Genomic DNA, 57,671 nt, shown 5'->3' on the forward strand with positions numbered 1-57,671 from the left:
CGTCCTTCGTCCAGTTCTTGAAGGCGTATCCGGTCTCTGCTGTCGCTATGGAGCCTTTCGGTGTTCCGCTTACCGGGCTCACCATATCCGGGCTGTTCGTTGTGCTTCCGTGCTCTGCGTTATCCGGCACGTATCTTATCTCCACTGCCGCGTTCTCTACAAACCGTCCTTTTAATGTAACATCATGAGTAGGCATCATAAATTTACCAGTAGATAATGTTACATCTTCAGTCTCCCAACCAATAAAGGTATATCCTGGAACGCTAGGCGTAGGTTCAAGTGTTACTGTTTCCTTATACTTATAACTTCCACCAGTAGGAACAATAACTCCTTCAGGCAGTGGCTCATCAATTACATATTTTACATCGTAGCTACTTCTCACATAGAACAACTTCATAGTCAGTATATTTTGAATATCCGTTGTTCCACTTGCGATTGTTCCCGCAATACTCGTATCTAGTGTAAAACCTTCCGGCACAGGTTCCAAAGCTTGAGCCGAAACTGGTATACCCGATTCAACACTTGTGGTCGTTGTGATATCATGTAAGCCAAATCGATCGTTTCCATCAATATAGCTCACTCTTTCAAACCAATGTTGTGTATGGTATATAGCTTTCTTCTCCCGGTAAAAGAATACTGCATCAGGCTTATCTTTTGTTACACTAACAACAGGATCAGATACTAAGGTGTATCCTTCAAAAGATTTAAAGTTAACCGCTAATTCATGGTCACTTGTTTCATCTTGTAAAGAACTGCTTCCCGGCACTGCATCTTGTGTTCCCTCCAACAAATAGTTTACAGTATAAGTCCATTTTTCGACTGGGGTATATTCAAAGACAATTTCTTGATTGCGCCCAGTAATTTTTACACTCAGTACCGTTGCTTTTGGGTAATAATTTCCAACCGTCTTTGCCACTTCACTAACGGTTGTGCCTAATTCAGCAGTTCCAATTTTAGAATCTGCAATTTCTATCTCTTGATTATCTACAATAGCAACATACTTTACTAAATAATCAACTAAATCAGAACTCTTCCATCTTGCGTATAATACAGTATCCTTTACAATCTTAGATTCATAAATATATTTTTGGGTCAACGCCTCATCTGTGTACCATCCCAGGAATTCATCATCAGCTTTTTCTGGTATTGGAAGGTCAGATAAGACATCTCCCTTTGTTACTGTAATATTGTCAATAGAGTCGCCACCATTTGTTTCAAAACTCACATCATATTTAGGAATCTCCCACTTGGCATAGATTGTAACGCCTTCCGCAGGCATTTTTGAATTCCAGTCTACCTTTGTAGTAAATCCCGGGTCAAGATACCAGCCTGCAAATGTATAGTCGTTATCTATATTGGCTGGCCGACCGGGCTCTCTATTAGGTTTACCAGTTGATAAAGGAGCTTCAAACTTAATTTTTTTTGGGTTCATTGTTGCGCAATTTTCGAAAAATAACTCATAAGAATTACGCGTATAATATAACCACAAGTTATATTCCCGGTAGTCGGAATACTGGTGCCAAGAATCAAAAGTAAATCCGGTTATTGGCATCTGATCTTCCTCGGTCAGATGAACATTACTTGATGCATCAAAGGTAGCATATGTTAACTGTTGACCTTGCGTTAACCCCTCAACATAATAATAGATATTTTTACCACTACCAGCGTCTTTCCTATACATATCCAAATTTTTCGCTGGCATATTTGCTATTAATGTGTATTGAACACTACTATTTTTATCTGGTCCCCAGCCGTCCTTCGCACAAGCCTTTTCCCATTCCTTTGATACATCCACACCATAACGTGCTGTTATTCTTAAAGATGTATCTTCATTCCATTTTTTCTTCTCATACCTATAAAACTTAATTGTATATTGCCCTCTATCATAATATACATTCTTTACTGCCAGTCCATCCGCAGTAATCTTTACACTACCTGCAGATTTTTGGTCGTTAAGAGCAAACCCCTCATACGTTTTGTTCTGAGTCGGAATATTATTCCCTACTGTACCGTTTTTACCATAAGTAACATCTGCTACAGCATATTCACCAACAGTAAGTGTCTCTTTCCAATATACAACTTTATAGTCTGCCCTGGTAGCACCCTTCCACTTTGCTATAACCACAGTGTCCTGCGCCGGCATTGTTGCAGGTATATTTTCCCAACCAAGGAATTCATACCCCAACCTGGTAGGTTCTGCTACTGGCTTATCAACGGTTGCGCCATATACAACTTCCGTCGGAGCAATATAACTTCCGCCCTCTCCCGTATCCCAAGTCAACGTGTATAGATTACGCTCATAAAGAACTTCCACAACAGTCATGCCATCTGTGCCAATTGCAACCTGGGCAATAGGCTTTGGCGTAAAGCCTTCATACTCTTTCGCAACAGCCTGGGTATTTAACCCAACCTCTCCTGCCAGAGTTTCAGTATCTACCGGTACAGTTGGCTGGCTTCCATCCGGGTTCAACAGATAGTGTTTAACCTGATAGTTGGCCTCTCCACCTTTATAAGTAACGGTAACTGTTTGATCTTCGCTATATACATCCTTAAAGCTAACCTCAGTTTGATCCGCTATAAAACCTGCTATCTCGGGCGATGTAATATCATAATTACATTTAACACCCGCCTGGACTTCTGCCACCCATGGCTGGGCTGCCGCGGTTCCATCGGAATATATATAGTTTACTGTAAGTCGAATTAAATCAGCCGTCTTAGAATACTGGGCATATATATTGGAATCCGCTAAAATGTTCTGAGGACTGGGATTCCAGCCGACAAAAACATACCCTTCAACTTCCGGTGCAGCAGGCAATATTGCGTCATACCCTTCTTCCACATATTGTGGTCCTGAAATCAGTACATCGTTCTGACCATCTTCCGCATACCAGAAATTAACTTCATAATAATATCTTTCCTCAGTCTCAATCTCCGCGTATATAGAAAAATGATTTGTAACAAATACAGCCTCATCGTCACCAGCATCTATGTTTGTTACTGTTTCCGCCGTATATGGATTAGGCTCAGCCGTATCCAGACTTAGAGTGCTTATTCCACTGTTTTCGTCGTCCATATGATATACAACTGACTCGCTGCTGTCTATCTCAGTTCCCTCAAACGTAACCTTAACGCTGCCATTAGGCTGTATCTCATTTCCATCAGTATCGAAAAGTTTAACGTCCGCCGCGAATATATCTACCGCTGCCAAATTCTGTCTGTTCAGCTTTTCATTAGCAGCTTGCTTCATCAACTCAAGCTCGCTGTCATCACTAATCGCTGTCGCCTCGATATAACTTCCCTGTGGTACCACACCAGGATTTGCTGTCAATGTTACATTAACATTCTCAGCACCATCTACGGTAGCTGAAAGCTCAATCTGTCCCTTCAAGACCTTAAGTTCTTTTAATCTGGTAACATAAGCTTTCGCCGTACTGCAATACCCCATACCAACTATATCATTTGTTTCAGCCTTACTAACATTTTCTTCCGGTTTCACTTCCTCAGGCTTAGTCACCTCAGATGGAGTACCCGTCTGAACCGGCTCTGTTACCGCAGGTGTCTCAACTGCCATCGTGGTCTCATCAACCTCTTCCGGAGCTGTTGTGGTTTCTTCAGCAGGTGTACTTTCACCGGGATTTACATCTTCGCCGCCTGCCTCTGTTGTTGCATCCGGAACTGCAGCAGACGTTTCTTCGGTAGCATCGGTTGATTCCGCAGAATCTGTAACCTCTGTGGGTTCTGTAACCTCTGTAGCCTTCTCAGTTGTTTCAGGCTCTTTTTCTTCTGTTTCTACTTCAGCTTCAGTTGTTTCCTTGGGTTCCTCAACATGTTCTTCTGCTGCATCTGCCTTTGGCTGTTCCGGTACTGCGTCTTCCTCGTTATCAGCTACGATGGGTGCATAATGACGAGTAATGGAAGCAACTGGTTCTCCGGTTGTGTTCTCAGGCTCAGCCACCTCAGCTTCAGGGTTTTCCGGTTCCTGAGCTTTTTCCTCAGTGGTTTCCGGTGCTTCTGTCGTTTCAGGCTCAGTCTGCTCAGCTTCTGTTGCAGATTCTGTTTCGCTTTCTGAAGGAGCCTCTGAACTGCTCTCCTCTGCTGCGGTCGGAGTCTCTTCCGGCACTACAGTGGTTCCTTCATCCGGTGCTGCTGTAGTTCCTTCCTCTGGCGCTACAGTGGTTCCTTCATCCGGTGCTGCTGTAGTTCCTTCTTCTGGTGCAGCCGTTTCAGATTCTGTGGGAGCTGTAGACTCCTCCATTGCCGGTCCATTGTCTTCCGCTGGAGCGGTGGTTTCCGTTGGCTTGGAGATATAATTGATTTCTTCTTCACCAAAAGCATCCTCAAAGCTTTTAACTCTGATAGCTTTTGTTGACTTCAGCTTTCCACCCTCATCATCGTAAATCGTGGTAGAAAAGCTAACCGTATCTTCCCCGTTATTCACATATAAGAAGATAATCTCCTCATCGCCGGTCACCATATACATGTCATCGGCATCTTCCGGCAAACGTACGAATACTCTCAGTTCAGCATCCATACTGCCGCCGTCCGGGTCAGGGAATACTTCTAATACTTTCCCCTCTCCGTAGAACAAACTCTCAAATTTAGCAATGTCTCCATTGGTAAAGTCGAGATCGCCCGGTGATATTACATTGCCGTTTTCGATTGCTTCTTCGATCGCTGTCACCAATTGGGAACCAGTCATTTCGAATGTGACAGACTCTGACGACGATGTAGCCGCATAAGCTGCGTTCAGGTCCGCACCTACATTGGTGCATACCATGGCTGCCGCTAACGCGAAGGCCACCAGACGTTTCCGCATGTTATAAACTGATTTCTTTAACATGCCAGACCTTTTTCGTCCTTCCATACTTACACTCCTCTCATACTTTTTCTTTCTACATGATTCCAGATAAATCCAACTGTCTGAAACTAGTATAGCAAATCGCAGTTACAATCTGGTTACAATTTAAGAAAGTTTAAAATTTTTCTTAAATTAATTATGTAATTATAGATTCCCTCGCTATAATCATAGCAAAGAGGGCGTTATACAAAGCGTTATTTACCCCTGTTTTTTCGTTACTTTTTATTTATATCATTGAAATTCTATCTGTTTTTTATAACTTTTCCATCCACTTATATCCATACTTTTCCAATTGCAAAACGTTGAGGGCAATCTCAATTAATGAGAAAAAACCTCATTTCTAATTGTAATATCACCAATGTTATGGTAAAATGGTTTTAGATACAAATGACACATATTTTTGAGTTTTTTTCTCACAAATTGAGGTGCTATCATGCTAATCCAGTTCAGTTTTAAAAATTTCAAAGTATTCAAGGAGGAAGTTTTGTTGGATTTCCTACCTGCCTCCATTAATGAACATAAAAACACGCTTCTGAAGGACCCGGCTGACGGAGAATGCATCCTTCCCCTTATCGGAATCTATGGTCCCAACAACGGAGGCAAGTCCACGGTCCTCAACGCTTTATCCTGTCTCTCATCCCTGGTCACAGCATCTGTAACCGTACCAACCAGAATTAAAGATGTCCATTGTCTGTTTTCATCAGACTGCAAAGACATCCCCACCCAGTTTGACGTGTTATTCCGCAGCCAGGGATTTCTGTTCCGCTATCAGCTCCAGTTCTTAAAGGGAAACATTGCTGAGGAGAATCTGTTCTATGGAAGTCTGGGCGGAAGTGATACGGGTATTCTTTTTAATAGGAAGGAATCCGTCATCCATCCCGGGCGTGAACTCATCTCCTTCCCCCTTAAGGCCGTACCGCCATCAGTAACTTTGCTGTCATGGCTCAATGCCTATACGGACTCCATGCACGCCAAAGCCGCCTATTCCTGGTTCAGCAGAATACAGGGCAGCAGTCCCAGAGAACTGCCTTCCGATGCCGATACACGCCGGAGGCTGTGCGGTATTCTGCAGGATTTGGGACTTGATATAGCAGATTACAGCATCATACCGGACTCTGACCACAAATCTCCTGCTGCATTCCTGGTTCACAGTCCTTATGAAGGCTGTACCTATGAACTTCCATGGGAAGAGGAATCCATGGGCACTAAAAAACTGCTCTCACTGCTGCCCTCAGTTCTGGCCAGCCTGGATGACGGCAGCCTGATGATGGCAGATGACCTGGACTGTATTCTGCACCCTCACGCGCTCCGTTATCTGATTGCTCTCTATGCCAGTTGTGAGAAAAATCCTCATAATGCGCAGTTGCTATTCACCGCCCACAATACTGCCATTCTTCAGCCAACACAGATGCGCCGGGATGAAATCTGGCTTTGCTGCCGCCAGGAGGGGCAGGATACGGAATTGTACCCTCTCTCCAGTTACAAAAAAGAAAACGGCCTCATCCCGCGTAATGATGAAGCCTATGGAAAGCAGTATCTGGAAGGACGTTACGGGGCCATGCCCAATATACATGCCTAGCGGATTGATTATATGGTTCAGATATACAGATACCATATGCCTTCCGTATCATAAACAAAGCCGCCGCAGATTCACTTCTGCGACGGCATATTTAATACCAGCTAATCTATTCTATTGCAAACTTCTCTTCAAACGTTCTATAATATGCTGCTCTTATAGACCTCTCCTCATTCCTCTATATCAGGCTCTCCGGCATTACCTGGTAATTAAGCTTCACCTTCCTGCCCCCATCCCAAAGATGCAGGTTCCTGTCAATCCGCTCATAAATCCGCAGGCAATACTCATTGGACGTGCCGTTTAGCATAACCAGATATTGGCTGGGATTATAACAGGTAAATAAATCCCCTTTCCTGAGGGACTTTCCGATGGCATCGTGGAGCTTCTCTGACGCGGTTTTTAAAAGCTCTCCGCCTGTATCCAGAGGCTTCCCCTTAGAATCCAGCAAAGTACAGCACAGCAGTACACTGGAAAAATCCACCCGCTCCGCCATACGGGCCAAAAGCCGGTAACAGTCGATAAAGGCCGGGTACGCACAGTAATAAGGCCCGTTAATCCTGTCCCTCTCATGAAGACTGTCTCTTATATCCTTTAGCGTATCGGATGTATAACGAATCTGTCCGCTCATGATACGGAACCGTTCCAGCATCTTCTCGGAAGGAGGCAGTCCCTGTTCCTCAAAATACTGTGAAACAGCTGTATCGTATACCTGCATGGCCTCCTTGAACCGCTTCATGGCAATGAGACAGTCAATTTTCATAATCTGGCATTCCTCATATGGATACAGCTCGCAGGCATAATTACATATCTCCAGAAGTCCGTTGTATTCCCGGTTTTTCTTCATGAGACTGCTGGCAACCCGCAGACAGCTGAAATAAAGCTCCTGATAGCGGACTCCCACCACTGATACCCATTTCTCACCTGCAAGCTGGGCCAGAAATTCCCCCTGATACAGACTACAGGCCCGTTTCAAGAGTGCCTCATCATGGTTGCGCAGGGCCACCTTTGCCGTATTCTCAAAATCCCTGGCATCAATGTACACCGGCAGTTCCCCGCCATCCCATCTGTAGATTCCTCCGTCTGTGCGGATATATTCCCGTGGCGGCAGCTCACTACCCTCCAAAAGTTTGCGGAGCCGGAATACCGTAGCCCGTAAACTCCCCGAAGGATTGGAGCATTCACCATTTCCGTAAAGCATATCCAGAAGCTCCTCCCTGTGTACGCCCTCCTCACCCGAATAAAGCAATATAAGAACCAGCTGCAGTACCTTTCCCGAAGGCCCTCCGGGAATCTGCAGGGGCTTTCTGTTATATTCCAGCATGATGCTTCCCATCATAAAAACGGTCAGGCCTTCCCTGTCTCTGGCCGGATAATATGTACCTTCCTCCTTCATTTGTATCCCCCTTGTGGCAAAGCGTTATTTAATATATAACACATTTTACTACAGATTCTTTTATTTTTCCATTATTTATCCTTCATAAACCAAAAATAGTAAGGAACCTCCACCAAAAGCATGACACTCCAGCCTATGGCACAGGCATATGCAACCCCCAAAAGTCCGATTCCGGGTGTCAGCAGGTATACAAATACCACTCGCAGGCTGGTCTGGACAAAGGTTCCCAACAGTGTCACGCTCATGTTTCCCATTCCCCTGAAAAATCCCTGAATCCCATTGGTAAATGCTGGAAACACATAAAATAACGCCATCAGTCCCAGATAACTACTGCCCAATGCCACAATTCCTTCATTTCCCGCCGTTACAAACAGCCCCATAAGCGGCCTTCTGAATAATGTGATGGTTATGCAGATAAACACCCAGTAACATGCTTCCAGCATAAGGCCTCTCCTGAATCCCTTCCTGATGCGTTCCTTCCTGCCCGCCCCTCTGTTCTGCGCCACAAATGTGGTAATTCCATGTGAAATGCTCTGCTCAGGGGTAAAGGCATAGTCATCAATACGATTGACCGCGTTGAAGGCCGCAATCATATCCACGCCCAGCGGATTGACAGCACCCTGAATCAACAGCTTTCCGATGGGCTGGCAGGATTGCTGCAAGGCTGTAATACTGCCGTAACGCAGTGTCTGCCTGAGAAGCTGCCTGTCCATGGTGAACTCTCCCCGTCTCAACTGCAGCATAGGAATTTTTCTGTATACATATATTATGCAGAGAACAGCTGAGGCCGCCTCCGCCACTACCGTGGTAACAGCAGAGCATACAATGCCAAATCCCAGCCCCCCAATAAAAATCAGATCCAAAACCGCGTTTAATATAGAAGAAAAAGCTAAAAACTTAAGTGGTGTTTTGGAATCACCCACACTTTTAAGGGCAGCCGATACCGCGTTATAAAAGTAAGTAAACGGCGCTCCAAGAAAAATAACAGACAGGTAAGAAGCCGCCTTGCCCAGTATCTCATCCGGCACTCCCAGTGCTCCCAGCAGAGATTCTGAGAAAAATCCTCCAAGTATGGCTATTATCACCGAAAAATAGCAGCCGAATATGACTGTTGTAGACATTTCCCGTTTTAGCTTTTCTTTCTGTCCTGCTCCATAGAACTCACTCATCAGCACAGACGCACCCATACAGATACCCGATATGCCGAGTATGACAATATTCATCACCGGACTGGCCGTACCTTCCGCTGCCAGCGCTTCCTTTCCTATGAATCTGCCGGCGATGATGGAGTCCACTGCATTGTAGGTGAGCTGGAACATATTTCCCAGAATCAGGGGAATGGAATAGTCCACCAGATGTTTCGTAATGCTGCCTTCTGTCATGTTAACTGCCGCCATATGGTACTCCTTCTGACACTCATTTTATATAAATACACTTACCGCCCAAAAGGCCCGGCAAGACCTTCTGAATCTTTTCAACCTTCTGCCGGGCCTGAATCTATAAAGAATGGATCGATAATGATATTCTGTTAATAACTGCGCAGCTTATCTTCATCATCCTCCGTGGTCTTATCAATGGAGCGAATCTCCACATCATATCCAAAATGATCGTCTACCTTCACATAAACCTTATCCCCCATCTTGCGGCCTCTTATGGCCTTGCCCAGGGGCGAATCAATACTGATTAATCCCTGAAGGGAATTACCTCTGACAGTAGTTACAAGTTTATAACGTTCCGTCTCATCATCATCAGGAATATAGACCTCCACTGTATCTCCCAGGCCCACTTCGCCTTCCCTGGAATTATCGGATATAATTCTGGCGGTTTTTATCATTTTCTCCAGATAGCGAATCCTGCTCTCATTCCTGTTCTTATCCTGCTTGGCTGCCTTATATTCAAAATTCTCACTTAAATCCCCATGGGCCCTGGCTTCCTTCACTGCCTCCAGGGCTTCCCTGCGGACCACTAATTTGCGGTATTCTATTTCTTCCTGCATTTTCTTTATGTCATTGGCTGTCAGATTATCATACATCCTATTATTCTAAGTCCTTTCTTTTCCGGTACCGCCGGAATCATTTTTAAAAATTCTCTCTCCGTCATGCTGTTAAGCCTTGCCTTGGGGCTACGGATATTTCCGGAGCTGTCCGCCGGCGCTTAAGTCATACACATTTCCGGGAGCCAGGTTTCCATAATCCACATGGGCAATATATGGATTGGCCTTATTATAATAAGCGGCAAAAATGCGCTCCACATCCTGGTTTGCCGTGGTCTTAAAACACTGGTCCACCATCGTCTGGGGCATCAGCCCTGTCACGGACAAGTCCACCTTATACCAGCTGCCTCCTGCTTCCACGTAAACAAACATGTGGTCCTTATCATTATCGTCCGGCGCACAGAAGCAGTTAAGGCCCATGGACCTGGCAAGCATCTGGTATGCCACGGAAATGCCTTCGCAGACAGCCTTATGATTCACCAGGCAGCCGTAGGCTGTGAAGGACAGATCTCCGGAAGTGTCCTCCCCGTTCACAAACCGGTTATACAATCCTGTATCATAGGTGCAGCCCGAGGCAATGTAAAGAGCCGCATGCTTTGCCCGTTCCAGTTCACTGACATCTCTCCACCGGTAGCTGTTCAGATAATCCCGGATCACCAGGGCCAGGGCATTGCGCCGCTGTTTATAGATATCGCTTCCCACATTTTCCTGATACAGGGCCACCTGGCCCAGCACCAGAAGGCTGTCGCCGTCCACAGCCATTTCCCCTGTTCCTATCTGGTCGCTTTCCCCGTACAATGCCTTGCACAAATCATCGGAAAGCCCAAAATAATTGTACAGCCCATAATTATAATCCTGGCGCAGGCGCCTTTCCATCACAGGTTCACCCTTTGCATTCCATCCCATGATAACGTCCACATATTGAAGCCCGGCCTGGTCCAGGTAGTCCTTCAGAGGGTAATTGGCATCATAGGATGCTTCCCATCCTCCAACTGTCCACGCTCCGTCCGGTCCCACCTGGTACCCGTCCGGCGTGACTGTGTCCGTCAGCATCCTGCCGTTTGCGTCAAAATAATACCATTTTCCATCCGTACTCTGCATCCATCCCCTGGCATAGGAACCGTCGTCTTTCTGGTATCTCCATGATCCGTCCGCCTGGGACCAGGCTCCCGCATACACAGGAGTGGTTAATAAAAAGGCTGCGGCGGATGCCGCTGCCAGCAGCCGTATCATTGACCGGCCTATATTTGAGTGCTTTATGCCCGGTTGTTTCATACCGGGTTCCATCATACCAGATTTCTTCATACCGGGTTTCTTCATACCAGGTTTCTCCATACCCGGTTTCTCCATACCCGGTTTCTCCGCTCCCTTCATGTCTGCCTGCCTCCTGCCGAATCGTCTTACCATAATCTGTCTCCTGCTTTTATAAATTATTTATTTTCCCTTTAGTTTCTTTATTGATTCTTTAGCGTGTGCTCAAACTTTGGCCACATTTTCCCTGTATAGTAATACTTGTAAGGCGATAGACCTTTTACTATACAGGAAAACACTTTTTCATACCTATGACCGGCAGCTCCCCTTCTGCCGGTCCCCTCCAAATGAAAGATAAGTTTACCGATTCAGGTAAACTTATTTTTTTATGCGCATATGCTATAAAGAAATCATTTTTACAGGAGACCATTATGGCCAACCAATCCGTCACTCCTGCTGACATCTTTGCTGATTTGCTGCGCTTTCGGGCCCCTGCCGCCATTGCCTGGGTCAGAGGCGGGGATGCCGCGCCTAACTTAAGCGGCCTGGTAAAATTCTACCAGACTCCTTACAGTGGTGTGCTGGTGGAAGCCGAAATCTTCAATCTGCCCAACAAACAGGAACCCGGCTCCACAGACTTTTATGCCATGCACATCCACCAGAACGGTGATTGCTCTGATGACTTCACCAAAACAGGGGACCACTACAATCCGTCCGGCGAACCTCATCCGGACCACGCAGGCGACCTGCTTCCCCTTCTTGGAAACGAAGGTTATGCCTGGCTTTCCTTCTATGACAAGCGCTTCTCCACAGATGACATTATCGGCAGGTCCATCGTCATTCACAGTCATGCCGACGACTTTACATCCCAGCCCTCCGGAAACTCCGGGACCAAAATCGGATGTGGTGTCATTGAAAAAGCGGATTATCTAAAAGTATAGCACAATGGCAGGAAAATATCATCCCCGCAGTTTTCACAAAAACATCCGGGATAAACATTCAGGAAATACGGCAGAACAAATTAAAAGCAGAAAGTACCGGATACCGCCATTAATACGTGCGGAATCCGGCACCCTCCAGGATATCCAGGTCCCGGAATACAGCAGCTGCCGCTGTCTCGTACTCTTCCAGTCTCTGGGATTTCTTTATTCTCTTAATATATTTTCCATTGTCAGAAAAGATTTGAATCATACAAGCCCACAATTCCTTCATTTTAAACAGGACGTTTCTGTCTCCGGACATGATTTGGCGGTAGCCCTCGTATATCATCTGGTGGAATCGCTTTAAGGTTTCTTTGTCAGTTCCCGGACCACCGGAATTCCTCCCTGCCGCAATCCTGTCCAGCAGTCCGGGATTGGATATGATCCCGCGGCCCAGCATTACTCTATCCAATTCCGGATAATCTCCGCATAATGTCTCATAGTCAGATATAGTAAATATATCCCCATTATAGCACACCGGTGACCGGCTGCCGTCAAACCCGCCGCGAAATGCCGGCATATTTGGGGTATTCTTATAATAATCCGTGCGGACTCTGGGATGAAGGATTAATTCCTTCAGCGGATACCGGTTATAAATTTCTAAAAGTCCCGTGAATTCATCCGGCGATATCAGCCCCAGCCTGGTTTTCACAGACACCTCCATGCCCATCTCATCCATCTTCCCGCACACCTCGTCCAGAAACCGGTCCAGGCTGTCCGGCCGCCCCAGGAAACCGGCCCCCTTGTGTTTGGATACCACGGTGCCTGATGGACAGCCCAGATTCAGGTTTATCTCAGAATATCCGTACTCCTGTAATTCCTTTGCTGTCCGTATAAAATCCCCTGCCTGATTTGTGAGTATCTGCGGGACAACGTACATACCCTGGTTGTGTTCCGGCAGGATGTCGTTTAACTCCCTGAAGCTTAGTTTGCTGTTGGCCTTTGGAGACAGGAATGGGGTGAAGTACTTGTCCATGGCATGATAGCAGGCATGGTATGCATTGCGGTATATATAGCCGGTAAGGCCTTCCATGGGCGCTAAATAATATTTCATAGACGGATTATCCCTCTCATTCATTTTTATTGCTGTTCTCTGTTTTGTAAATCATTTTCCGTAGAACCTGTTAAATCCATTTTAACTCCATACCTTCCCTGCAAAATATGATTTGGAGACCAAACAAATATTGATATCTTTCTGAGTGTAAAAATTGCATTATCTTTTCTCTATCATTCTGAATAGCCTCTTCACTTGACCACCAACCTTTACATTCAATAATCAAAATATTATTTTCGTTATTTCCCCGTTTATGTAAAATCAAATCCGGATAACAGCCATTAGGCCAGCCCGGCAGCCGCTTAATCATATCAATATCCCGATTATATTCCGCATCTAAATCATATTTTTTTAGAAAGCTGTTTGATTCTATATATTTATTTAAGTATGTACCAAATCTAAAACAAATACTGCGTTCATGGGCATGGACATCTAAGTATGTCTTATCACTAATCAGACTGCTATCCACTAAATATAACTCATTTCCAGCTTTTTTTAGGCACTTGATAATTTCTTCTTTCAACTTTTCCTTAAAATCTATTTTATATATTTCTCTGTGGTCCTCACCGTATTCACACATAATTTCCTCATTTCTAACGGCAGGTATCGTTAGCCGCTGTATCTGCAAACAGCTGGACAGAGATAAATAACCAACAACCAGCCTAAGTTACTCCTCTTCAAAAACAGAACCCCCAGGAAGCTGCAACTCCCTGAGGGTTCGTCTGTGCATCATTGGAACACATTCGCTTTTCTCTGCTGTGATTATATTACGCCATATAATTAAAAATGTCAATATGCTGTTGACTCTTTCCAGCAGGAAGGAGGTACTCACATGGACAACATAATAGCTTTCCTTATCTCAGTCTTGGCAGGTATCGTTGGCCACTTTATCTGCAAATAGCTAGACCGGAATAAATAGCAACAGCTAGCCTAGGTTATCCCAACCACCAAGTATTTCCTATATCTTCAAAAAGCCTTATTCCGTAAGCGTTATATTAGAATTTCCCAGCTTTAGAGGCTTCCTCAATACTAACCGCAATCGCCACCGTCATACCAACCATTGGGTTATTGCCGGCACCGATAAGACCCATCATCTCTACGTGTGCAGGCACGGAAGAGGAACCGGCGAACTGAGCATCTGAATGCATACGTCCCATTGTGTCAGTCATACCGTAGGAAGCAGGACCGGCTGCCATGTTGTCAGGATGCAGGGTACGGCCTGTACCGCCGCCGGATGCCACGGAGAAATACTTTTTGCCCTTCTCTACGCATTCCTTCTTATAGGTTCCTGCAACCGGGTGCTGGAATCTGGTTGGGTTGGTGGAGTTACCGGTAATGGAAACATCCACGCCTTCCTTCCACATGATAGCAACGCCTTCTGTTACGTCGTTAGCGCCGTAGCAGTTAACCTTTGCGCGAAGTCCCTCGGAGTAAGACTTTCTCCACAGCTCCTTAACCTCGCCTGTATAGTAATCCATCTCTGTCTCTACATAGGTAAATCCATTGATTCTGGAGATAATCTGTGCAGCGTCCTTTCCTAAACCGTTCAGGATAACACGCAGTGGTTTCTGACGAACCTTGTTTGCCTTCTCAGCGATACCGATAGCGCCCTCAGCAGCAGCAAAGGACTCATGGCCTGCCAGGAAGCAGAAGCAGTCGGTCTCTTCTTCCAGAAGCATCTTGCCCAGGTTGCCGTGTCCTAAACCAACCTTACGCTGGTCAGCAACAGAACCTGGAATACAGAATGACTGAAGGCCCTCGCCGATAGCTGCTGCCGCGTCTGCAGCCCTTCTGCAGTCCTTCTTAATAGCAATAGCAGCACCTACTATGTATGCCCAGCAAGCGTTCTCAAAGCAGATTGGCTGGATTTTCTTAACCTGATCATATACGTCCAGGCCTGCATCTTTCGTAATCTTCTCAGCTTCTTCAATGGAAGCAATGCCATAGCTGTTTAATACAGAATTGATTTTGTCAATTCTTCTCTCATATGATTCAAATAATGCCATCTTCTTATTCCTCCTATTCGGTCTTCATCATTCTTTACGTGGATCGATAATCTTAACAGCGTCAGCAACGCGGCCGTACTGGCCCTGTGCCTTCTCCCATGCTGTGTTAGGATCGTCGCCCTTCTTGATGAAATCAGTCATCTTGCCAAGGCTTACGAACTGATAACCAATGATCTGATCGTCTGCATCCAGTGCAATACCGGTTACATAACCCTCAGCCATCTCCAAATAGCGGGGACCTTTCTTCAGGGTTCCATACATGGTTCCAACCTGGGAACGGAGGCCCTTTCCTAAATCTTCCAGACCAGCTCCTACAGGAAGTCCATCCTCAGAGAATGCACTCTGTGTTCTTCCGTATACAATCTGAAGGAACAGTTCTCTCATAGCTGTATTGATAGCGTCACATACCAAGTCTGTATTTAAAGCTTCTAACACAGTACGTCCCGGCAGAATCTCTGCTGCCATAGCGGCGGAGTGTGTCATACCTGAACATCCGATGGTCTCAACCAGGGCTTCCTGGATGATTCCTTCCTTTACATTCAGTGTCAGCTTGCAGGCACCCTGCTGAGGAGCACACCAGCCTACGCCGTGGGTCAGGCCGGAAATGTCTTTGACTTCTTTTGATTTTACCCATTTTGCTTCTTCCGGAATTGGAGCAGCGCCATGATGAACGCCCTGTGCAACTGTGCACATCTCTTCTACTTCATGTGAATAAATCATGTGTTAAAACTCCTTTCAAAAATGAATTTGATCAAGTACAGTGCCCATTCGTTAAATTTATCACATCATACTTGGTTCTATTCTCTCACAAAATCCGACATTTTACAAGCATATTTTTTTGATTTTTGCCCCCTAAACTTTGGTCCTGAACTTTACCCCAACCGGCGCCTATGCCTTCATCCTCTTCATGATATGAAGATAATACACAAAGAAAATGATTCCTTTTACAATACTTGAAATAGTCAGTGCCCACCAAATGCCGTTCAGTCCCATGGCTGTTCCTCCCAGAATCACGGCAAGCGGAATGCGCGAAGCTGTGAGGATAATGGTTATGACAGATGCCTCCATCGTCTTTCCCATGCCGGACAGGGCGCCTACGGTCATCAGCTCCACGCACATGAACATTTCCGAAAAACCAATAATCCGAAGATAATCAGCTCCGGCCGGTATGACCTCTGCCTCATGAATAAACAGGCTGAATATGGGCGCCGCTCCAAATATGAGAAGGCAGGTGGTAAAAATGCCCCATATAAACATGATGGCAGATGCTGTCATGTAACCTTTCTTTACCCGCTTCAGGTTTCCCGCGCCATAGTTCTGCCCGACAAATGCATTGATAGCTGTCCCAAAACCATCTGCCGTCATCCAGGATATGGATTCAATCTGGCCGCCTACTCTCTGGACTGCAACCGCCGTATCCCCCCATGCAGTGACGAACCTGGTAAGGACCATAGAGATTCCGCAGTACAGCATACTCTGAATTGCTGCCGGAAATCCAATCCTTACCATGGTTTTAATATTAGATAAAGGAGTGGGAATCCAAACCCGCATCTGGGATGCCAGTACAGGGTCCCTTCTCATAGAAATAACCAGGACCAGAGCCACGATGAACTGGGCTGTCACCGTTGCAATGGCTGCACCGGCCACTCCCATGCCGGGAATTGGCCCCAGGCCGAAGATAAGCAGCGGGTCCAACACAATATTGGCTCCCATGCCGATACAGTTGGCCACAAAAGGAGTTCTGCTGTTGCCGGAAGCCGTATAAAGACCCGTCAGTGTCTGTCCAATAAATGCAAAGAGAATAAGGCCGCATGCGATTCTCAGATACACAATTGCATCTTCCACCACCAGGTTTGAATTAAGATGGAAAAAGTCTATCAGAGGCCCTGCAAAAAGATTTGTTATGATTCCATACACAGCAGCCAGCACCAAAGCCAATTGCAGGGCTCCCTTTCCGTACTGGACCGCCTCCCTGCGGTTTCCTTCTCCATAGGCATGGGCAGACTTCACCTGGCCTCCCATCCTGGCCAGGGTTGCAACGCCGGAGGACAGCCAGGTATACATGGCTGCCGCACCAACCGCTGCCACCGCATCGCTTCCCACCATACCAATCCAGGCCATATCCGTCAGATTATACGCAGTCTGGACCAGAGACGTGGCCATGATTGGAAGGGCCAGCTCAGTCAGAGATGTGAGTATATTTCCATTTAGTAAGTCGATATTCTTTTTCACTAATGCCACCTATTGTCATCGTATTTGCATAAAGCTTCTATTACTATACTATCTTTCTGCTTTATATGCAATATACATGGCGCAAGGGTCAGCGTTAACTTTCTGTATTTGACTTTTTTGGTTCTTCTTGGTGTAAGTGAAAAGTCAGCCATACTGAGAGATTCCGTTACAACAGATCCCTCTCCTGCATAAAACCCGAAAAAACACCGGCTAACATCCTCTAAAAATACTTATTACGGATGTCACATACCGCGCAGCAGCGCCTGCACAATCAGATATTGGTCTTTGCCATAGCAGGTCGAAAGCGTTATAAGCTTCTCATCCCCTCCCGGAGTGATTCCTGTTTCATAGAGGGACGCTGCCCCCATCTTCTCAAGATAAGGCAGCCACTCTTCTTCCATAAAGTTAGTGCCGTAGGCTCCGGCATCGCTCTGATGGCGGATCTGACATGAAAAAACAGGACATTCCACCCACTTTCCCCTGTAAAATATCTGTATAACAGGGTTTTCCCGGAAAAAAGCTTCCTCACCATATTGTTTCAAACCTGCAAACATGCTTCCGTCCTTCATATTATGTCCGTACAGCACCGTATTGTCCACAGCCAGGGGAACAGCCGAGGAATCGGCAAAAACACAGCCTGTTATATGCTGTTCCTGATAAAAGTTATGATTCAGATAATACTCATTATCTTCATGCCTCACCACCGGGTAATCAATGTTAGTTCCAGGTACAGCCAGCCAGAACTGGTATTCCGGATTGATGGAAGCAAGGGCTTCTTCATTTAAAGGAGATTTCCCATCAGGACTTTCCTCATCCGTTTTTTTCTCTGCGTCAGAATTTCTCCCTCCGCCAGCACCTCTCCCCTCATCAACATCTCTCTCCTCACCAGCTTCTCTCCCCTCTCCAGCTTCTCTTTCCTCACCAGCCTCTCTCTCCTCACCAGCCTCTCTCTCCTCACCAGCCTCTCTCTCCTCACCAGCCTCTCTCCCCTCACCAGCTTCTCCTTCCTGCCCCCTTCCATATGCCTCGTCCTGCACCATACCATATATTCGGCGCCCATCGGCATAATCCATTCCCATCTTCACCAGAAAATGCATGCTGAACACAACGCCCGCAAAAAACATGAACATAACCGCCGCCATGCCATAAGGTCTGGTATTCTTTATCATAGCCAGAACCATAGCTGCAATCAATGCCACAAAACAAATCCCGGCTGCAGGCACAGTTACTCCCATGGAAAAAAATGGCTGTACATTATTTTTAATAACATACCTCTCATCAATCCCCGAATCTCCAATCTGTCCGCTCTCTTCATCCCCTTTGCTGTCATTCAAAAATGCGTTCCGGCTTACCTCCCCTCCATAAACCGCAGTGCAGTCCGCGACCATTTTGCGTCCAAGTGCTGTCAAATTCCGGCATAGCACTCCATCACTTTCATATACCCCGCCATTCCACTGAAATTGGTCAATTCTATACGCTTCTGAATCCAGGCCTGCCTGTCCTAAAATTTCTGCCTCATAGTCCATCAGGCTCTCCCTAATCTCCTCCTTCTGTGTTTCAATCCTCACACCGCCAACTTCATAAAAACCTGCATCATAATCCCTCACCTTTAAATCCAGCCGAAATCCGTCCTCCCAATGCTTATCAGAAAAATGATAACTCACAAGGGGCAGAAGGACATTCCGCTCCTTTCCCGATATCTCGTCCCTGGCCAGTACCCAGGCGGTTTGCGGGACAGGTTCTATGTTTTCCATGGAGGAATATACTATTTTCCCTGAGACAGATATACTATCTGTTTCCTCCGCCAGAACATCAAAAGCCAGATAAACTGTTACGGGTATCAAAACCAGAATAAATATCACCCATTTCCTGCCCTTACTCCATTCCCTCTTCTGTTTCATACACAGACACATACTGAAGCCCGCCATACATAAAACTGCCATTGCGGCGGCCGCTGCCACGGGCAGGTCGTCTCCGGTCCTTACTGTATCCCTGGGACCGGATCCAAAATGATATGTCCCTTTTCCAAACCGGCTGCCGACTTGATACACAGCAGTAATACTTCCAATTTTCCTGACCGGCGGTTTTTCCTTCCAATTATATATGGTTACGCTTCCCTGCATCACTGTTTCGCCCTGTATTCTCCCCTCTGCATCCATCGTAAACTCATATACCTTATCAGACCTCTTATACCCCAAAGGGGCTTCTGTCTCACGAATCACATACAGGCCCGGTGTTGCCAAACGGCAGGTAAATGTACCATCTGCTCCGGTTACGGCTTCGGTTATAGTTCCAGCCACAGATCCGTTTATCCCCTTGCCCGTATTCTCCGGCTCCTGGTCCCAGACACGGTTTTCTCCCTTCCCGATCCTGAACCTGGCTCCCATAAGAGGCAGACCGCTGTCTCCATCCAGCTTTGTAACCGTAAATTCCAGTTCCTTGTCCACAACCTCATATGCGCCCCTTATGACATCACTTCCATTGACGGTAAAACTGAATATGCCGGGATTTAATGCATATCCGTCCGGCGCCTTTGTTTCCCGGAAGGTGTATGTACCATTGTCAGGCCTTCTTATGCGGAATGTTCCTGTACTGTCGCTGACAGAGGTACCGATTACACGGCCCGTCTGGTCATAAAATGTAAATTCTGCCCCCTGGAGTACCTTTCCTGAAACATCTGTTTTCTTAAATGTAATGTATTCTGCCTTTGGTCTCGGCCTGTTTCCCCCGCCTCCGCCGGATGAGGATGCTGTCTGGTTCTCAAACCTGAATACCTGAACCATGTTATGCAATTCATTCCCGGCCTTCTGGTCCATCTCCGGTCCTTCTGTCCCTGACCATTCTTTTACCACGATTTCCCTGTCCTCTGTTCTCTCATAGCCGGATGGGGCCTGAAGTTCGTGGATGATATATGTGCCTGGTTTCAGACCGTAAAACTGCTGCCCCCTTCCCGCCTCGGATGTCCACTCCCGAATCACCCTTCCATCAGACTTATCAATGAGCTGCAATCTGGCGCCTCCCAGGAGTTTTCCTGTTTCTGCCGACGTCTTTTCTACATCTATAATGGTTGTATAATTGCGCATGACCAGATGGGGAATCCCGGTCATACCATCACTGATAGTAAACTCAATGGGCGTTTCCTGCAGTTTATATCCCTCCGGCGCCTTCACCTCAATCAGACGGTATTGTCCTTCACTCAGGTTCTTTGTATAATGCCCCTGCCTGCCGCTAACCCATTCCTCCGCTGTCTCCCATCCGGATTCTGTCCTGCGTTCGATTCGCAGCAGCGCGCCTTCCAGCATTTCCTCCGTATCCCCGGACAGCTTATCCGTGATTACCCGGTTGGAATCATTGGTGGGGTTATATTCCCAGACAATGAGGTCTGTCAGTTCATTCCTGTAATGAAACTGGAACTCATATGGTTCAAGTGTCAGCATGTGTCCTGGAGCTGCCTTTGTCTCACTGCACACATAGGTATAAGGTTTAAAATTTCCATCCCGGTCCATGTATCCAATGGGTTGCGGTTCAAACTGCGCCTGTCCCAGCTGGTCCGTGGTCACGGTACCGCATATGGCGCCGGTTGTCTGGTTCACAAGGCAAAACTCAGCTCCCTTTAATTTTTCATCCGGCTTATCTGAATCGCTTTTTATGATACGGAGAATTCCATCCGGAATTTCATCTGTCATTTCTGTTTTTTGCAGGACCTGGCTGTCCGCAATGGTAAAGGGAATATCTACAGATTGCAGGAATCCGTACGGGGTTATTATCTCCCTGAGTATATAATCACCTTCCGGGATATACTCCAGTGTATGGGGTTTTAAATCTCCCGGCTGGAAACCGGCAGGGATAAGCCCCTGTTCCCCATCCTCCTCCGTATATCTTCCATCCAGCCCCGAAATCCATACCGCCTCTATATCCTGATATTGTCCGTCTTCTGAGGGCTGGTGGAGCACAAGAGGTATTTCCGATACATTTCCCTTTTCATCCACCGTATACACAGCAAGTTTTGCACCGTTTACCTCCTTGCCGCCGGTAATATCCACCTTGGAAACCTCCAGCTTAAGAGGCTTATCCCCCATCTGAAAATATTGTATCTCTTCTAAGTGTCCTGTTTCTTCTATATTAATAAGTATAGGGTCCGCTGTGGCATAGCCCTCGGGATTTTCTGTCTCTGCCAGCACATAATTTCCTACAGGCAGATATTCCAGACGCACGGTGCCTTGCTCTGTATAATAATACCGTCCCTGGTATGTGCCGGGAATCTCCCGGAAGTCATAATCATACTTCATAATTGGATGATTTCCGCCTGCGTCCGGGACCACGCGGCCAGTTGCTGCCACATCCTGCCCGTCCTTATAGGTAGCGGCCCGGAAGGTAAATATCCTTCCTGTCTCATCGTACCTGGGAATTCCATGTTCCAGCACCGGAAATCCTTTTTCATCCAGTATGGGCCGGTATAAAGTCAGGTATGCTTCGCTGTCCCCGTAGATTACATCACCATTTCTTGTGTCATATTTCAGAATATCTATGGATGTAAAATCATCCTCCATCTCAAAGCTCTGTACATCCCCTGTTTCCAAAACGTCAATATTTACGGCCTCAGACTGAACATAACCCTGTTCATAGGGAGAAATGGTTTCCTCCAGCACGTAATACCCAACAGGAATGTGGTCGATCCAGTGAGGCTTAGTTGTCGTTGCCGGCTCCCCATGTTCATCCAATTTTATATTTCCGTCATCATCGTACTGATATCCGCTAATCCATGAAGCATAGACCTGGCCTTTTTTGTATGTGCCATCCTGTTCCCTGTGAGGGCTGCCGTCACTGTCCAGACCGGCCCGGTACAGGGTCATGACTGCTCCCCTTATTTCCTTCTGCGTCCGCACATCCAGCTTCGCAAATGCGGTCTTGGTAAATTCATTCTGCAGGAAATATTTCTGCACCTGGTCTGTATCCTGAAGTACAAGCCCCATATACATGGCCTGGATATATCCCTGGTCATAGGGAACTCCCTGCTCTTCCAGTATATAGGATCCAAAGGGCAGGCGGGCAATCAAATGTCTGGCGCCGGAAGTTTCCTGAGTTCCATTAGAATCCATACTGCTGTCTGTTGTCCAGGACTCATCCTTTGTCACTACATTTCCGCTTGTATAATAGATGGGCAGGCCATTCTCATCATCCACAGTTGTTTTGTTGTCATAGATGGTTTGTCCATTTTCATCTTTTAATACCTGTATGGATTTGACCAGTATCTTATTTCCCTCATCATCCGCCGTGTATGCCAGCATACGGCCATAATCATCATAGACATATGCCATGCCGGTAACGGAGTCCGCAAAGCACAGCGGATTTCCTTTTTTATCCAGTACCAGCAGTTCGCCCGTATCCGGGTCCTCCCTGGTATCCACCTGAGTCAAATCATGGAAATACAGATTTACAGGGTCATTATCCACAATAACAGCATCCCATACATCCCACGATGCTGTATGTGTTTTCACGGCACCGCCCGGACTGTTTTCCTCTCCAACCACGCGTATTTCCTTATGGGTACCGGTATTTGTGTCCGTGATCCTCGTTACCTTGCCGTCCTTGACAGAAGCGCTTACCCCCTTATAGACATGTTCCCCTGTTTTTTCAATTTCCATGGCATGGTACAGGGACAAGACTGCGCCGGATACGGAAATGTCAAACCGGATTCCCCTGCCTGTAAAGGTACCGTCCAGCCGGTACAATGGTTTTACACCGGACATTGCCTTAAGCTCCTTCTCCGCACCCTCCACTATATGTTCTGAGTATTCGTCAAATGACTTGGTCACGTATCCATCCCACTGCATTGTCTTCGGATTGTAAGCAATATCCCTTACGTCCCCCCGTTCCTCCAGCTTCTCTTTACGGCCGCTTACCTTATAAACCAGCAGATCTCCGGCATCATTTACCGTGACATCCGTCTCAAAACCTCCGCTTGATTCCACCCTGCCCTGGTCATCGGTCTTCTGAAGAATATTCTGGTTTCCCACCAGTGAATCTCCGTCCTCCACCTTGTGAATTTCCATCCTGGAAGGATAGTCCTCCACCTTTATCCGGCTGACCGTCCTGGTACGGACTTTATTGGTGCTGCCGGCCACCGGAATGGCGTACTGGTATCTCACAGCTGTTTCCTCTTCCCACCCATCCGTGGTTCCGTCTGCGTTTCTTCTTTCCCTGTAAAATGATACGTTGTCCGCATATACTTCAAAGGCCACCGGACGGCTCTTCTCATATCCCTTCGGGGCCTGAAGCTCTACCAGCACATAGACGCCTGCCCCCAATGGTTTATATGTCTCTATGTATCCCACGGGTACCTTTTTCACCTGACCGTCAACGACCAGTTCCCTGATGGTGGAATATGCCCTGAAAACTCCTGTCTCATTTCCCTCCTGGTCTTCCTGCCTAATCAGCTGGCTTTCATCATACTGGGGAATCCCATCCTTATCCAGGCGCACAGGCAGGTCGTCCGTGCTCCCATTGTTCTTACCTACTCTCGGATACAGGATCCTTCTTCCGTCTGCATCCGCCACAGGATTTCCCTGCCAGTCCACCGCCTCGCCGTACAGCACATTTCCGGACCCTGTCACGGTGCCCATTCCCTCTTTTTCCACCTCTCTCTTGGCCGCATATATTTTAAACAATGCACCCTCATGAATAATGGAATCACCTGTCTCGGAATCCAGTTTCTCAATACGGAGTCTGGAATTAAAATACTCATCCTCAAAATCCTCCTGGGCAAACGCCACGAAATTAAAATCCCGGCCATTTCCGGAGGGAATCAGCGTCTCCACATTTCCTGTGTCCGGGTTAATTCTGTCCACCGCAGGGGGAAGCACGGTCCACGGAACCAGCATAGAGGCAAATTTGCCGTCAACAGCGGTCTGCATCCCTTTCATCGTTGCCACCTGGTCCCTGACCTCCCGCTGTCCGTCCTCTGTTTCGTAGCCGTCGTAGATTACCCCGTTCATTATTCCGGCATCCTCGCTCTGGGAGGTATATCCGGCATAATATCCCTTTACAGTATCATTTCTGCCATCCATGTACTCTTCTTCATAGGGAGCCTGGGACGTCAGGCTGCGGCCCGGCCGCATATCCTTGTCCAGACCATATTTATATATCTCAAATTTCCCATCCTGTCCATTGGCCTGTATGATGTGGGTCTCCTCATTAAACCGTATCTTATATTTACGAATCAGGTCATCCGGTGTGTCTGTGCTGTCATACCGGAAATAAGGACTGCCTGTCTGATAGTTGACATCTGTTTCCCCTGTGCCTTCATCCTGGCCGATATCCGGCACATAGGGAAGGGTTATTTCCCTGGGATAGTCCCTGGTAAAATGCCGGTTAGCCAGCTCCCGGTCCACATCCGCAGGAACCTGTTCCACAATAACGTATGTGCCGTAGGCAAGCATGATGGAATGATTGAAATAATCATCCTTCCCATTCCTGGTATTGCATTGCAGCGTGGTCACATCACCATCCGCCCCTCCGCCTACATCGCTGTCCCAGGCAATAGCCAGCCTGTTATCCAGTCCGGAAAAAACAGACAGATAGCTTCCGGCCTCATCCGCAGCCCGAAGAAGGGCCTTTTCGTAGGCTGTATCGCTGTTAAGCCCAGGTTCCGCCGTAAGAATTTCCGCTTTATAGGCATCTATATCATAGTAATCCACAGCAAACTGCTGTATTGCCTCCTGGGGCTTTTTCCCTTTTTCCACCTGCACTGCCGCGTACATGGCATCAAAGAATTTCGTGTAGTCATAGCTTCCGTCCTCTTTTGTTTCCAACAGCCGCTGTCCGCTTCCATCCCTGGGAGGAAGAAAAATTTTCTGGACATCTCCTTTGAAATCCGCTGTCCCTATATCTTCTGAAATGATATTGCCGGCACTGTCCACAAAGATATTTTCCAGGTTACTTTTCAGATATGCCTTGAATTTAAACTGATTCAGCAGCTTTGCGCCCTGGGAACTGCTGCCTCCGTTAAACAATCCCAGCAGCACGGTCAGCGGGTCATTGTGAACAGATCCGTACGTATTTACTCCGTCATAGGATGACTGGGAAATATCTTTTGTGACCTTTACGGACTGCTTTATAACTCTCTGCAATACCTGCAGCGGACTGGAACCAGTGCCCGCTTCCTGTACCGGCTGATTCTGCCCTGGATAATTCAATGCCTGGAATACAACATAGCTTCCTTCATCCAACGGAGGAACCGCAGCCAAGGCGCTTACCCCGGCTCCTGCTATGTCTGTCAGATACTGGCTGTAAGGCAATTCCTCCCCTTCCCAATCAATGGTCTTCTCTCTTGTCACTACCCGGAATTCCGTATATTCCGGCTCCGTCCTGTCCTTCCAGTCTATGGTATTCTCCACATGAACCGCATAGTATCCCGTGGCCCAATCATAGACAGCAGAAACCGGCTCAGGCTTATCCGTTTCGTATGTCTCTGTCCTGTCCTCATACTCATAGACCCGCTCCATGAGAGGAATGGGATTTCCCTCTCTGTCAAGGACAATATCCCCTTCGCTGTAAGTCTCATACAGCGGCTGATACACGGTTTCGGCCGCAGCTTCTATATCACTTCCAAAAGGAATGACCTGGTTTATTTCCCTTTTTTCTTTTATTGATGCAACGGCGCTTTTCAGGCTGTATTCACCCTTTTGATACTCAATCCAGTAACCAACCTTCCCGGCAGGTCCCCCTGTCACCTCTGCTGTCTTTCGGACATACAGCTTACGGTTCACAAAATCATAAACCGCAGGGAAGCCGGCATGGCCCAATGAATAATCGTGACGAAGCAAGGCAAAAAAGCTGCCCTCCATCTCATATATATCCTCCACATACCCGCAGTCAAAGAAGTTATGGACTGTGTACCAATCCATGATTTCCTCTGCGGCCTGAGCATTGGTCTGACCCGAAAGCCGGATTTGAGTCCATGGCGAAATGTCTGTAACCGGTCTGTATCCAAGCTGTCCCAACATGCCGTTAACCTGTTCTGACAGATAATTGGGTTCAATGGCCTGCCCCCATTTACTCATATCAGCCGGTACAGCCGTACCGCTGGGATATGGGGCTGTCCGGAAGCGGTAGGGCAGAGTCTCCCCATAGGGAGTCCGCTCCCCCGTGTCACTGTCTGTAGCAGTATCCAGCCGGATAATGGGATTACCGTCAGCCCCTATCTTATACTCCCCTCCTTTTGCCGTCTGATAGACAGGACTGCCCTGCTGATCTACTTTTGGCTGAAGAGAACTGCCCAAAACCGCCTTGTACGTCTTTGTCTCTGTCCCGGTCCTTATTTCATAAAATTCCGCTCCCTGTGGATATCCGGTCAGGATGATATCATATCCATTTTCAGTTTTATAGCTCTCCACTATAAAATCATTCCAGGAACCGTCTGCATCCATGGAATTATAATCGGACAAACCTCCTGATATGCGGGCCTGCCCGGCCTCATGGATCCTGTTTACTATATCCTGGGTGCGGTTGCTCTCCTTTAAGGAAATGCCGTTGACAGATAACTCATACCCCTCTGACCTGCTAAGCTCCATCACATAATAACTGCCCATAATAAGGGGCCGCCCAATCCACTGGTCTTCATTGGAAAGCACATAATCAGGATAAACAACTGTACCAAATCCTTGGGCCGAGGAGGTGACAGAGGAACCATTATATAGATTCTCAGGTCCGGTGGCATTCTCCGGTGCGATTATAGTTCCATCATCACTCAGCCGGGTGCCTGGTTTCTCCGTGTACGCCAGGAAAGAGGCATTTCCCTGTTTATCCGTGGCTGCTACGGCTGTCAAATCATTCTGATTATAAATAGTACCGGATTTTCCATCCGGGTGAATGATATCCTGGGCCGCAAACAGTCCATAGACAGCACCCTCCAGCGTGGCATCCCCCTGGGTCAGTCCATAACTTTTATCCCCGTCCGCGCGGTACAGCTCCAAATCTCTTTTATTGATATGCAGCCTGCCCTCTGTCCGATGGTCCCACACCTTAAAGGTGTAAAGAATCGTATCCGGTTCCCCATAAGCCGATACATCCAAGGCTCCCAGATCATCGTCCATAAATGACGGCAGGGATACTGATATGGTGTCGTCGTCATCCTCTTCTCCGGAAAACAGGGATCTGATAAACCGCACTGCACGGTTTCCTTCCTCTTCAGGTTCTTCATCTCCGTTCCCAGTGTCTGCCTGGAAATACGCAGCCATGCCAAAGGACGGTGAAATCGGATTTCTGGCATATTCGTATTCTTCATAAATTTGGCTTTGACCGCCATCCTCCTCATCCCCATCACGTTGACTGGTGCCGTCCTGATTTTCTATATGAGAATTCCCTTCAGCCTCATCCCGGATATCCGCAGTTTCTGTGGTGCTGTCTTGTATCTCATGCTTTTCCTTGTCTGTGGTGTTGTCTGTGGTGTTGTCTGTGACGTTGTCTGCGGTGTTGTCTGCGGCGTTGTCTATACTGTTTTCTGAGCTGATTTCTATATTGATTTCTGTGTCTGCGTCTGCTTTACCATTTGTGTCTTTATTTATTTCTTCATTCATTTCTTTTTTTGTATCTTCATCTGTTTCATACTTTATATTTTCATTTGCCGTATCTTCTGGTTTGTTTTGGGATTGATGTTTGGAATTAACTGTGTGTTCTTCTGATGAAATGCCGGAAAATAGAATGGTTTTTCCATGGCTTGATTTTAATAGAATAGGGGATGCGGACATGGAATATGATTGGACCTGAAGGTTTCCACTTTTCTGTTCTTCCTTCTTTTGGCTCCCACTGTCTTGATCCTCCCTATATGAAGTTTCATTTTTCTGACGGCTGTCTCCTGTTTTTTCACTTATAGAACCGTCGCTTTTTGGGCCTCCGCTCCCGGTGTTCTCTGGCCCTGTTCCTTCACTTCCGGTGTTCCTGGCCTCTGGCCCTGCGCCTCCATTCCCGGTGTTCTCTGGCCCCGCTCCTTCACTTCCGGAGTTCCCGGTCTCTGACCCTGCGCCTTCACTCCCGGTGCTCTCTGGCCCCGCTCCTTCACTTCCGGAGTCACCGGCCTCTGACCCTGCGTCTCCACTCCCGGTGCTCTCTGGCCCCGTTCCTCCACTTCCGGAGTTCCCGGTCTCCGGCTCTGCGTCTCCACTCCCAGAGTTCTCTGTCTCTGTTTCTCCCCCTTCGGAGTTTCCTGTTTCTGGCCCTGCGCCTCCACTTGCGGAGTTCCCGGTCTCTGTTCCTCCGCTTTCCTCATCCTCTTTGTTGCCATCCTCCGGATTTTTTTCCGTCAGCTCTCCATCTTTCTCCTCCTCACCTTCCGGATTTCCATTGCCGTCCTCATCTTGTCCTCCGTCTCCGGATGTATCTTCTTCCTCTCCCTGTGTTCCATCTCCAGACTCCTGTTCTCCCGCACTGCCGGAAGTATTTTCCTGGTCCCCGAAAATGCCGCCGGCAGCTGCTCCGTCCGCAGGAATCTCCGGTTTCTTTTTTTCCTTTTCATCTCCCCATAAACTGAATATGCTGCGCTGTTCCCCAAGCTCCATCTCCAGGGCATCCGGAACCGGATATTTGTAAGCTCTTCTTTCCCTCATTGCCGCCACGTAAGTGTACACAGGCTCCACTGCCTTTCCCACAAAAGAGCCTGGCCTGTATACAGCTGGCCGCGCGCTTCCTCCCGCCTGGGCGGCTGACAGTACAATCGTTTCTATCTCCTTGTCATCGTTGTGCAGTCCATGGAGAATATATCCTGTCCTGGCTGTCTTTTCCTGCAAATGGTAACTGTATTCCAATTCTATGAACCGTTCATACGTCTCATCCCGATCCGCCAGCATGGCTTCCATAGCCGAAGTGTCCTGTTCTCGGTTGTCCTCATCATTGTTCAGGGCATGGAAATCACAAGTGGCTGCACACAATTCCTGTTCTGCCCTCCACTGTCCGCGAAGCCGGTTATTTTCTTCGTCACAGCTGCAATCCTCATCCTCCTCATGGTCGCACTCAGTCCATTCCGGTGCAGGATGACCCATACAGTATGTTTTGCTGTAATTATAATATCTGGTATCGCTATGCCTTGCATATCCATCCGGTTCCGTGGTCAATATATCACAGACATAATCGTTTTCCGGTTCCGGCGACATGCAGTTTAAGTAGACCTGCCCGCTGGTCCCATCTGGTTCACCTTCCTCATATCCCTGTTCATTTACCTGAGAAAAATCAAAATCCTCCCACACGTTGAACACCGTTCCCTCTAACGGTTGATTCGTCTCAGCACAATATTTCTCCAAATCAATGTTGTAATTGCTCTGAAAAGTTTCAGAATGGCGGTATAATTCCAAATCACTGCTGCCCGGCAGAACCGCATCTGTTCCAACCGAAAAGGAGACAGATGCCATGGGCCGGTTAAAATCCAGCCATCCCAACTGCTTCTGAAGGTTTTCAGATGCAGCAGGGGTAAAGATATAAGCATAAAAACGGTTTTCTATGCCCTGGATCTGCGCGGACAAAATTGTTCCCTGGGGCTCCTGGTTTCCATTGTACTGAAATGTCACACTTCTGCCATCCGGCGCAAGTTTATATGACCACTGATTATCCGGAAAGGACCAGGAAGTGTCCTGAAGCTGCGGACAGCTGCTGATATCCAGTGTAAGCTCATAATGCCCGTCTTTCAAAGTCATTTTTTGGACAGAACCAGTCCACGCAGGAAGGGAAGAACTGCCCGTCCCATTAAACTGGGCTTCCCCCTCCAGTATGTGAGCCTTCATTTCCTCATAATAGACCATAACCATGGGATCCCCATTCATTACTGCCTGGAATTTTTCCATGGCCTGCTTCTGCAATGCCCAGTTATGTTCATATCCATTCATGCATCCCCAGTAATAAACCTGGACTACCCCGTAGCGCGCCGGAACATAATAGTTGTCCGATACCAGCCATTCATAGGCAAGCACCATGGACAGATAACGCTCAAATGGCCCGATGACAGGAACCGGCTTCCCCGGCTCCACATAATATTGTTCGTATTTGGCCGGACTTCCGTCCGGCAGTTTGTGGCCTTCCTGTATACATAATGCAGGCAGCGCCCCAGCCCCTTCACCCACCTGGTAAATGTTCATATCCCGGTGTGTCCTTCCGAATGCATTCAGATTCTTCCCCCGGAACACCTGGCGGTATGGGTTTAAATTAATCAAATCCCCGGCTCCGCTGGTGGTCCGTATTGCTGTACATACCAATACTGTTGCAAGGAACAATGCCATCATGCGTTTCAGTGTCCTCATTATCCTCATTTTTTCTCCTCCGGTAAAAAACCTTATACTACATGCCTTTGACGAATATCTGTGAAATATAGATATATCCGCCGCTCTCACAGACACCTGCCCCTGTCTCCGTCCATCTGTCATCCAGCAATTGCTTCTTATGGCTCTCCGAATCCATCCATTTTTCGACCGCCGCCTCTGCAATCATTTCCATACTGTCCCTGGAATACAGCTTTGCCAGGTTTTCTGCGGAGGAATAACGTTTCACGGTTATTGCCGTATCAAACTTACTTTTATCGGGACGCGTGTGACTGAAATATATACATGCCTCCTCTGCCCTGGCAGCAGCATTTTCCATTAATTCCTGATTAACAGATAATACGTTTTCCCCTCTTTTCTGTCTCTCGGCATTGACTAATTCAATAATACGGTATGCTGATTCATCTGTTGAAATATCTTCTGTTGAGGTTGGGTTAGTTCTCTGATGTTCCGGTTCTTCTCCGTTCCATGTTCTGTTTTTACCATTTATCCGGTTTGCCATATCCGTAAACTGTATGTACTCTGTTTCCGACATATTTATCTGCCATGTTCTGTTATCTGCTCCGGCCATCTCCTCCCTCTGGATCACCCCATCCATTATCCAGGCTCCTTCTTCATTTACCGGCTGTCCATCCGGCGCCGTGGTATCTGAAATCATGTATCCGTCCGGGCCAAAATAATAATGTTCCGCCATTCCGTCCTGATTGCCGTCCAGCCACTGCCAGCAGTTCTCAGGATAGCTTCCAATGTCATTCTTCCACCGCCACCCATTGCCATCCTGCATCCACTGACCGGCATAAACCGGCATTGCTGCCATGATTGATAACAGGACCGACAGGACGGGTACTGTAATACCCTGTCTGAATATTCGGTTGATATCAATTCTCTTGGCGGCCTTCTTTTTAACTGTTTTCTTTTCGGTTGTTTCTCTTCCCATTATGTTACTTCCCCTTATATCACTTTCCGCAATTTTTCTTCCCGCTATTTCACTTCCTGCTATTTCACTCTTCGTTATTTCACACCCCGCTATTTCACTCCCCACTATTTCACACCCCGCTATTTCACTTCCCGCTATTTCACTTCCCACTATTTCACTTCCCACTATTTCACTCCCGTTATTTCACTACCCGTTATTTCACCCCCTGCTATTTCACCCCCCGCTATTTCACTCCCCGCTATTTCACTCCCCGCTATTTCTCCTCCAATTATTTTCCCCCAGTCTTTTCCCCATCTCTTAATTCCCTATCGTCATGGCCTGTCCTGTCATCTTTTTTTCAGCCTATTCTTTTTCAGCCCTTTCACTTTCATCTTTTCCTCTCCGGTCATTTTTTTCCGGGCCACATCTCTTTCAGCTATCCTGTTCTCCTCCTCCCACAAAATCCCATTTTCTTACTTACACCTACATTTTCCTTCACATAAAACAGCACTAAACATTTTTCCTCTCCCTAATCCATCTGAAATTCCATCTCCCATTTTCATCCTCCTCCCTGCAATCCACACCGCCCCCGCAATAACAGCAAACCGAGCCTCACAATACATAAATGCGGATCCGTCCCCCATTTTTCATCAGCAGATATTTCCATCCGCGCCCGGTTATTAACCAACGTACAGCCAAATCTTATAAAGACCCATGGTTTGGCCTCATATCAGCTGGAATACCGGTTTTTCTCCGCCCGCTGCTGCTGTTAAGTTTATTTCTGGCGGTTCTCCCCCGTCACCATCCGCATACACCACCTGTAAAGGCAGAGGAATTTTCACCCTTTTTAGCTAAAATGAAGTTTCAAGGCGCGCAAAATAATATGATTCAATTTTCAAGTACAAACAATCCCTCTGATTTTTCAAGAATATTGATTAACGAACACAACTGACTACTGATAAACAGTACTGATTTTAAGAAACTTACAGATATAATCCAAACACACCGCTGCATACTGAATAAAGCAATAAAACACGCATCACCACCTTTTTTAATCATCCCTACGTGAAAAACGGCTGAACCAGCCAAACGATCATGAAACTGCTAATAAGAATCCTGCACAGAGACTTCCGTGCGATTTTATATAGAATATCATATATACCCTTAAAGCGTCAATACCCAACTCATTTTTATTTCTCTCCACAACTCGTTTTTATTTCTCTCCGCAGAACTATTTCTCTTCTGTTTTCGCGGGAGAAATGTAAAAGTAAAATCCGTTGTCTTCCACTCCTGCTACCACTGCCATCACCACACTTCACCAACAATCCACCCACCAACACCCCATCCCCACCACAGCCACACATACCAAACTCCATAAACCACACACACCATCGCCCAATCCACCACTACAAAAAAACCGGCATCCAGGCTCTTCTGTCCACAACAGACATACCCCGGATACCGGCTTTCTATATTTCAGATACTATATTTCAGATACCATATTTACCTATTTATTTCCATTAAGGTATTCATCAATTCCTCTTGCGCCTGCGCGGCCTGCCTCCATGGCAAGGATTACGGTTGCAGCGCCTGTTACGGCATCGCCGCCTGCATATACGCCTTCCTTGGTGGTCTTGCCGTTGCTCTCATCTGCAATGATACATTTCCACTTGTTGGTCTCAAGGCCTTCTGTGGTGGAAGAAATCAGTGGGTTTGGAGAGGTTCCAAGGGACATGATGACAGCGTCCACATCAATGGTGTAATCCGATCCGGCAACCTCTACCGGTCTGCGGCGGCCTGATGCATCCGGCTCGCCCAGTTCCATCTTGCGCACTACCATTCCCTTAACCCAGCCGTTGTCGTCGGTCAGAATCTCTACCGGATTGGTCAGCAGATTGAAGATAATTCCCTCTTCTTTTGCATGATGTACTTCCTCCACACGGGCAGGCAGCTCAGCTTCGCTTCTTCTGTACACTACATGCACCTCTGCGCCCAGACGGAGTGCTGTTCTGGCAGCATCCATGGCAACGTTTCCGCCGCCTACAACTGCTACCTTCTTGCCCAGGTAGATTGGCGTATCGTAATCATCACGGAAGGCCTTCATCAGGTTGCTTCTGGTCAGATACTCGTTGGCAGAGAATACACCGTTGGCGTTCTCACCTGGAATTCCCATGAACTTGGGAAGTCCTGCGCCGGAACCGATGAATACGGCCTTAAAGCCTTCCTCATCCATCAGCTCGTCTATGGTCACGGATTTACCGATGATAACATTGGTCTCAATCTTAACGCCCAGTTTCCTTACGTTGTCGATTTCAGGCTGTACCACGCCGGACTTTGGAAGACGGAATTCAGGAATTCCATATGTAAGCACGCCGCCTGGCTCATGAAGGGCCTCGAAGATGGTTACTTCGTATCCCATCTTTGCAAGGTCGCCTGCGCAGGTAAGTCCTGCAGGGCCGGAACCGATTACAGCTACCTTGATGCCGTTGGTTTTCTCTGGCTTAGCCGGTACGAATCCATTTTCCCTGGACCAGTCTGCCACGAAACGCTCCAGCTTTCCGATGGAAATAGGCTCGCCTTTGATGCCGCGGATACATTTGCCTTCGCACTGGCTCTCCTGAGGGCATACACGTCCGCATACTGCGGGAAGGGCGCTGGATTCTGCTATGGTATTTGCTGCATCCTCAAATTTTCCTTCTTTTACTTCTGCAATGAACTTTGGTATATTGATGGCAACCGGGCATCCCTGGATACATTTTGCATTCTTACAGTTAATGCAGCGGGAAGCTTCTTCCTGGGCTTCTTCCTGGTTATATCCCAGACATACTTCCTTAAAATTCGTTGCCCTCTCCTTTGGGTCCTGTTCCCTTACGGGTATCTTCTTTAATACGTCCATTATTCCTCACCTCCGCAGTTTCCGCATCCGCCGTGATGGGTAGCACCCTCACGCAGCCTTAAGATGGCTCTGCCCTCTTCTGTCTTGTACATCTGCTGGCGCTTCATGGCCTGGTCGAAATCTACCAGATGGCCGTCAAACTCAGGTCCGTCCACACATGCGAACTTCACTTCCCCGCCAACGCTTACACGGCAGGCGCCGCACATTCCTGTGCCGTCCACCATGATTGGGTTCATGCTGACGATGGTTGGGATTCCCAGCTCCTTGGTGAGCTTGCAGACAAATTTCATCATAATCATAGGTCCGATGGCAACACAGACATCGTACTTCTTGCCCTGGTTCTCCACCAAATCCTTGACAACGTCGGTTACCATGCCCTTGCGCACATAGGAACCGTCATCTGTGGTAATGTAGAGGTTTCCTGCAACAGATCTCATTTCCTCTTCCAAAATCAGCATGTCCTTGGTCTTGGCGCCTTCCACCACATCCACGTCAATGCCGCGCTCTTTCAGCCATTTTACCTGTGGGTAAACAGGCGCGCTTCCCACGCCGCCGGCTACAAAGAGATAACGTCTCTTCTTTACTTCCTCCAGGTCATCCTTCACGAATTCGGAAGGCTGTCCCAGGGGACCTACGAAATCTGCGAAGCTGTCTCCGGCCTTCAGTCCGGCCATACGCTCTGTGGATGCTCCCACAATCTGGAACACGATGGTTACCAGGCCCTTCTCACGGTCGTAGTCACAGATGGTTAACGGGATTCTCTCTCCTACTTCGTCCATCTTGACAATTACAAATTCGCCTGGTTGACAGGCCCTGGCTATACGCGGTGCTTCCACGTCCATCAGATATATCTTATCTGCCAGGCATTCTGATTTTACAATCTTATACATGGTTCTCCTCCTAGTAATATATACTCGCGTCCTCAGCTGGATTTCGCCGCGCATCCGGACGTGACATTCATTGTTATTCCACCCGGATCTGGTAGCTCTTCTGCCAGTTTTCCCATCCGGGCAACGATATGATTCCCCTTCTGTCCTTCAATTCCCCCTTATATCCATCTGATGCGCAGATACCGTACCATGGTTCCAGACATACAAAGGGATGGGTGGCCTCCATTGTCCATATTCCCAAATATGGGAAATCGCTGCATTCCAACGTCACATAGGGGCTTCCATCCACCATCAGGCTCACGCTGCTGACCTGTGCTTCATCAAACATATATGTAAGAGCTGTATCGAAAAATCCTTTTGTCAGCGGCACCCGGCCCTCTGACAGCTTCAAATTTCCCTGAAGTTCTTCCTTCTCATAGCCGTTCGCATTAGGCGCAAGATAATGGAGACAATCCGTAAACTGTCCCTCCCTGCACCCTCTCCGGTTAAACTCAAAGGTGAAATCGTATATGTTTTTCCCTTCCGGCACCTGAAAAGCAGGATGTCCGCCCATCATAAACAGCATCTCGCCTGAATCCGTATTGGCAACCTTCCACATAACCTCGATGGTTCTGCCTTCCAGCCTGTGACCAATCTCCACCTCGAAATGGAACGGATACTTTTCATATGTCTCCGGCGTGTCCTTCAAACGGAACCAGCATTCGTCCATATCACAGAGAAGAGGTTCAAAATCCATATCCCTTGCAAAGCCGTGGGGCGTCATGCCGTATTCTTTCCCATCATGGACATACGCTCCCTCATAACATTTTCCCACAAACGGAAAAAGCACAGGGGCGTGTCTGTTCCACACAGACGGTTCAGCGCACCAAAGCACTTCGCGGTCCGCTTTCTTGTCATAAATCCTGGTAAGTTCTGCACCGCGGCGGGCAACAGTAACTAGAAGCTCATCATTTTCAAGTGTAAATAATGTTCCATCCTGTTTCACTATATATTCCCCCGTTCTCCTGTTTTTTAAGAAGCTTGTGAGAATTTACCCTCGCACAAGCTTTATATTAACATTTTCTGCTTCATGTTACAACCGGTTTTTAAATTTTTTCAAAAATTATTTTCTTTTTTTCAGCGTGTTGAACAATTTTTTTATTACTTTTTTCTCCGGAACCTCCGGAAGGTATAACAGAGGTCAAAATAGGTCTGTTCGTCCCCCTCTTCCGCCAGATACCATCCCTCTTCCTCTTCCAAATCAGGAAAGTATGCATCCCCGTCATAGGTATAATCAATACTGGTCACATGGGCCGTTGTGCAATAGGGAAGAAACTGCCGGTAAACGCTCTCCCCTCCTATGATATAGATATCACCTTCATCGTAATCCTTAAGCGCCTTAAGCGCCTCCTCCAGGCTGTGGCAGACCACTGCGCCCTTTACCTTATACTGCATATCATGGGTCAGGACAATATTTACCCGGTTTCCAAAGGGCTGTCCTCCCGGCAGTCCCTCCAGGGTCCTGCGCCCCATGACCACCACCTTGCCGTCCGTCTCCTTAAGAAACATCTGCCGGTCGGCCGGAATCGTAACCAGTGGCCTGCCGTCCTTGCCGATGGCCCAATGCCTGTCCGCTGTCACGCAAAGATTCAATATTCCCTCACCTTACCCTTCTGTATATTCTGAATTCAAAGGAAATGCCCTCATGCTCCCTGCCATCGCTGACCGACTCCAGTTTCCAGTTTTCATCCTGATCCAGATTTTCAAAATCCGTGTCCACCTCAAAGGTCCTGTGGATGTAGGTCACATATGCCTTATTGCAGTAGGGAAGAAACTCCCTGTATATCATGCCTCCGCCGATGATGAACACATCATCCTCATTACAGTCCTTTAATGCCTCCAGCACATCCTCCGCCCTGTGGTACACCTGCACACCCTCAGGAGAATACGATTCATTTCTGGACAAAACCATATTTACGCGGTTCTTCAGGGGCTTTCCACCGGGAAAGCTCTCCAGGGTCCTGCGTCCCATGACCACGGTCCTGCCACTGGTGGTCTCTCTGAAATACTTCATATCCTCCGGGAGATGCGCAAGGAGACCGCCGTCCTTACCTATTCCCCATTTCTCATCCACTGCAACAATCAGATTCATATGTGAATACCTCCCATTTTCTTCCAGGTATCTGTTTATCCCTGTCCCGTTCACCGGTCTTGACCGATTATATCATGAAACCCTTTGAAAGAAAAGGTGTCCTCTGTTATAATGATTCCATATTTAAAATGGAGGACAATGAACATGAGCTACGCAGACCAGATATTCATACAAAACTGCAACGATATATTAGAACACGGCGTCTGGGATACAGACTATGACGTGCGTCCGGTATGGGAGGACGGCACCCCGGCCCACACCATCAAGCGCTTTGGCATCGTGAACCGCTACGATCTTACCAGGGAATTTCCCGTCATCACCCTGCGGCGCACTGCCTTTAAGTCGGCAGTGGACGAGCTTCTGTGGATATGGCAGAAAAAATCCAACAACATCCATGACCTGAACAGCCACATCTGGGATTCATGGGCAGATGAGAACGGCAGCATAGGCAAGGCCTACGGCTACCAGCTGGGTGTAAAGCACCATTATAAGGAAGGGGATTTTGACCAGGTAGACCGCATCCTGTATGACCTGAAGCACAATCCCTTAAGCCGCCGGATCATGTCCAATATCTACAACCACCATGATCTATGCGAAATGAACCTCTATCCCTGCGCCTACAGCATGACCTTCAATGTCTCCGGTAATACCCTGAACGGTATCTTAAACCAGCGCTCCCAGGATATGCTGACAGCCAACAGCTGGAACGTATGCCAGTATGCGGTCCTGCTCCACATGCTGGCGCAGGTAAGCGGCCTGAAACCCGGCGAATTGGTCCATGTTATTGCAGACGCCCATATCTACGACCGGCATATACCGATGGTAGAGGAGTTGCTGAAACGGGAGCCTTACCCAGGTCCAACCCTGTCCATGGACACTTCCATCCAGAATTTCTATCAGTTCACCACTGACAGCTTCCGGCTGGAACATTATCAGTATCACACCTTTAGCGAGAAGATTCCTGTGGCTATATAGGCAGGAAATAAGGAAAGACGGATGGACCGTGGGAATGGTCATCCGTCTTTTCTTATTTCCATCTGCCTCTCCCCGGCGCAGGTGACACCGTATTTTTCTTAAAACAACCCCTCATTCTTCTGCTCCAGCACCTTAATTCCATGGTAGAACATTTCATTATAAGGCGTAGGCACTCCCAGCTCACGGCCCATACGGATGATGGTGCCTCCGAACATTTCCACCTCGGTCTTGCGGCCTGCCTCAATGTCCTGGAGGGTGGACGGTTTATTTTTAGGAGGCACGTCCTTAAGCACGCTGGCCTGTTTTTCCATATCCTTTTCCGAGAGGTCGATTCCTTTCTTTTGCGCAATGGCTATGACCTCCCTCATCAGCTTCTCACGGATAAAATTGGCATCTGCGCTGACACTCCAGGCCCCAAAGGGGATGCCCAGGACAGCGGCGCTCTGGTTCTCACTGACATTGCACATGTATTTATACCAGATGGCCCGCTCCATATCCTCCGGAACAACGGTACGTATGCCCGCCCCCTCAAACAGCTCCTTCACAGCCTGTACCCTGGGGGACACTGTCTCATTGTGCTTCTCCCCCATTTCAATCCGGGCAGCCTTTGGATTAAAGGAGGCGCACCCGTCCTTCATGACCACGCTTACCTTTGCCAGGGAATACAGCAGATTATCCCATCCAAATACCGCTGCCACCTTTTCCTCTGCCTCCACCCCGTTTAACGGGGCCATGATAAGGGTATCCGGCCCAATCTGGTTTCTCATGTCCTCCAAAGCCTGGGACAGGGCAGGAAACTTGGTGATGATAATAGCTAAATCCGGATAATCCTGACCGCAGGTTTCCTCCGGGGATACGATGTTGAAATGGTGGCGGACCCCATTGACCATGACGCCTTCCTGTTCCAGACGTTCACGGCGGCTGCCCCCTGCAATCACACGCAGATTATCTCCCATCAGAGGCCCCAGATGACTGGCCAGGAAACAGCCAATGGCTCCCAGTCCAATGAGGGATACGGTTCTTACTTCTCTTTTCTGATTCATCCTGATTCCTTCTTTCATACGTTTATACTCATCTGAAGCGCAAGGGAATAAATAATGCGCTCTTTTACATGTTTCTCAGTCAGCTGGGTCAATGCGCGCTCATAATAGTCCAGCTGGACTCTGTAGCGCTCTGCCAGCATCTTTGCCCCTTGTTCCGGACTTCCCTCCGGCACATGGTCTGTTTTATAGTCAATAAGGACCAGTCCGTCCTCTTCCTCCAGATAGGCGTCGATGATTCCCTGGATAAGTACCAGCTCGTCGGAATCACCAAGGCCCATTTCCCTGGCAGGTATGCCTATGATAAACTGCTGCTCCTTATGGATGCGTCCCTCTGCCTGTGCTTTCGCCATACGGGTTCCCAAGGGACTGGACAGGAAATTCCATATGACATTGGGATTAATAAAGTCACGGGCTTCCTGGTCCAGAAATCCGTTCTCCAGAAGCTCATCCACCACCGGCTTTACCTCTGAAAGGCTGTGTATCTCATGGAACCGGATATGCTCCAGAACCGCGTGGTATGCGGTTCCCCGCAGAGCTCCGCGGTTTGGGCCGGATGAAGATGGTTTATTCTGTTCTCCTGATTCCCTGAATCCGGAGCCTGCCACATCCTGTTTTCCCCTCAGCGCCGTCAGCTCACCAAGGGCTGCCCCCTCCAGATTGTCACGGTCCGTGCCAATGGCATCCTCTGCCCGTCCTATCTGGCTCTGTTTTTTGAGCTCGGATACAGACACCATGGCGTACAGTCCGGTATCTGATTCATAAGGGTACTCATATTCCAGGACTTTTCTGAGACGTATTCCAAATGCTGCATCATACACCCTCTCCCCATCCAGGTTCAGAAGGTCTTCCTTTTTCATCTTCCGTATGATTTGCCGGGTAATTTCCTCGCCAATCAGATCTTTTACCTGAATCTGGCGCATTTCCATGTGGGCGGCAGGAATAGCGGGCTGGGCCATAAGGAGCCAGTCCAGGCAGGAATTGGCTGAAGCCAGTATGGTATAGGGCAGCTGGCCCTGGGACAGGGGAATGTCCTTCCATTTTCCCAGCTTATTCTCCAGTGACTTATCCGCGGCTGTCATAATCAGCTTTTCCTTGGCCCTGGTCATGGCCACATAAAGGACCCTGAGCTCCTCCCCCATTGTTTCCAGCTCCATCCGGCGCTTCAATGCCTGCTTTTTAAGAGTCGGCGCCTTGACCCGCAGCTCCAGGTCCAGGAAATCTGCCGCAGCCCCTAAATCCGCATCCAGAAGAATCTGTCCGTACGCATCCTGCTTGTTAAACCGCTTTCCCAGGCCAGCCAGAAATACCACTGGGAATTCCAGACCTTTGCTCTTGTGAATACTCATGATGCGCACCGTATTGTCCTGCTCACCGGCCACGCTGGCCTCACCGAAATCCGTATCAAATTTCTTCAGTTTTTCAATGTACCTTACAAAATGAAACAGACCCTTGTAGCTGGTGGATTCATAGGCAGCTGCCTTTTCCACCAGCATGTCCAGGTTGGCCCGTCTCGTCTCCCCGGCCGGCATGGCGGATACATAGTCGTAATATCCGCTCTCCTTGTATACCCGGTACAGCAGCTCATGGATGGGCAGATGCCTTGCCTCCCCCCGCAGCCGTTCCATAAGGAGTGACAGCTTAAGGGATTTAAGGGAAATGGAATGGGCTGCCTCTGCCGGTATGCTGCATAATCCCACTGTGATTAAGCCTTCTTCCCTGTCAGGATTTTCCTCCGGCCCCAGACCTTCCTCCTGCTCCGGTTCTTCCTCCGGCCCCGGCCCTTCTCCCGGCCTCAGTCCTTCCTCCTGCTCCAGTTCTTCCTCCGGCACCGGCCCTTCCTCCAGCCAGAGCCTCCATGCCCCGTATACGCCCCGGTCCTGGCCCTTTTTGGAATTCCGCTTGTAGGCGGCCATCATCCAGGCCATCTCCTCATCATCCATCCCCACAATGGGCGAGCGCATAACGGCTGCCAGCGGAATATCCTGCATGGGATTATCAACAACAGACAGAAGGCTGAGAACCGTCTCCACCTCAACCGTGTTGAAATATCCTGTTCTGGTCTGGGCAAAAGCCGGGATGCCTTCATTCATCAGCACATTTACAAATACCTCCGACCATCCCGTCATGCTTCTGAGCAGGATAACCACGTCGCCGTAACGGGCCCTGCGGTAAGCTCCCCTGGATTTGTCCCACACCAAAATCCCCTGGCCTTGGCTTACCAGCTGGCGTATCCTTCCGGCAATCAGTCTGGCTTCCAACTCTTTTGCCGTATAATCAAGGGAGTCTTCATCCAGCTGCTTCAGTGCTTCCGCGCCCGTATCCACCATGAGAAGCTCTGTAGGCGTTCCTGCAAGGAAGGAAACAGGGCCGGATTCCTGCGTGTCAGACTCCCCCTCTTCCAGTCCCAGGCCACAAACCGTTTTCCTGTTCACTTCCTCAAATACCGCTCCGGGATAAAGGGCTGTCTCAGGCGTGTATGTGATTCCTCCCAGATTCTTTGTCATGATTTGATAAAACACATCATTGACACTGGTCAGCACAGACTCCCTGCTCCGGAAGTTCTGCTGTAATTCAATCATTTGGTACGGTCCGCCCTGCCTGGAATATTTTTCATATTTATCCATAAAAAGCTCCGGCCTGGCCAGACGGAACCTGTATATGCTCTGCTTCACATCCCCCACCATAAATACGTTGGGATAACCGAACCGCTCCCTGGAAATGCTGGTAATCAATGCTTCCTGGACATAATTGCTGTCCTGGTATTCGTCCACCAATATTTCCTCATACTGCCGGCTGAGCTCGTCTGCCACCTGGGACGGACGGCGGGAACCCCTTTCTTCCCCGTTTCCGGTTTCCTCCCGCACATACAGAACCTCCAGCGCCAGATGCTCCAAATCATTAAAATCCAGCACGTTCCGCTCCCGCTTGGCATCCCTGTATGCCTGGTCGAACATGCCTGTAAGCCTTAAGAGTTCCCGGATGACCCTTCTGGTCCCTCTCATGCTTTCCACGACTTCCTGCGGACTCTGCTGGCCGTAGAGCTCCCTGCATTTTGCCACGGCCTTCTTGACCCGGTCCCTGCATGCGCTTACAAATACCTTCTTATCACCGTCAATATCCTTGCTCCGGATGGATGCCAGCCGGTCGAAGCTCATGTTCTGCAGGCTGTTATACAGGGCTTCAAAGCTGCCTGTGGAAGCGGCCCTTCCTATGGCCTCGATTTTACTTCTGTCGCTTATGAGCATGGGCTCGTATGCCAGGGGGCCGTTTTCCTCCAGGCACACATTAAGGGCTTCCCCCAGCTGCCCGGAAAGCTCTGCCATCTGTCTGGCCACATCCTCCATCAGGAACACCATCCAGGGGCTTTCCTCCATTTCCCCGATGCTTTCCTCCTCCAGCTCCTTCTGACAGGCTGCAAGCCATTCCTGCGGCCATGGATGGCTCTGTGAAAACTGCCATGCCTGGAGAATCACATCCTCAATTCCCCTGTCTGACTTTCCCCGTCCGAAATGCTCCACGAACCTTCCAAACTCCTCATCCGCCTCATCGTAACAGTTTTCCAGCATTTCCCCCATGCAGTCCCCCCGCAGAAGGGACAGCTCCCCCTCATCCCCGATACGGAAGGCCGGATCTATGTCCAGGCTGTTATAATGGCTGCGGATGATATTCAGGCAGAAGCTGTCAATGGTGGTAATCTGGGCCTGGGGGATCAGGGCTGCCTGGAGCCACAGATGCTCGTCCTCAGGACGTTCCTTCAGCTTCTGCTCCACTGCGGCGCCTATCCTCTCCCGCATCTCAGCCGCAGCTGCATTGGTAAACGTCATTACCAGCAGCTGGTCAATATCCAGTGGGCGGTCTCCTTCGCTTATCATCTGGATGATACGTTCCACCAGCACGGCCGTCTTACCGCTGCCCGCTGCTGCGGACACCAGAAGGTTCCTGTTTCTGCTGTCTATAACCTCTTGCTGTTTACTGGTCCAATTCACTGCCATCTGTTTCCTCGTCTCCTTCAGATTCCAATTCCGCCCAGATTTCCTCAGGCTTAAGTCCCTTGAGCTTGCGGTATCCATAGCCTGCTGTCTTGGTATCGAACCCGCACACTGCATGGTAGGGGCAATAGTCGCAGGCTGTCCTGTTTCCCTGTTTGTAAGGCTTTAAGTCCACATTTCCCATCAGTATATCCTGCCCCGCTTCCCTGAGCCTCCGGTTCACAAACCGGCGCAGATCCTGAAAACGTCTGGTGCTGGCCACGGACGAGCGGCTTTCCTGGACATAGCCATCCTTAATCGCTACGGGTATCACATCGGATTCCTTCTCTATCTCCCGGTCCAGATGCCGGATAATATCCAGTTCACTGTTTACCAGACCGTTCATCCTGAGCTGCTTTAATATCTGTTTTTCGATATCCCTTTCATCCATTCCTTCCTGCTTATCCGCTATCGGGTCACCTATGTGGTAGTAGAAGATACCGGCAGGAACCACCTCCTTGTCCGGATGTCTCCTCTCCTCCATCTCCACCGCCGCATCCATATAGACCACCAGCTGAAGCTGCAATCCATAAAACAGGGCAGCCAGGTCAAAGGATGTGGTTCCTGACTTATAGTCAATAATCTTTACATAGACATGGTCCTCATCCCTGCACAGGTCCATGCGGTCAATACGTCCGCGAAGCTGCAGCTCTTCATCCTCTGACAGACCGATGCGCATGGCCTTCAGGTTATCAATGGCTGAAAAGGACACCTCGAATCCCACCGGCTCAAAGTCCCCCTTTTTCACCTGCTCTGCCAGAGCCCATATGGTGCGGTCCGTAATCCGTTCCACCCTGCCTGCCAGATACGCGTTTCGGGCTGAGCTGGACATGATTGTGTTGCCGTATTCCTCCGTTACCTGGGTCACGCATTCCTTTACAAGGCTCTTTCTCCCCTCTTCGGTCAGCTCCCGCCAATCCTGCCCTCTGTCCTTCATGGAGGCAAAGCATCTGTCGATGGACTGGTGGAACAGGTTGCCCATGTCCACTGCCTCCAGCTCGTACTCCTGCCGCTCCATCAGTTCCAGACCATACCGCAGGAAATGGGCGTAGGCACAGGAGGCGAACTGCTCCAGCCGGGTTACGCTGCCCTGCAGTTCCCTGCCGTAAAGGGCTCTGGCAGCTGCCCGTCCGATTCCCCTTTCCTCATAGGAATAAAAAGCAGCGTCCACCAGCTGCCTCACCTTATCCCGGTGCTCCTGCGATGTATAAAAATGCTGGAAGAGCTGCATAAAGGCAGCGTCCTCCCGCTCCCTGTCATCCTCCCCCTGTTCCTGCATTCCCCGAAGCCCCTGTATAAGCAGCTCCCTGGCATCCCTCCCGGTCCGCACCGGCCATTCCACGGAATGCTCGTCCAGGGTTTTCATTCCGGGAAACAGCTTTCCCACTTCTCCCATAAGATTGGAGGGTCTCTGGCTCTTGCCGTCCGGCGTAAGTCCGGCATAGGTGAGCACCAGCTGTCGGGAGGGCTTTGACATCATAAGATACAGATAAAATTTCTGGATGCAGCCATCCTCCTTTACCGTGGGAGCCAGCTCTATATCCATTTTCCTGAGAGCCGCCCTGTCACGGTCCGATAAAAGGCTTCCCCCGTTCTTTCTCTGGGGCACCGTTCCCTCGTTTACTCCTACGAAAAACAGTACCTTCACTGCTTCCAGACGGCTTCGGGTGATATCACCCACCATAACCTGGTCAACCGTGGCCGGAATCACACCCACCTGGATTTCCTGGAAACCGGCGTCCAGAATCTGGATATAGTTCTTCATATCCGCTTTTTCCGCGCCCAAAAGCCCTTCCAGCCGCTCAAACAGTTCCAGTACGCGGTCATAGACCTGGCCGTATTCCCTGGCCAGGTTCTCATCCCCCGGCTCTTTTCGCTCCAGAAAGAAATCCCTGTACTCCTCCAGCTTTTCCCTCAGCTCCATATGCTCCAGGAACTGGCGAAGAGCTGCCGTCACAGAGGCAATGGTGGCTCCCTCTGCCTTAAATGCCTCCCGCAGAGGCCGCAGAGGCTCCAGTATCCACATGCGGTATTGGTTCAGCTCCTTCAGGTTCAGCTTTTCACCGCCTCTGTACTGCCGTTCCCAACAGGAATCCCAGCGCTTCCACCCCCGGATGCCCAGGGCCCGCACATAATTTTCCAGCCGGTCCGTCATCTGCTCTGCATGTTCCCTGGAACCGTCGAATCCGCTCCCAGCATCTGCCTCCCCTGCATCCCCGGACGTATCTGCCGCTGTATCTGCCGACACCCTCTCCTCTGTACTCCCAGCCTTATCATACACCAGTCCTGTTTTCAGATACCGGAACGCGCTCTCATAAGAGAAATCCTTCACCATCTCTAACGCTGCCCGTATCAGCTCCACCATGGGATTTTCCAGAATACTCTTCTTATCATCCAGGAAATAGGGAATCCCGGCCTCATCAAACTGGTGGGCCAGCTCCCGTCCATAGGATGGAAGGTCCCCGGTAATGACGGCGGCATCCCGGTAACGCATCCCTTCCTCCTTTATCATCTGCTCAATCCTGCTGCACACGTAGGCAGCCTCCCCTGCCGGGTTGCGTCCCTTGTACACCTGGATGCGCTCTTCCTTTCCCTCCCAGGTCCTGCCGGAGTACCGGTACAGGTTCTGTTCCAGAAAATCCAGCTCCGGGCTCTCATCAAATCTCCAGGCCGGACGCCGGCTGCAGATTATGTCCTCCTTCTTCGGGATTCCATGCTGCTTTGCCATGGAGGCCACGCGGCACACCGTATGACGGCTCATATAAAACAGATGCTGGATACTGCTCTCCTTGTAGGCGTTTTCCCTGGAATCAATGGTAACCGTACATACCACCTCCCTGGCGTGCATCAGGAACAGCTCCACCAGCCTGTACTGGACCGGAGTAAAGCCGGTATATCCGTCCAGAAGAATGATGCTGTCTTTGAGGGGTTCCCACTTTGGAAGCTCCCTGCACAGGATGTCCAGAATCTCCTCAGCCGTGATATAGTGGCTCTCTATATACTCCCTGAAACCGCTGTAAATCACCTCCAGGTCCTCAAGCTTCTGGGCCAGAAGAGGAGAATCCGCCTCCCCCCGCACGTCCCTCAGCATATCCGGTGTGATACCGTACTGGTACAGCTCCGAGATCTGGGACTTAAGCTGGCCGATGAAGCCGGTCTGCTCCAGATGCCCACTGTAGAGGGACAGCTTTCCTCTCTTTAACCCGGCCACCTTGCGTAGCACCATGGATTTTCCCATATCATCCAGCACAACCGGGATTCTGACCCCCAGGTCCTCGAATACCCGGTAAGCCAGACGCTTAAAGCTGAGGATATCTATATTCATAATCCCGTGTCTGGGATGGAGACGGATGATTTCCTTCTGTGTCTGCATGGTAAACTGCTCCGGCACCACAACCAGGTACTTTTGTTCCGGATGCTCCATGGACTCCTTTATGACCCGGTCATAGAGCATTCTGGTCTTTCCTGAGCCTGCTCCTCCCAATATAAACTGCAACGCCACTTTTCTCTCTCCTTCCAGCAGACGGGACAACGAAAACTTCTCATATTTCCCCGCCCTGCAACATAAGCTTTAACAAACTATCTTAGAGGTCCTGACTATGAGCTCTAAAACCAAAATTGTGGTACTAAGGATGAAGGAAATCATCTACACCGCAATCTTCGTAGGCCTTGCCATCCTTTTAATTACCCTCTGTTTCATCATGTTCCGGCCTGGGAAGGACAACGTTTCCGTTTCCGCTGAACCTGCCGGCTACCTGCCGGGCGTATACAGCGCGGCACTGACCCTTGGCAGCGAAGATGTGAATGTAAAGGTAACTGTGGATAAGAACCGCATCACCTCCATTGACCTGGTTCCCTTAAGCGAGGCTGTCACCACCATGTACCCGCTGATGCAGCCCACCCTGGATGATCTGGCCAGCCAGATTATAAGCAATCAGTCCACGGAGAACCTTACATATCCCAGCACCTCCCGCTATACCTCCACTGCCCTCCTGAATGCCATCAACACGGCGCTGGACAAAGCAAAAGTGGATTGATAAAAAGCGGGCAGATGTTTCCCAAAGCACTCCGGCACGTCTAAAAGCTCCTGCCCCTTGTCATGAAGGCGGGGGCTTTTCCGACGTACCAAATGTAAAAAAACGGCAGATTGCTCTACCGTCTTATCCTACAAAAGAATATGTTTTATCGTACCATGATTCCCGACCCGTGTCAAGTTGGCAAACCTAAGACCTGAACCTACACAAACCTCAAGACCTGAAGCAGCAGTTTCGCCGCCTCAGGCCTTCTTTCTATCACAGTTTTGGTATCAGGATCCCACCTTTTCCATGAATCCCATGTAGTTCATCTGGAGCCGGAATATATCGTTGGCTGTCAGCCCCTCCAGGGCTCCCTCCATGAAGTAGCGTTCCCCGGCCATATCCACCTTATCCCGCCTGACATCGCCGCCGGCAATAAAGGTGGGGACGCCATCCCCGCTGTGATCCCCCACCTTACAGGGTGTGGAATGGTCTGCCGTAAAGGAAATATAGCATTGTTCCAAATCCAGCTCATTAAGAAGATAGCCCAGCATTTGGTCTGTCTGTTCCACAATCTCCTTCTTCTTATCCGGACGGTTATCGTGGCCCGCCAGATCCGTGCCCTTGATATGGAGCACCACCCAGTCGTATTTCTTTTCCTTTAGAAGCTCTGCCGCCAGCCTGGCCTTTCCCATAAGGTCTGTGTCAAAGCTTCCTGTAAAGCTGTCCCTGATATAGTAATCCATACCTGCCAGCCGGGCAATACCTCCCACTGTTTTATCTCCTGCCACACAGGCGGCCCTGATTTTGTACCTGTCCTTTAGGGAAACCATCTCCGTCTTCTGTCCGGCTCCCCTGGTCAGGATGATATTGGCCGGCTTAAGCCCCTTTTGGATCCTCTCCTTATTAATGGGATGCTCCTTTAAGATGCCGTATGCTTTTTTTGTGAATTCCCACAGGGCATCTGCTGTCTTCTGCGCCTTCTCACTGCCGTCCAAAGCCCTGGGTCCGGATACCTTCTTCCCCTCCTCCGTGGTACCGGGGTCCGTACAACTGATAGCATCGCTTAATCCCTCTCCTCTGAGAACCACTGCAATCCGGTGCTCCGTCAGTTCTTTTGCCAGCACCCGGGTCCCGTCAGACAGCACCATGCCGTTTACGGCCTGTGCCAGAAACTCCGTACCCTGGCTGATTCGCCCGGCCCTGCGGTCCACCACCGCCATATCCTCTGTAACGGTTGCAAAATTTCCTCTGAACGCCACGTCCCCGTCCATCAGCTCCAGCCCACCGCTGCTGGCCTCTAAGGGTCCCCTGCCTCTGTACACCCTGCTGCTGTCATAGCCGAATATCTGCAGATGGCCCACATCCGTGCCCACGGGAATCCCCGGCGCAATGGGGTATACATTTCCGCACATACCCATTAGAAGCAGACGCTCCATATTAGGGGTGGAGGCGCTCTCAAGCGGCGTCATTCCCCCCAGCACCGGATCCGGTCTGTCTCCCAGGCCGTCCATGATGATTAATAATCCCTGTTTCTTTCTCATTATGAGTTGCCTCCCATCTTCTTTTTCGCAGCCAGTTCCTTTGCCTCCTTCAGCATCCCCTTATTTTTATACAGGAAATAAGCTGAAATCAGAATCGTGGCTCCCCACATGGACAGCGCCAGATTGCCTCCTGCTTTCTTTATATTCACCGTCATCTCACATTCCCGGCCAACGGGAACCTCCCCAAACACATAGGCGCCGTACTTTACGCCCTGGTCCGTAAATATGCCATACTCCTCCTCGGGGTCGTATCCAACGATTCCCGCCAGTTCATATCCCTCTGGCACTGCCAGTTCCAGGCTGTAGGAACCGATTGACACCGGTGCCGTGTTTACCATGGAATATGTAACTGCCTTCAGATTGCCCGGGGCTGTGCCGCTTGTCTTGGCCGCCTTCATCTTGTAAGTCCCTTCCTGGTGCCAGTTCAGGGTAAGTTCCACCGGAAAATCCGCCTCATCAAAATCCGCTACCAGATAAGATGTCATGCCTGAATGCTGCTCCTTCGGTTCACCCTTAAGGGTACCTGCCTCTGCCTGGACAGACACCAGCTCTGCATCCTGGTACATTGGTACTGCCAGACGTCCCTGGCTGTCGGTCACGCCTTTTATATGGGAGATAACAGCTGCATCCTCCCCCTCCGGCGCCAACCTGTCCGCCATCTCTATCATGGTTCCCAGCTGCGCACCGCCCGGTTCCCCACTGCCTGGTTCCTCCGCCATGGCAGTGACCGCAAGGCCCATGCTGAGTGCTGCTGCCACCATAAACGTAATATATCCTTTTCCCTTCATATTGACCTCCTACATAATCCCTATCATTTTAAACCAGGTAAATGACGCCGCCACCATAATGCCCCATTTTGCCAGCAGGGTCAGGACACCGTATGTCATTTCCTCCAGGACCGTGAATTTTCCTGTGCTGTAATATGTCAGGTTCACCTTGCTGTGAGGCGGAAGCGTGATGGTATCGCATATCATGAAGGACGCCGGCAGGGCCAGGGCCACAGGATTGAATCCCGCCACCTGCGCAATGGATATAATGGTGGGAATCAGAATGATGGTACGAACCGTCTTGCTGGTGAACACAAAGTGGGAGAAGCTTGCAATAAAAATAATTACCGCGTAAAGAACCATGAAGCTCATATGCTCCACTCCCAGCTTGTCAAACACGCTGTTTAAGACCCAGGTAGCCACGCCTGTATCGTCCAGGGCCAGCCCTCCCGCATAAGCGCCGCAGCTGAAAATCATCAGATCCCAGGGTATCTTTGCTTCCTTCCAGGTCAATATCCCTACATGGGGCATGAGGAAGATGGCTGCCGACACAATGGCTACCACAACCAGGGATATGTCGAAACCAAACATGGCTCCATGGTACTCGTCTGTTGCCCACAAAAAGATGGTGATAAGAAAGATAATCAGGGCCCGCACTTCCACTCCGTTCATTTTTCCCAGTCCCTTGTACTCTTCCTCCAGGGCCGTCATCTTCTCCGCGGAAGCAGAACGGTTTCCCGTCTTAAAGAGCATTTTTCCGATAAGGAAGCTGGCTGCCAGTGTGATAATGGCAACCGGAGCAGAGGCAATGAACCACTTCATCCAGGAAATCTCCGTACCTGTCAGGTCCTTGATAAAGCTGATAGCCAGAATCTGGGAGGATGTAGCCGTCACAATGGCTCCGGTGGAAAGGTTGTTGGCCTGTATCCCCTGCAATGCCATAAGCTTTCCAAAATTCCGGTCCTGGGGCGTAGTGTTTCCCACCTCAAAGACCTCCATAATCATCATGACAATGGGAAGAAGCATCACAGCCCTGGCTGTTGTGGACGGCACCACAAAGGCAATGAGGAAATTGGTTACCATCAGCACAATCAGCACCGTGTTGACGCTCTTTCCAAACCGCGTAACCAGAAACAATGCCAGACGTTTTGCAAGTCCGCTCTTTTCCATGCCCGAAGCAATGACAAAGGCTGCTATCATCAGCCAGATTACTTCATAGCCAAACACGCCCAGGGTGGCTTTTTCTGTCCAGGCCCCTGCTGCCGGAAGCAGAAAAATCACAATCAGTGAAGTTACATAGTTTGGAATCCCGTTGCTCACCCACAGAATCAGTGCAAACGCAAAGATGCCCATGGCCATCTTGCCTGAATAGGACAGTCCCGCGGGAGTCCTCATGGTCCAAATCAGCGTCAGTGCCACCAACGCTGCCGGTAGCCCGAAATACGCCATGCGCATTTCAAAAGGGCTTTTCTGTTTTTTTACCTTTGCCGGTACGCTGCTCAAAATACCCACTCTCCTTTTTGTACCGTCTCCGGTACTCTGTTTGATTTTGTATTGCTTTGATGTTACCATTGTAGTCTTAATCCCTGGTCAGATCCAATCAATAATCCTTATATCCTGTCATAACAGAACGTTATAGTTACCATTTTAGTCCCGCCTCCCATAAGACTTCTTTATAGTTGGCTTTTTCCCTTTGATTTCTCATTAAAAATCCTATACTTTTTCCTCTGTTTCCGCTAAAATACAATTAATAATGTTTATGGATTGGAGGAAACACACATGGATTTGGAATCCTTGGAGAGTTTTCTGGAGGTGGAGAAGCATAAGAATTTCACAAAAGCGGCAGAAAGCCTGTTCTGTACCCAGGCAGCGGTCTCCATGCGCATCAAGCGACTGGAAACAGCCCTGGAATGCGGCCTGTTCAAACGCTGCGGCCGGCGTGTGGAGCTGACCAGAGAGGGAGAGATTTTCCTGCCCTATGCCAGGCAGATGGTGAATACCTGGAAGTCTGCGTCGGAACACCTGCTGCAGACCAGGCTGATGGAGGAAAGCGAGATACGGATCACCTCCTCCAGCACGCCCGGAACCTACATCATACCCTCGCTGATTTACCTGTTCCGCCAGTCCTATCCCTACATAACAGTGATCAACCACATCCAGTACACCCGCAGCGCCATATCAGATGTGATTGGGGGAAATTTCTCCCTGGGCATTATCTCCCAGCCCGCCTCGGTGGGCACGGACGTGCTTTGCTGCGAGCCGCTGATGGAGGACCCCCTTGTGCTGGTAGTCCATCCCCAGCACCCGTGGGCGGAAAAAAGGGGGATTCTCTTTAAAGAAATCACGGAAGAAACCCTGCTGATATCCAATCCCAATACGTCCCTGGTGAATTATCTGGAAAAGGAGGGCCGCCTTTCCTTAGAACCTTCCAGGCTTTATGTGGCCGGCAACATCGAGGCCATCAAACGCGGGATACGCAACCACCAGGGAATTTCCATCATGTCTGAGTATGCGGTGCGCCAGGAACTGGAGCTGGGCCTTTTAAAGCAGGTTCCCCTTCTGGATCATCCGGGACTGAAGCGGCAGCTCTATACCATTTTCCGTAAGGATACCCGGTTTAAACTGTCCACCAGTCTGTTTTTGGAATTTTTCAGGAAGGCCGCGGAGGATAACCGGCTTCTGTCCCAGTTATAGACAGGTTCATGCTTCCATACTTAACCATCAGTTAAGAAAATCCTCCCGCTGTTTAACGGCGCCTCCATTGTGCAGCGCCGTTCTATGGTTTATACTAACCATATCCGGCCGGACAAATATGTTTTAGCGAAGGAGAGATTATAAGATGGATATAAAACTAGGTCCGCGCATTGCGTCACTGCGCAGAGCCAAATCCATGACGCAGGAGCAGCTGGCCCTTTCCCTGGGCGTATCGCCTCCTGCTGTCAGCAAATGGGAGACAGGCGCCTCCTGCCCGGACATTTCACTTTTATGCCCTCTGGCCCGCGCTCTGGAAACCAATGTGGATACCCTGCTGCAGTTTGAGGAAACTCTTACAGAAGAACAGATTGACGCCCGGCTGAACGAAATCGTTGAGACAGCCAGAAACCATGGGTATGAAGCTGCGGACGGCATGGTACAGTCACTTCTGCATACCTATCCCTCAAGTATCCCCTTAAAGTCCAGGGCAGTTACCCTGTTTGACCTGTTCGCGATGCTGTTTCCCGCCCAGCCCCAAGAGATTAGGAATGGCTGGACGAAACAGAAGAAACAGCTTTTAGAGGACGTGCGGGCAAGCGGCGCCGCTGCCTGCTGGCAGGCGGCAGTATCCCACCTGGCCTCCATCGCCATTTCGGAAGGCGAGCTGGAGAAGGCAGAGAGCCTTTTAAAGGAACTGCCCCAGCACACCACTGACTCCACCTCTATCTGGGCCATGCTGTATCTGAAAAAAGGAGAAGCTTCCCAGGCATTGGAGGTCATACAGAAACGCCTGTATGTGCTGACACGCCAGGTACAAAACTTCCTGATTCAGATGATGAACCCGGAAATGACCCCAGACACCGCAAGGACACTGGAACTGTGCGTTATTTACCGCCAGCTGGAGGAGCTGCTGGGCGTTGGAAACGGCATGAGTCCCGGCTTCTTTGCCCAGGCTTACCAGCGGGCCGGACAAGACCAGCAGGCGTTGGACAGCATGATTCAGTTTGTGGACGCCATCACCGGCACTGTCCAGAAGCCCAATCCCATCCTGTTCTCTCCTGCGGTAAAGATAGACGGGGAACATCCTGCCGCCACAAAGGAAATGCGTGAATTGCTCCTGAAGAGTCTGCTGGATGATGGGTATTATAAACAGTTTCATGATAATAAACGGTTTATGGACGCAGTGGATAAGCTCAGGGGTAGTATTCAGGAAGAAACAGCCTGAGCATCTTATATGGAAAAAGGACAGCCGCTTGGTAAAAATACCTGTCAGGCTGTCCTTTATACATTTTTTATATCATCACTGCACATCTTCCACCCAGCACATCTTGGCGGACTTCTCAATATGAGCCCTCATGACTGCTTCCGCTTCATCCGGATCTCCTCGTTTCAGGCTGTCAATGATTCTCTTGTGGAATTCAATTCCATCCTGGTGTCCCTCCTGCTGCGTTACAATTCCTCTCAGCAGAATTGTCTTCCAAAGACTCACCATGGAGTTAATGAAACAAATCAGCAGCGGATTTCCGGTTGCCTCGGCTATACAGATATGAAACTGGATGTCATAGTCAATGCGTTTATCCCATACATCCTTACTTTCAATCATTCCCTGCAGATACTGTTCCAGCTTCTCAAAATCCAAATCATCCTTTTTTTCAGCCACAACCCTGCTGGCATAGGGCTCCAGCAGCTTGCGCATCTCATATACATCCATATATCCGATATCATCCAGCCGCAGCATGCGGTTGAGAATCTCTGTAACACTTCCGCTTTCAGGCTTTGCTATAAAGGTGCCTTCACCGTTCTTCTGCACAATCAGCTGTCTTTCCTTAAGCAGTTTCAAAGATTCTCTCATGACATTACGGCTGATTCCGAATTTCAATGCCAGCTCCTGCTCACTTGGAAGCCGTTCCCCCTGCCGCAGCGAATTACTCAGAATCATGTCCTCCATACGGTCAGCCACTGTCTCATATAAATTTTTCTTCTTTACTTTGAAATCCAGATCTTCCATATACATTACCCATCTCTATCTTATTATTCTAAAAACCCCGGCGGTTACATGTCCCCCTCCTACTTATCTTAATACAACAACAGAAAAGTTACAAGAATTTTATCGGCCAAAGAGTCTCGGCAGCCACATAATGACATCCGGCACAAACGTTACAAGTATCAGCACCAGGACCATCACAAAAACCATGGGCATGACTTCTTTTATGATGGTGTTCATCTTCTCTCCGCTGATTCCTGTCACAATAAATAATAGCATGCCAAATGGCGGTGTACAAAGTCCAATCATGGTATTCAGCGTAAACACCACCCCGAAATGAACCATGTCGATACCAAAGGACTGGGCTATCGGACATAGGATAGGCAGCAATACCAGCTGTAAAACAGCTGAATCCAGCAGCATCCCCAGTATGAACAGCAGTATGTTGACAAAAACAAGAAAGGAAACCTTTGTGGTGGCAAAAGACAGAATCAGATTTCCTGCCAGAGACGGAAGATTCTCCACTGCAATCACATAAGAAAACACATAAGCAGCACCCAGCATAATGCCAATCTGTCCCGTAGACTTCACCGTATTCTTCAATACCTGGATAAACTCTGACAGTGTTATGGAACGGTACGCAAAAACGGATATGAGCAGGGCGTATAGGGCTGCCACTGCCCCGGCCTCTGTGGCAGTCATGATGCCTGTATAAATTCCCATCAGAAGGATGATGGGGGTTAGGAGGGCAGGAACCGCGCTCACCGTCATTTTGATGAATTCCATCCCGGCATATTTTCTTCCGCTGGGATAATTTCTCTTATTAGCAATATAGCAGACATAAATACACAGAGCCAGGGCCAGTATAATTCCAGGCACCATGCCTGCCAGAAACAGGTTGCCGATGGATGCGCCTGCAATGACCCCGTATATTACCAGGGGGATGCTGGGAGGGAAGATGGGGCCTATTACAGCGGAACCAGCTGTTATGGCTGCGCTGAACCCGTCATCATATCCCTCCTTTCGCATGGCCTCAATTTCCATGATTCCAAGTCCCGATGCATCAGCCACCGCGGAACCTGTCATTCCTGAAAATATCAGGGATGCAATGACATTCACATGTCCCAGGCCGCCCTTCCACCGGCCCACCAGAACCTTGGAAAAGTCAAATATCTTATCCGTTACCTTGCTGGAATTCATGATATTCGCAGCAAAGATAAAAAGCGGGACTGCCAGCAGAATAAAGTTATTGTACATCTTACTGGTAAAAATTTCCACCACCACACTGGGGTCCATACCTTTCACAGCCAGATAGAGCGTGGAGGATATAATCATTCCTATGGCTATCGGCATCCTGATGACAAAACACACCACCAGCAAACCAAGGGAAATCATCATGGCATGGCTCATACTGCCTTTCCTCCTTTCCGAAATTCCTTATAACAGCCTGCCAGGTCCCCGCAGTACCGGACAATGGTAATAATCTGAAACACGAAAAATCCCAGATATACAAATCCCAGAGGAACCTTGAAAACCGTGCTGTACCTGGTAAAATAAAACCTGTAAAACTCCAGTGCCGGCGGTACCAGATAGACCAGCAGGCCAACTATCAGGATATCCTGAAGGAACCGGAACAGCCTCCTGACCTTCTCCCCCACAAGTTCATAAATTACAGAAAAAACAATATTATCATCTGTCCGCTGTGCATAGCAGCATCCCAACGTAATAATCCATACATAGGAAATCTGCGCCAGCTCATAAGGCCATACCAGGGGATTATTAAATATGTATCTGGATATAATCTGCAGGATGAATGCCACAAACAGCAGAATAAACCAGCACATAGGCATGTAAATCTCTATAAAATCCATGACAGCCTGAAAGCATTTCTTCCATACGTCCATTCAGAATACCTCTCATTAATATTTCAAATCCTTTATCTGATGATACAATTCCATATCCCAATCTTTTACCATATCCTTGTCGTTCAAATAATAGTTCTCAGAATACTCCATGAACGCATTCAGGTCCGGTTCAATAACCGTTAATCCCTGCTCCTTCAGGAACGTAATTGCTTCCTGTTCCTGCTTCAGGTTTGCCTCATCGCACCACGCTGTGGCTGTCTTAACTGCCTCTGTCATGATATCCCTGTATTCCTGGGGAAGAGACTGCCATTTCTCCTCATTGATTGCGATGCACATAGGCTCAATCACATGACCTGTAAGAACAATCTGGCTGGTCACCTCATACCATTTCTGTGCAATGGTGGTAGGCAGAGGATTCTCCTGTCCGTCAATGGCGCCTGTCTGAAGTCCCTGGTATATTTCTGCGTAAGCCATAGGTGTGGGATTAGCCCCCAGCGCCTTCCCCATAAAGAGCCATGCAGAAGAATTAGGCATCCTTAAATTGACACCGTTTAAATCTTCCGGTTTTGTAATCTCTCTGCCAATATCCCTCATATCCAGATGGCGGGCTCCGCAGTAAAGTGCTGACAGCCAGCGCACATTTAATTTCTCAGCCACATCATCCGCTACCTTCTGGCCAATCTCTCCATCCATAACTGCCCTCATGTGCTGTTCATTCTGAAAAATATAGGCTGCCGTAAACATAGTCAGGTACGGCATCTGGTCGGATATCAGGAACGGTGAGCTGAACATCATGTCAAGGCTTCCCCTGGCAACAGCATCCACCTCTCCCTCTTGGGTCATCAGGCTTCCGTTTTCGTGGATTTCCATTGTAAATTTACCATTGGTTTTTTCTGATATCTCATCTGCTATCATATGCATGGCCTTTACATAATTTACATCGCCGCTGGACTGTGTGGAAAATACCAGCTTTACCTCCGGCAGCTCTGCGCCCGCATCTGTCTGCGGCTGCTCTGAGGCATCAGGGGCTGCTTCTGTCTTTGCCTGCGCCTGCGATGGGCTCTTTGTCTCAGATGTCTTTTGGCCGCACGCAGCCAGACCTGCGGTCATTGCAAGCACTAATGCGATACTAATTATGCGTTTCTTCATAGCGTTTATCCTCCCTATTTTGCCTGAATCTGTCTCAACATGTTTAGTTCCTTTCGGGCGCCGTCCATAATATGTACATAATCTGAACCAGCCGATATCACGTTAATGCCCTTTTCATGCCAGTAGCGT

At 48.9% G+C, this 57,671-nt stretch carries 34 protein-coding genes (1 of these 34 running past the window's edge); 6 read left to right on the plus strand and 28 right to left on the minus strand.

Annotated elements, in window-relative coordinates; translation table 11 throughout:
• Positions 1-4,864, minus strand: a 4,864-nt coding sequence (locus LI015_RS23625) for an InlB B-repeat-containing protein (protein ID WP_227126484.1), incomplete at its 3' end; no start/stop codon positions are given.
• Positions 4,865-5,291: 427 nt separating this feature from the next.
• Between LI015_RS23625 and LI015_RS23630 the strand changes: the two genes are divergently transcribed.
• On the plus strand, positions 5,292-6,437 hold the full coding sequence (locus tag LI015_RS23630) for an AAA family ATPase (RefSeq protein ID WP_319638741.1): 1,146 nt from the start codon (positions 5,292-5,294) through the stop codon (positions 6,435-6,437).
• A 175-nt stretch (positions 6,438-6,612) separates the two neighbouring features.
• Here the strand turns inward: LI015_RS23630 and LI015_RS23635 are convergent, their stop codons facing one another.
• From LI015_RS23635 to LI015_RS23650, 4 genes are all read right to left on the minus strand, one after another.
• Positions 6,613-7,827, minus strand: a complete 1,215-nt coding sequence (locus tag LI015_RS23635; RefSeq protein WP_002569838.1) for an AfsR/SARP family transcriptional regulator — start codon at positions 7,825-7,827, stop codon at positions 6,613-6,615.
• Between the two features lie 71 nt (positions 7,828-7,898).
• Positions 7,899-9,224 (minus strand): MATE family efflux transporter, encoded by a 1,326-nt coding sequence (locus LI015_RS23640; RefSeq protein ID WP_227126486.1) that lies wholly within the window; start codon positions 9,222-9,224, stop codon positions 7,899-7,901.
• 131 nt (positions 9,225-9,355) lie between these two features.
• Complete coding sequence (gene greA / locus LI015_RS23645) at positions 9,356-9,859, minus strand: transcription elongation factor GreA (protein ID WP_002571977.1); 504 nt, start codon at positions 9,857-9,859, stop codon at positions 9,356-9,358.
• Between the two features lie 90 nt (positions 9,860-9,949).
• Positions 9,950-11,227, minus strand: a complete 1,278-nt coding sequence (locus tag LI015_RS23650; protein WP_227126487.1) for a hypothetical protein — start codon at positions 11,225-11,227, stop codon at positions 9,950-9,952.
• A 275-nt stretch (positions 11,228-11,502) separates the two neighbouring features.
• On the opposite strand from LI015_RS23650, the gene LI015_RS23655 reads away from it, so the two are divergent.
• Complete coding sequence (locus LI015_RS23655) at positions 11,503-12,012, plus strand: superoxide dismutase family protein (RefSeq protein ID WP_002569842.1); 510 nt, start codon at positions 11,503-11,505, stop codon at positions 12,010-12,012.
• A 109-nt stretch (positions 12,013-12,121) separates the two neighbouring features.
• On the opposite strand, the gene LI015_RS23660 is transcribed toward LI015_RS23655, so the two are convergent.
• The 12 genes from LI015_RS23660 to LI015_RS23715 form a co-directional block, all read right to left on the minus strand.
• On the minus strand, positions 12,122-13,105 hold the full coding sequence (locus LI015_RS23660) for a tRNA dihydrouridine synthase (RefSeq protein WP_002571974.1): 984 nt from the start codon (positions 13,103-13,105) through the stop codon (positions 12,122-12,124).
• Positions 13,106-13,175: 70 nt separating this feature from the next.
• Complete coding sequence (locus tag LI015_RS23665; RefSeq protein WP_002569844.1) at positions 13,176-13,685, minus strand: hypothetical protein; 510 nt, start codon at positions 13,683-13,685, stop codon at positions 13,176-13,178.
• 415 nt (positions 13,686-14,100) lie between these two features.
• Positions 14,101-15,111: a GGGtGRT protein gene (locus LI015_RS23670; RefSeq protein WP_002569845.1), complete on the minus strand. Its 1,011-nt coding sequence runs from the start codon at positions 15,109-15,111 to the stop codon at positions 14,101-14,103.
• Between the two features lie 27 nt (positions 15,112-15,138).
• Positions 15,139-15,831, minus strand: a complete 693-nt coding sequence (locus LI015_RS23675) for an iron-sulfur cluster assembly scaffold protein (protein ID WP_002569846.1) — start codon at positions 15,829-15,831, stop codon at positions 15,139-15,141.
• A gap of 168 nt (positions 15,832-15,999) precedes the next feature.
• Positions 16,000-17,352 carry an MATE family efflux transporter gene (locus LI015_RS23680; RefSeq protein ID WP_007036872.1) on the minus strand — a complete coding sequence of 451 codons (1,353 nt, stop codon included), beginning with the start codon at positions 17,350-17,352 and terminating at the stop codon, positions 16,000-16,002.
• A gap of 233 nt (positions 17,353-17,585) precedes the next feature.
• Positions 17,586-30,635: a SpaA isopeptide-forming pilin-related protein gene (locus LI015_RS23685; RefSeq protein ID WP_227126488.1), complete on the minus strand. Its 13,050-nt coding sequence runs from the start codon at positions 30,633-30,635 to the stop codon at positions 17,586-17,588.
• A 28-nt stretch (positions 30,636-30,663) separates the two neighbouring features.
• A complete protein-coding gene (locus tag LI015_RS23690; RefSeq protein ID WP_227126489.1) occupies positions 30,664-31,746 on the minus strand; it encodes a CAP domain-containing protein in 1,083 nt (360 codons plus the stop codon).
• 1,321 nt (positions 31,747-33,067) lie between these two features.
• A complete protein-coding gene (gene gltA, locus LI015_RS23695; protein ID WP_002569851.1) occupies positions 33,068-34,456 on the minus strand; it encodes an NADPH-dependent glutamate synthase in 1,389 nt (462 codons plus the stop codon).
• Entirely contained in the window at positions 34,456-35,346 is an 891-nt protein-coding gene (locus tag LI015_RS23700; RefSeq protein ID WP_002569852.1) for a sulfide/dihydroorotate dehydrogenase-like FAD/NAD-binding protein, read from the minus strand. Before LI015_RS23700 ends, gltA begins: the two co-directional genes overlap by 1 nt.
• A 73-nt stretch (positions 35,347-35,419) precedes the next feature.
• The gene (locus LI015_RS23705) at positions 35,420-36,331 is read right to left on the minus strand and encodes an aldose 1-epimerase family protein (protein WP_002571967.1); all 912 of its coding nucleotides are present in this window, start codon (positions 36,329-36,331) and stop codon (positions 35,420-35,422) included.
• Between the two features lie 155 nt (positions 36,332-36,486).
• Positions 36,487-36,978 carry a dihydrofolate reductase gene (locus tag LI015_RS23710; RefSeq protein ID WP_227126490.1) on the minus strand — a complete coding sequence of 164 codons (492 nt, stop codon included), beginning with the start codon at positions 36,976-36,978 and terminating at the stop codon, positions 36,487-36,489.
• Between the two features lie 7 nt (positions 36,979-36,985).
• Entirely contained in the window at positions 36,986-37,477 is a 492-nt protein-coding gene (locus LI015_RS23715; RefSeq protein ID WP_002569855.1) for a dihydrofolate reductase, read from the minus strand.
• A gap of 144 nt (positions 37,478-37,621) precedes the next feature.
• Here LI015_RS23715 and thyA point away from each other — a divergent pair, with 144 nt between their 5' ends.
• Positions 37,622-38,452, plus strand: coding sequence for a thymidylate synthase (gene thyA / locus LI015_RS23720; RefSeq protein ID WP_118018888.1), 831 nt, complete (start codon positions 37,622-37,624; stop codon positions 38,450-38,452).
• A gap of 98 nt (positions 38,453-38,550) precedes the next feature.
• Here the strand turns inward: thyA and LI015_RS23725 are convergent, their stop codons facing one another.
• From LI015_RS23725 to LI015_RS23735, 3 genes are read right to left on the minus strand one after another with little or no spacing between them, the layout of a single operon-like run.
• Entirely contained in the window at positions 38,551-39,495 is a 945-nt protein-coding gene (locus tag LI015_RS23725) for a ketopantoate reductase family protein (RefSeq protein ID WP_227126491.1), read from the minus strand.
• Positions 39,496-39,509: 14 nt separating this feature from the next.
• On the minus strand, positions 39,510-43,487 hold the full coding sequence (locus LI015_RS23730; RefSeq protein WP_227126492.1) for a UvrD-helicase domain-containing protein: 3,978 nt from the start codon (positions 43,485-43,487) through the stop codon (positions 39,510-39,512).
• Positions 43,465-47,025 (minus strand): PD-(D/E)XK nuclease family protein, encoded by a 3,561-nt coding sequence (locus LI015_RS23735; RefSeq protein WP_227126493.1) that lies wholly within the window; start codon positions 47,023-47,025, stop codon positions 43,465-43,467. Before LI015_RS23735 ends, LI015_RS23730 begins: the two co-directional genes overlap by 23 nt.
• A gap of 97 nt (positions 47,026-47,122) precedes the next feature.
• On the opposite strand from LI015_RS23735, the gene LI015_RS23740 reads away from it, so the two are divergent.
• Entirely contained in the window at positions 47,123-47,560 is a 438-nt protein-coding gene (locus tag LI015_RS23740; RefSeq protein ID WP_002569860.1) for an FMN-binding protein, read from the plus strand.
• Between the two features lie 269 nt (positions 47,561-47,829).
• Here the strand turns inward: LI015_RS23740 and apgM are convergent, their stop codons facing one another.
• Genes apgM through LI015_RS23755 form a run of 3 tightly spaced genes read right to left on the minus strand, consistent with a single transcriptional unit; the run spans position 47,830 to position 51,362 of the window.
• Entirely contained in the window at positions 47,830-49,083 is a 1,254-nt protein-coding gene (apgM, locus tag LI015_RS23745) for a 2,3-bisphosphoglycerate-independent phosphoglycerate mutase (RefSeq protein ID WP_227126494.1), read from the minus strand.
• The gene (locus tag LI015_RS23750) at positions 49,083-49,871 is read right to left on the minus strand and encodes a hypothetical protein (protein ID WP_227126495.1); all 789 of its coding nucleotides are present in this window, start codon (positions 49,869-49,871) and stop codon (positions 49,083-49,085) included. Before LI015_RS23750 ends, apgM begins: the two co-directional genes overlap by 1 nt.
• Positions 49,872-49,880: 9 nt before the next feature.
• Positions 49,881-51,362, minus strand: a complete 1,482-nt coding sequence (locus LI015_RS23755; RefSeq protein ID WP_227160505.1) for an SLC13 family permease — start codon at positions 51,360-51,362, stop codon at positions 49,881-49,883.
• Between the two features lie 267 nt (positions 51,363-51,629).
• Between LI015_RS23755 and LI015_RS23760 the strand changes: the two genes are divergently transcribed.
• Positions 51,630-52,544, plus strand: a complete 915-nt coding sequence (locus LI015_RS23760; RefSeq protein WP_002569864.1) for a LysR family transcriptional regulator — start codon at positions 51,630-51,632, stop codon at positions 52,542-52,544.
• Between the two features lie 145 nt (positions 52,545-52,689).
• A complete protein-coding gene (locus LI015_RS23765) occupies positions 52,690-53,769 on the plus strand; it encodes a helix-turn-helix domain-containing protein (protein WP_227126496.1) in 1,080 nt (359 codons plus the stop codon).
• A gap of 75 nt (positions 53,770-53,844) precedes the next feature.
• Here LI015_RS23765 and LI015_RS23770 read toward each other — a convergent pair whose 3' ends face one another.
• From LI015_RS23770 to LI015_RS23790, 5 genes are all read right to left on the minus strand, one after another.
• A complete protein-coding gene (locus LI015_RS23770; protein WP_002569866.1) occupies positions 53,845-54,558 on the minus strand; it encodes a FadR/GntR family transcriptional regulator in 714 nt (237 codons plus the stop codon).
• 93 nt (positions 54,559-54,651) lie between these two features.
• Complete coding sequence (locus LI015_RS23775; RefSeq protein WP_002569867.1) at positions 54,652-55,938, minus strand: TRAP transporter large permease; 1,287 nt, start codon at positions 55,936-55,938, stop codon at positions 54,652-54,654.
• Positions 55,935-56,432, minus strand: a complete 498-nt coding sequence (locus tag LI015_RS23780) for a TRAP transporter small permease (RefSeq protein ID WP_002571955.1) — start codon at positions 56,430-56,432, stop codon at positions 55,935-55,937. Before LI015_RS23780 ends, LI015_RS23775 begins: the two co-directional genes overlap by 4 nt.
• 15 nt (positions 56,433-56,447) lie before the next feature.
• Positions 56,448-57,542, minus strand: coding sequence for a DctP family TRAP transporter solute-binding subunit (locus tag LI015_RS23785; RefSeq protein WP_002569869.1), 1,095 nt, complete (start codon positions 57,540-57,542; stop codon positions 56,448-56,450).
• A 14-nt stretch (positions 57,543-57,556) separates the two neighbouring features.
• A protein-coding gene (locus tag LI015_RS23790) for an HpcH/HpaI aldolase family protein (RefSeq protein ID WP_002569870.1) crosses the window boundary here: on the minus strand, positions 57,557-57,671 show its 3' end. Its footprint extends 659 nt past the window's final position; 115 of the gene's 774 nt are visible here — the last part of the coding sequence; its start codon lies beyond the right edge, outside the window — the gene reads right to left on this strand; its stop codon occupies positions 57,557-57,559.

The organism is Enterocloster sp. 210928-DFI.2.20 (genome assembly GCF_020554465.1).
Classification (GTDB): Bacteria; Bacillota; Clostridia; order Lachnospirales; family Lachnospiraceae; genus Enterocloster; species Enterocloster bolteae.

Bases quoted from the DNA above. Each gene is read 5' to 3' on its own strand.
- LI015_RS23640 (WP_227126486.1), bottom strand. From the start codon at position 9,224: ATGGCGGCAGTTAACATGACAGAAGGCAGCATTACGAAACATCTGGTG.
- LI015_RS23685 (WP_227126488.1), bottom strand. From the start codon at position 30,635: ATGAGGATAATGAGGACACTGAAACGCATGATGGCATTGTTCCTTGCA.
- LI015_RS23785 (WP_002569869.1), bottom strand. From the start codon at position 57,542: ATGAAGAAACGCATAATTAGTATCGCATTAGTGCTTGCAATGACCGCA.
- LI015_RS23700 (WP_002569852.1), bottom strand. From the start codon at position 35,346: ATGTATAAGATTGTAAAATCAGAATGCCTGGCAGATAAGATATATCTG.
- LI015_RS23660 (WP_002571974.1), bottom strand. From the start codon at position 13,105: ATGAAATATTATTTAGCGCCCATGGAAGGCCTTACCGGCTATATATAC.
- LI015_RS23760 (WP_002569864.1), top strand. From the start codon at position 51,630: ATGGATTTGGAATCCTTGGAGAGTTTTCTGGAGGTGGAGAAGCATAAG.
- LI015_RS23665 (WP_002569844.1), bottom strand. From the start codon at position 13,685: ATGTGTGAATACGGTGAGGACCACAGAGAAATATATAAAATAGATTTT.
- LI015_RS23650 (WP_227126487.1), bottom strand. From the start codon at position 11,227: ATGGTAAGACGATTCGGCAGGAGGCAGGCAGACATGAAGGGAGCGGAG.
- LI015_RS23715 (WP_002569855.1), bottom strand. From the start codon at position 37,477: ATGAATCTGATTGTTGCAGTGGATGAGAAATGGGGAATAGGTAAGGAC.
- LI015_RS23765 (WP_227126496.1), top strand. From the start codon at position 52,690: ATGGATATAAAACTAGGTCCGCGCATTGCGTCACTGCGCAGAGCCAAA.
- LI015_RS23770 (WP_002569866.1), bottom strand. From the start codon at position 54,558: ATGTATATGGAAGATCTGGATTTCAAAGTAAAGAAGAAAAATTTATAT.
- apgM (WP_227126494.1), bottom strand. From the start codon at position 49,083: ATGAGAAAGAAACAGGGATTATTAATCATCATGGACGGCCTGGGAGAC.
- LI015_RS23655 (WP_002569842.1), top strand. From the start codon at position 11,503: ATGGCCAACCAATCCGTCACTCCTGCTGACATCTTTGCTGATTTGCTG.
- LI015_RS23630 (WP_319638741.1), top strand. From the start codon at position 5,292: ATGCTAATCCAGTTCAGTTTTAAAAATTTCAAAGTATTCAAGGAGGAA.
- LI015_RS23740 (WP_002569860.1), top strand. From the start codon at position 47,123: ATGAGCTCTAAAACCAAAATTGTGGTACTAAGGATGAAGGAAATCATC.
- thyA (WP_118018888.1), top strand. From the start codon at position 37,622: ATGAGCTACGCAGACCAGATATTCATACAAAACTGCAACGATATATTA.
- LI015_RS23750 (WP_227126495.1), bottom strand. From the start codon at position 49,871: ATGAAGGGAAAAGGATATATTACGTTTATGGTGGCAGCAGCACTCAGC.
- LI015_RS23675 (WP_002569846.1), bottom strand. From the start codon at position 15,831: ATGATTTATTCACATGAAGTAGAAGAGATGTGCACAGTTGCACAGGGC.
- LI015_RS23670 (WP_002569845.1), bottom strand. From the start codon at position 15,111: ATGGCATTATTTGAATCATATGAGAGAAGAATTGACAAAATCAATTCT.
- greA (WP_002571977.1), bottom strand. From the start codon at position 9,859: ATGTATGATAATCTGACAGCCAATGACATAAAGAAAATGCAGGAAGAA.
- LI015_RS23635 (WP_002569838.1), bottom strand. From the start codon at position 7,827: ATGAAGGAGGAAGGTACATATTATCCGGCCAGAGACAGGGAAGGCCTG.
- LI015_RS23780 (WP_002571955.1), bottom strand. From the start codon at position 56,432: ATGGACGTATGGAAGAAATGCTTTCAGGCTGTCATGGATTTTATAGAG.
- LI015_RS23730 (WP_227126492.1), bottom strand. From the start codon at position 43,487: ATGGCAGTGAATTGGACCAGTAAACAGCAAGAGGTTATAGACAGCAGA.
- LI015_RS23775 (WP_002569867.1), bottom strand. From the start codon at position 55,938: ATGAGCCATGCCATGATGATTTCCCTTGGTTTGCTGGTGGTGTGTTTT.
- gltA (WP_002569851.1), bottom strand. From the start codon at position 34,456: ATGGACGTATTAAAGAAGATACCCGTAAGGGAACAGGACCCAAAGGAG.
- LI015_RS23725 (WP_227126491.1), bottom strand. From the start codon at position 39,495: ATGAATCAGAAAAGAGAAGTAAGAACCGTATCCCTCATTGGACTGGGA.